This is a genomic window from Sphaerisporangium sp. NPDC005289 (assembly GCF_040607455.1).
GTDB lineage: Bacteria > Actinomycetota > Actinomycetes > Streptosporangiales > Streptosporangiaceae > Sphaerisporangium > Sphaerisporangium rhizosphaerae.
On sequence record NZ_JBEXGS010000040.1, the window covers coordinates 1 to 44,718 of the forward strand.

Consider the following 44,718-nt stretch of genomic DNA (forward strand, 5'->3'; position numbering starts at 1 on the left):
CTCCACCGAGATGTCCAGCACCCGGGCCACCTCGTCGGACTTCAACCCATGACGAAGCGTCAGATCAAGGATCTCCCGCTCACGCGGCTCCAGGCAGGCGAGCACCTCCACGCCCAGCTCGGGCGACCCGCCGCGTCCCTGCCGGGCGTAGGAGCCCTTGTGGGCCACCCCGGCCAGGCGTGCCTGGCACTCGGCGCGGGCCAGCGAGTACAGCCACGCGCGCAGCCGCGTCGCGTCGTAGAGCCGGTCGGTGTGCGCCACCGCTCCGTACAACGCTCCGACCGTCGCCGAGAGGGCGTCCTCATCGTCGAGCAACGACTGGCAGTAGTCGTAGAGATGATCTCCATACTCGCGGCAGAGCCGCTCCAGCGCAGCGGGGTCATCCCTCCTCAGCACGGGGATCGCTCTCCTGACATAGATGCAAATGGAAAATCTGGTACTGGCAAAGCAGTCAGAAATATACGGGAGGACGCCCCAGCTGCTCATATCACTTTCATCACATAACAAACTTCTATACTCTGTTGACTGCGTTGCGGTCTTAACCCACACCTGAATGCACACGCAGGGACGACCGCCGCGATGTGCGTCGGGTGACCGACGAGGAACCCCGCCCCCGGAGACTGAGCATCGTGCGAGACAACTGGGATGAACCTTCTTCACCGCGACGTCGTCCGCCGTATGCCAAGAATTCCGCTGGAAGCGGTCCCCGTGCGGACCGATGGCGCACGTGGGAGACCTCGATGGAGCTGGACGACGGAGACGATGGGCCGATCCGCCGATGGCTCGGCAACGACCGGCGCGGCCCCATCGTGGTCGGGCTGACGCTCCTGGTGGCCGCCGGGTCCGGCATCTGGTTCGCCTGGCCGGAGTCCTCCGGAGGGGGGTCCGACACGCCGGCGGCGATCCAGACGCCCTCCGGCCGGCCGACGCCGAGAGCGTCCACGTCCGCTCCCTCCATGGGCGTGGAGTCGCCCCCGCCGCCGCCCACCGCCGACCACACACCGACGCGCAAGCGGGCCACGGCCACTCCCCGTCCCCGGGGGACGGACCTGCCCCCGCCTCCGGCGACGTCCGCACGGCCGACCGCGAGGCCTCAGGCCCCGACCACGACCGCCGCGCCGTCCCGGACGGCCAAGCCGACCCGCACGTCAAAGCCGAGGAAGAGCCCTCCCTCGCAGACGGGCCCCACGGCTCCCCCTCCCCCGCCGTCCTCCCGGACCGGCAGCCCCACCTCACCCCCCAGCACCAGCGGCCCCGACCTCCCCCCGCCGCCTCCGGGCACCTGATCGGGAGATATCACCCGCCCGCACTTACCGCGCAATATCGGTCATCCATTAACCGGATAACGGACCACCCCAAAAGCGGCCCGCAGTAAATGGGTCAGTGGAGGGAGGTGGCGATTCTCAGGGCTTGGGCCGAGGTCGCGGGGCCTTCCAGGCGATAGCCGGTCTGGCCCTGTTGCCAGATGAGGGTGGAGGCGGCACGGCGTTGCACCGGCTCGGAGTCGGCACCGGTGCGGGGCATGTAGGTGAGCCCGTGGGGGCCGGAGACCCACCAGCCGGGCGAGGCGTCTACGGTGACCTGTTCGGGGAACGGCCCGGGGAGGTCCTTGCGCCAGACCACCTCAAGCGTGCCGTCGTAGGCGTCCAGCCGCGTCCCGGGCCAGAAGAGCGACAGCACCCGGCCCTCGTCGCTCACGCGGACGTCGTCCGGCTCGCCCAGCTCGGCGGGCACCCTGACGGGGAAGGCGACCAGCTCGCGGGCACGGTCGAGGGTCACCCGCCGCTCGCCGGGCAGCGGGGACGGCACCCCGGACGGCAGCGGCCCCGGCTCGCCGACGTGGATCTCCACACCGGCCAGCCTCAGGACGTGCGCGACGGCGGCCTGCCCCTGAGGGGTCAGCCCGAGCAGCGCCGCCACGACGACGGCGACACCGGCGGCCACCCACCGCCACCGGGGCCTGCGGGCCGGCCGGCGAGTTTCCGGCGACCGGCCGGGAGGGGCGGCCGGTTCCTCGGTGGTCAGCCCTTCGAGGCGGGTGCGGACGGAGCGGGCCACGTCGGCGGGAGGCGGGGCAGGGATGTCCAGCGCTTCGCCGAGTGCCAGAAGCTCGGCCTCCAGACCGCCGCTCGCGCCGCCGCTCCGACCATCGCCTGTGCCGTCGTTCGCGCCGCTGCCCGCGCCGCCGCTCGGACCGCCGCTTGTGCTGTCGTTCGCGCCGATGCCCGGGTCGCCGTTCGGAATGTCGTCCGTGCTGTCGTTCGGACCGTCAGGAGAGTTCACCGCCCACCTCCTTCCGCAGCCGTGCCAGTCCTCGGAAGGTACGGGACTTCACCGAGCCGACCGGCCAGCCGAGGACCTCCGCCGTCTCCGCTTCCGAGAGCTGTAGGAAGTACCGGCAGACCACGGCCTGGCGTTCCCTGTCGGGCAGCGTGCGCACGGCCTCCAGCAGCCTGGCCCGGCGGTCGGTGGCGATGGCGGCGCCCTCGGGGTCGTCGGGGACGCGCAGGTCGGGCTCCGCGCCGGCCTTGAGCACGAGCTCGGCCCTGCGCCCGCGCGACCGGGTCATCGTGTGGGTCTCGTTGGCGACGATGCGCAGCAGCCACGGCCTGAACGCGGCGTCGCGGCGGAAGGTCGCGAGGTGGCGGAACGCCTTGACGAACGCCTCCTGGACGACGTCCTCGGCTTCCTGGCCGGCGCCGAGGAGCGCAGCCGTACGATGCGCCACCGCGCTGTAGCGCGCGATCAGCACCTCGTAGGCGGCGAGATCACCGGCCAGGGACCGGGTTATCGCCTCGTCGTCGTCCGTCGCGGGCTCCTTGGAAGATCCTTGCGCGACAAAAGGTAGTTTCCTGGAGGTCTGCGCGCAAAGGGATGGGAAGACTCGCGTCAAGTGTTTCCGGTCGCGCTCGGCGGGAAGTTGGGACCGGCGCGGATCAGGGCGGCTAGACTCGATCCACATCCGTAGCCGTGGCCTCGTTCGGGGCCGCGGTTTTCCGTGAGCGAAGCTGGGCGGGACGCATGTCTGGGTATGACCGCGTGGTGCAACCTGCGGCCGGTGACGAGGCCTTGGAGAACCACCTCGGTGGCGACGAGGCGAAGAACTACCGGCAGTACGAGTTCGACATGGTCGCCCCGCACGTCGGCAGGTCCATGCTCGAGATCGGTTCGGGCCTCGGCCACTTCGCCGAGCAGTTCCTCCCCCGCCTCGACCGCCTGGTCGTCAGCGACTTCGACCCCTACTGCGTCGAGCAGCTCGGCAAGCGGTTCGACGGGCGTGACGACATCGAGGTGCTGCAGTTCGGCCTGCCCACCGACATCCCCCTCGCCGACCCGGTGGACACCGTGGTCCTGATGAACGTCCTTGAGCACATCGAGGAGGACGTCGAGGCCCTGCGGTCGCTTGCCAGGGTTACCCAGCCGGGCGGCCGCATCGTCATCTGGGTGCCCGGCTACATGCAGCTTTATGGGGACTTCGACCGCAAGGTCGGCCACATCACCCGGTACACCCCGGCGACGCTGGGCAAGACGGTCGCCGAGGCCGGGCTGAAGGCCGAGGTGCTCAAGCCGATCAACTTCCTCGGCGGCCTGGCCTGGTGGGCGGCCGTGCGACGCGGCGGCGTCGGCTATCCCGACCCGCGGCTGGTCAAGATCTACGACCGCACCGTGGTGCCGACGACCCGTTTCATCGAGCGTTTCATCCGCCCGCCGTTCGGCCAGACGGTCTTCTGCGTGGCCCGCGTCCCGCAGAAGTAGCCCGCCGGTCCCGCTGGCGGCGGTGTCCGTTCACCGGGATATCCCAGGGATTCCTCGCCGTTCTCCTAGCCGTGTCCGGTGTCCTTGGGATCATGAGGAATCTCACCGGAACACTGGTCGCCGGAGCCGTGGCCGGCGCGCTGTCGGTCGGAGCGCTCGGCGGCGTCGCCCTCGCGCGGCAGGCGGGCAACGGGCAGGCGGGCGGCGCGCAGACGAGCGAGGCGCGCACGGGCGTCCCCTACGAGCTGCTGTCGGCCGACTCGGCCGCGGACGAGGCCGCCGGCCTCGCCAAGGACCCGAAGGACCACCCCCGGCTCCGCGCCGCCCTGCGCCGCGGCCTGATCGGCGTGCACGGCGAGGCCACCGTCCGCGCCCGCGGTGGCGGCTACGCCACCTACGCCTGGCAGCGCGGCGAGGTCACCGCGGCGTCCGCGAGCTCGGTCACCGTCAAGAGCGCCGACGGGACGAGCTGGACGTGGGCGCTGACCACGGATACTAAAGTTCGCAAGAATGGCGCGAAGTCCGCTTCCTCCGCTCTGACGTCGGGTGACGGCGTCTTCGTCCTGGGCCGGCCCGACGGCGACGCCCGGACGGCGCAGGGAGTGGTGGTGCCCAAGAAGACCAGAAACTGACCGACCAAGGACCGCCCGACCACAGACGGACCGGCCGGGGACGGACCTGCCGGGGACTCCCCGGCCACGGACCGACCGACCGAGGACGGACCGACCATGGGCCGACCGACCACGAACCCGACTGACCGAGGACGGACCGACGCAGGAGTGACCGAAGGACGGATGAGCGACCAGACGAACAAGCCCCGGGTCCTCGTCGTGGACGACGAGCGCAACATCCGCGACCTGGTGGGCATGGCGCTGCGCTTCCACGGGTTCGAGGTGGTCAGCGCGGCCCGGGGTCACGAGGCGCTGGAGATCGCCCGCTCGGGCATGCCCGACCTGCTCGTGCTGGACGTGATGCTGCCCGATCTGGATGGTTTCGAGCTGTGCCGGCGGTTGCGCGCCGAGGGCGATGACGTCCCGGTCATCTTCCTGACGGCGCGCGACGCCCCGGCCGACACCGTTCACGGTCTCACGCTGGGCGGCGACGACTACGTCACCAAGCCGTTCTCGGTGGAGGCGCTGGTGGCCCGGGCGCGCGCGGTGTTGCGGCGGGGCGGCGGCCGCGGCGGGTCCGGATCCGGGTCCCTGACGGCCGAGCACGCCGTCCTGACCGTGGCCGATCTGGAACTGGACGAGGCGCGCTGGGAGGTCCGGCGGGGTGGCACGCTGGTCGAACTGTCCCCCACCGAGTTCCGCCTCCTCGCGTTCCTGATGCGCCACCCCGGCCAGGTGCTCACCAAGGCGCAGTTGCTGGAGAACGTGTGGGGGTTCGGCACCCAGTCGCAGGTGGTGGAGACCTACGTCTCCTACCTGCGACGCAAGCTCGACCCGCTGGGCCCGCCGCTGATCCACACCCAGCGGGGCGTGGGCTACGCGCTGCGTCCGGCCTCCGACGGCTGAGCCGGTGAGCCCGCGCCCGGCGCCCGCCCGCGAAGCCTCCTCCTCCCGCCGGCCGGTGAGGTGGCCGGCCGAGACGCTGCGGGGACGGCTCCTCGCCGGGCTGCTGTCGGTGACCGCGGTGGGGCTGGCGGCGCTGTCGGTCGTCAGTGTGCTGGTGCTGCGCGGCCACCTGCTCGACCGCACGGACGCGACGCTCGCCGCCGCCGCCACGGCCTCGGCCGCCCGCCTGGTGCGGGCGTCCAACATCGCGCTGATCAACGCCAGTCCGACCTCCGCTGTGGCCCTGCTGAACCTCACCACCGACCGGGGACGGCTGCTGGCCGGCGACGACCCGGAGGCGGTGCACGTCCCCGAGATGCTGGAACGGATGGGCGGGGCCCGGTTGCAGCAGTTGGCCGACAGTGGCCGCCCGTTCGCCCTGACCGACCGGCTGCGCGCCGCGGCGGCGCGGATGACGGTCGGCAACCGGGTCGTGGTCGTCGCCGTGCCGCTGGACGAGGTTCAGGACGCGGTCCGCCGCCTGGTGGTCACCGAGCTGGTCACCGGGGTCGTGCTGATCGCGCTGCTCGCCCTGCTCGGCAGGTCGCTGATCGGCAGGGGGCTCGCGCCGTTGTCCCGCATGGCCACGACGGCGCAGCTCGTCGCCGAGGGCGGCGACCTGTCGGCGCGCATGCCCGAGGGCCGGTCGGAGGCCGGGCGGCTCGGCTCGACCATCAACCTCATGCTGACCCGCATCCAGGACGCGTTCGCGGCGCGCTGGGCCTCGGAGGAGCGGGTGCGGCGCTTCGCCGCCGACGCCTCGCACGAGTTGCGCAACCCGCTCACCACCATCCACGGGTACGCCGAGCTGTACCGGCAGGGCGCCATCCCCGCGGAGGAGGTGCCGCAGGTGATGCGCCGCATCGAGGACGAGGCGGCGCGCATGACCCGGCTGGTCTCCGAGTTGCTGGAACTGGCCCGCCTGGACAAGGGCGCGCCGCTGACCATGGCGCCGGTGGACCTGACCGCGGTCGCCGCCGAGGTGGCCGACGACTTCACCGCGCTGGACCCCGACCACCCGGTGACCGTCGTGGCGCCCGACCGGCTGGTCGCCGTCGTGGACGAGGCGCGGATCCGGCAGGTGCTGGTCAACCTGCTGGCGAACGTCCGCGCGCACACTCCGCCCGGGACGGTCGCAACCGTACGGCTGACGCCTCCTGCCGTCCTGGAGGTGAGCGACGACGGGCCGGGGATGTCGCCAGAGCACGCCACCCTCGCCTTCGACCGGTTCCACCACTCGGCCCGCAGCGAGGGCAGCGGGCTGGGACTGGCCATCGTGCAGGCCATCGCCACGGCCCACGGCGGCCAGGCGACGCTGCGCTCCCTTCCGGGCCGGGGGACGCTCGTCCGGGTGGAGCTTCCCGACCTGTTCCCCATGTAGGGGTCCCGGTGGTCCTGGCCGGAACATCAACGGATATCGCTGACCTGCAGTGATGCGGGGTCCTCAACGTGGCCCTGTTCGATCTGGCAGGGCGCGCTTTTGTGGGTGGATCACCTCGCCGCGGGCGAGCATGTCAACGAACTGGGTGATACGGCGGGCTCGGGTCTCGGCGCGCTTGGCGTTCTCGATCCGATAGAGAACGGCGTAACGGTTCTGGGAGGTGAGGATGTCGAACATCGCTTGTGCGTGGGGGTTCGCGGCCAACGCGGCGGCCAGGTCGGCCGGCACCTCGATGCCGGCTTGTCCCGCGTAGGCCGTGTCCCAGCGGCCGTCGGCCTTGGCGCGTTCGACCTCGGTCATTCCGGCCGGATGCATCCGGCCCTCGCTGATCAGACGGGTGACGATGGAAACGTTCCGCGCTGACCAGGGGCTTTGCTTTCCGCGAGGGGTGAAGCGCCGGCAGAAGGTGATCTCATCCCGCCGTCGTAGCCGACCGTCGATCCAGCCGTGGCACAGGGCTTCGTCGAGCGCCTGGTCATAGGTCAGGCTGGTGGGCCGGGTCGTGTTCCGCTTGGCGAGGACCAGCCACACCCCTGCCGAGCTGTCGTGGTTGCTGCTGAGCCACTCCCGCCAGGCTCGGGCATCGGCAACGGTCAGTTCCAGTGGTTCGTCGCTCATCGTCATGTGCCCCTGATGATCATTTAAGGTACGGTCGCCGACGGTCACCCGAAGGTGGGAGCCGAGGACGGGAGCCTGGCGGAAGTGGCGCTGGATCGGTCAGCGGTGGAGCCGGCCGATCACGTCCTTCGCCACGTCGCCACCGCGGCCTCTGGACGGATGACGCCCGCCCGCCTTCACCAGGTCTTGCCGGCCTGCTCCCGGATCGTGTGGTTGATCCGGTTGAAGAAGTTGGTGATGGCGATGTTCAGGATGATCGCGGACATCTGCCTCTCGTCGAAGTGATTGGCGGCAGCGTCCCAGATCTCGTCGGTCACGCCCGGCGCGCCGTCCTGGATCCGGGTGGCGGCCTCGGTCAGCGCGAGCGCCGCCCGCTCCTCCTCGGTGAAGAACGGGGTCTCGCGCCAGGCGACCACGTTGTGCAGCCGCTCCTCGGTCTCTCCATGCTTCTTCGCCGACTGGACGCCGGCGAACACACACGGGCCGCAGCCGTTGATCTGGCTGGCCCGCAGATGGACCAGCTCGAGCACGAGCGGGTCGACGCCACCGGCGTGAATCGCCTTGTGGAGATGCTGGATCGCTGTGATCACGTCGGGATTCGCCACGCTCTTCATACGTGCTTCCATGGGTTCTGCCTCTCGTCGGTTACGTGCGCCCATCCGGGCCCGACATCTGACGCTCCTTGGCGGAGGTCATCGTCGTCGCAAGGGACTTCTCGGCCGAGGAGTTCTCGGTCATTCGGGGACGTTACGGTATGACCCGGTCAGAAACGGTCCTGGTCATCGAGCAGACTGTTAGCCGTGGTCACCACCTCCGCCCGGCTGCTGCGGCTGCTGTCCTTGCTGTCAACGCGGCAGTCCTGGACGTGCGCTGATCTTTCCGCCCACCTGGAGATCACCGAACGGACGGTCCGCCGGGACATCGCCCGGCTACGTGAACTCGGCTATGGCATCGAATCGGAGATGGGCCCATGGGGCGGCTACCACCTCGGGCCCGGAACCAGCATTCCGCCACTGCTCCTTGACGAGGAGGAGGCCCTCGCGGTCGCCGTCGGGCTGCGCACCGCCGCCTTCAGCGGAGTCTCCGGCAGCGACCAGGCAGCCCTGTCGGCGCTGCTGAAACTACGCCAGGTGCTGCCGGCCAGGATCGCAGGCCGGCTCGGCGAGCTGGACGCCGCGTTCACCCACACCGCACGACCCGACGACGGCCAGATCTCCGCCGCGCTGCTGCTCGACCTGGCCACCGCGTGCCGGCGAGGCGAACGCACCCGGTTGACCTACCGCGACAGGGCCGGAACGACGTCCACCCGACGAGTAGACCCCCACCGGCTCGTCTACACAGGCCGCCGCTGGTACCTCCTCGCCTACGACCTGACGCGGCAGGAGTGGCGCACCTTCCGTACCGATCGCATCATCGACGCCACAGCCACCGGGCAGGCCACTGCCCTGCCCGACCCGCCAGATCCAGCACAGATGGTCGGCACGGGCATCGCACTGAGGCCCTATCCGGTGAGGGTGACCATCCGCCTGGCCGTACCGGCCGATGAGGCCCGCAGGCTGGTGCCGTTAACGGTCGGCGTCCACCACCCGGACGGCGATGACGCCACGATCATCGACATCGGCGGGCCGGACGCCGACGGCCTGGCCCGCTATCTGCTCAGCCTCGGCCGACCACTCCAGATACTGCACCCAGAAGAGGTCCGCCAGGCGTTCCTCACCCGCACACGGCAACTCATCAAGGACAACGAGTAACAGCCCCAGCTCACCGCCCGCCGGCAAAAGGGTCAGGCCCGGACCTTGGCGCCGTCCAGGAGCCTCCAGCCCAACGGGGTGAGGGTGTGCAGGATGGCGGGCCCGCGCCGTTCACTGGTGATCAGCCCCGCCTGCCGGAGCGTCTTGGTGTGGCGGCTCATCGACGCCAGTGACGTGTACAGAGTCGCGGCCAGTTCTGTCGTGGAGGCGCTGTGCCGCAGCGCGACGAGCACGGCGGCGCGGGTCGCGCCCATGAGTTCGGCCAGTGGGCCCGGATCGACAGCGGTGATCGTGTCCCAGCGGTGTTCCGGCGTGATCGGGTAGACGAGGACCGGCGGCAGGTCCTGGTCGGCGAGCGACACGGCCGACCCGTGGCAGAAGAACGACGGCACGAGCCGCAGACCCCGCCCCTGCAGGTACAGGTCCTGCTCGACGTCGTAGCGCACCTCCAGTACCGGCCGGCGCCAGCGCATCAGCGGCTCGAAGCTGCGGAACAGCGCCTCGACGCCGCCGGCGAGCAGCACTCTCACCCGCAGCGCGACGTCGGCCTCGACGCTCGCGCGGATCAGGTCGTCGTGGGAATCCACCACGGCCCGGTGGTACTCGCGCAGCGCGGTCGTCAGGGAGATCAGCGTGCCGCTCTGCGAGTCGGTGAGACCGGCGAGCCAGCCCGGAGTGGCGCGGCCGCGGCGCTGGTTGGTCTGGTACAGCAGGTTCAGCTCATCCCCCAGCCGTCGCCGGCCAGTGGCGCTCACGGCGTCGATGCCGGCGTCGAGCCCGGCCGCCGACTCGGGTGGGGTGAGGAAGTCGGGAAAGTAAGGGCCAGGCGGGGCGAGGCCGGAGAGGAGCGTCCCCGCCGGCCGCATCATGGCCAGCAGGTCGGAGCGCCTGCGGAGCCGCGCCAGCCACGGCTGGAAGTACACCGGCCTGTTGCGGTCACCCAGTAAGAAGTGGCTTAACAGAACCTCCCATAACGGGTCGACGATCGAGCTCAGGCTGGTTCGGGCGAGGTCATCGGTGGTGAAGTGTATTCGTAGCAATGCGTCCCCGTCCTATGCGACATCACGTCCAGTATGACGGGAAAGCGGCGGTTTGCGTTATGCCGCAAACCTGTTTTCGTTCCGCCTGCAATCAAGCACATTGCGGGCATGAGAGCGAGATTATCGAGAGGTATGACGATGGTCGGCCTGCTCGCAGGCCTGCTCGGCGTGCAGCCCGTGGCCCTCGCCGCGGTCCCAGGCCCGAGCCCGGAGGAAGACGTGCGTGCACGACCGGTGGCGGCGACCGCACCCGCCGCCGTACCGGCAGCCGACCGGGCCCGGGTTCTGGGCGAACGATGGCGGGACTCCACCGACCGGGCGTTGCTGGCGACAGGGGATGCCGGCGGTTTCCACATCCTGGCCGCCGACGCCATGACGGGATACGCCTGGAAGACCGTCTCCACGCTTAGCGAACCGGGCGTGGAGACCGACCGGTGGATCGGGAACATGTGCGTGACGGCCTCCGGCCGGCGCGCCGTCGTCGTGTACGCGCCACGGACCTTCACCAACGACGAGCGGCTGTTCGATCGGGGCGGCTTCACTGCGGTGGTGGACCTGACCACCGGCGACGTCACCCGGCTGCCGGTGCGATCGAGCCTCGCGTACTTCACGCCGGCGTGCGGCGCGGGTGAGCAGACCGTGCTGACACAGGGCGGGGACACCGACCTGGGCCGCACGCGGCTGATCCGGGTGGACGCGGAGAAGGCCCGGATCGACGCGCGGATCGAGGTGCCCGGCCAGTTGACGTCGGCGGTGCCGGTGGCGGACGGGATCGTCGCGGCCGACAGCGGCGCACTCGTCCGGGTCGCCGGCGACGGATCGCGACGGGTGCTCGCCGCGACACAGGGCGTGGCGTTCGACGTGGCCGCCGACGCCGCCGGCGGCGTGGTCTACCTTGAGCGGTCGGGCGCCGACCGGGCGCGGGCCCGCCGGGTGTCCGTGCCGGCGAAGGGGCGTGCCGTCCCCGCCACGCTCGCCTCGAATTCGCTGACCGGGCTCGACGTCACCTCCGGGCGCGGTGGCCGGGTGTTCGTGCTGGGTGCCGGGGCGTTCGCGACGGGCTCGCGCGGCGTTTCGGGGCTGGACGCGCCACCCGGATCGCGGCCCTCCCTCGATGGTGAGCTCGTGGTCACCTCCGTGCTGCCGACGACGAGTCCGGCGACCGGCCCGGCGGTGGCCGGCCTGCCCGGGCCGCAGCGGCTGGCGGTCAAGGCGACCGCGACGAAGACCAGGACCGCCACCGCGTTCACCGTGACGCCCGAGGTCGGCGCCGCGCCGGTCGGCGAGAGTCGACGGCAGGCCGCTCTGCTGGCGAGTCCGACCGACCCGGCCGACTTCGCCGAGCGGTACTGCTCGGTGCCCCGCAACGACCCGCGCAACCAGGTGATGCAGCCCAAGCCGCGCCAGGTCGAATGGGCGGTCGACCAGGCCGTGCGCGGGGTACTGAACGTGTCACGGCCGGCGAACTGGAAGAACCTCGGCATGCCGGCCTACACCCCGCAGGGCCTGTTCCCGCCGCGGGCGCTGGTCGGCGGCGGCGCGGTGCCCGCGCAGATCATGCTCGGAATCGCCGCGCAGGAGTCCAACCTGTGGCAGGCGGCGCGCTTCGCGGTGCCCGGAGTGACCGCGAACCCGTTGATCGGCAACTACTACGGGCTCGACATCTACGACGCGGACACCTCTGACGACTGGACCATTCGCTGGTCGGACGCCGACTGCGGCTACGGCGTCACCCAGGTCACCGACGGCATGCGGCTCGCGGGCAAGGAGAAGCCCGGCGAGACCGCGATGCCGTACCAGACCCAGCGCGCCGTCGCGCTGGACTTCGCGGCGAACGTGGCCGCTGGGTTGCGGATCCTGCAGGACAAGTGGAATCAGACCCGCTCGGCGGGCCTGGTGGTCAACAACGGTGACGTCTCCAAAATCGAAAACTGGTTCTTCGCGGTGTGGGCGTACAACTCCGGGTTCTACCCGCAGTCCCAGGCGGGGCAGAACGGCGGCGCGTGGGGTGTCGGATGGGCCAACAACCCGGCCAATCCCAAGTACCCCGCCAACCGCGACGCCTTCCTCGACCGCACCTACCAGGACGCGGCGCACCCGCAGCACTGGCCGTATCCGGAGAAGGTGCTGGGCTGGGCCGGTCATCCGGTCGAGGTGCTCGAGTCGCCCGACGTCCTGGTGTCCGGTTACCGCCCCGCGTGGTGGAACGGCGACGAGACCACCGCCCCCAAGAACCGCTCGGAAGTCAAGCCGCCCCCGCACCAGTTCTGCGACGCCGGCAACAACTGCGTCCCGGGCGCCACCTACCCGCCCACCGCTCCCGACGTGATCGGCGAGCCGGCCGGGCCGTGCGATCACAAGAACGCGGCCGGCCAGCGCGACCTCAAGTGCTGGTACCACCAACCCTCGACGTGGAAGATCGACTGTCCCGAAACCTGCGGCAACGAACTGCTGCGCTTCGACCCCGGCTACGCCTACCAGGATGACGGAACAGCGTACCCGCCGAACTGCTCGCTCAGCGGGCTGCCGTCCGGCGCCAAGATCATCGACGACCTGCCGGACGGGACGCCGTCGATCCGGCCGAACTGCGACAGGACCTGGACCAACCAGGGCACGTTCACGTTCCAGTTCCAACCCGACTCGAACGGCAACTATCCCGGCAAGGCCGACACCCACCAAATCGGCGGCGGGTTCGGGGGACACTTCTGGTTCACCCACACCCGCACGGCACAGGACGAAGGCGGCAGGTTGCGCGTCGACGCCACGTGGCGACTCAACCAGTCGATCACCGGACTGTGGAAGGTGCTCGTCGCGCTGCCCGACCACGGCGCCCACACCACCAAGGCCCGGTACGTCGTCCGCACCGCGAACGGCGAACGGGTCAGCACGCTGAGCCAGCCTGGCAGCGGCAACCGCTGGGCCTCGCTCGGGACGTTCAGGTTCAACAACCAGCCCGACGTGCAGCTGTCCTCTGTCACCCCGGACGGCGACGGCACCCAGGACATCGCCTTCGACGCCGTCGCCTTCGTCCCCGTTCCCAGCGACACACTGACGTCGGTCGACGTGCTGCATTGGAACCTCGCCGGAGGGAACAAGAACAAGGGCCGCTACGACGTCGTGGAGCGGTTGGTGCAAGAGGTGCAGGTCCGCAACCCGGACGTCATCTCGCTGAACGAGGTCTGCCTGCGCCAGTTCGAGCACCTCAACGTCCGACTCCGTGAGATCGGCTACGAGATGTCGGGCTACTACCACGCCAGCAACCTCATCGTGCCGGACTGTACCGTCGCACCGGACACGCGGGTGTCAGCGGGGAACGCCGTGCTGGTGAAGGGGTCGATGGTCAGCCACCAGGGATGGGTCTTCAACGCCGACGACGAACTGGAGGAGCGCATCGCCCAACCGGGCGAGGCCCTCCTGGGCGTCGACCGCAGCGTGGCCTGCGTGGTCGCCCGGCTGCCCGGCGCCGGCCGCGACCTCAAGGTGTGCTCCACGCACCTGCAGCAGGACGACGACACCGCCCCCAACCCGTACGAGGTCGCGGAGAAGCAGGTCCGCGAGATGGCGCGCGTCTTCGGTCCCGAGGCGAGAACGATGCCCTTGATCCTGGCCGGCGACTTCAACATCCGGGTGCCACCCTCCAACGGCACCCTCGGCACGATCTACGCCGACCCCGCGGGCACCGGCGAGTTCAACGAGGTCGACCAGGAACGCGACTGCGGCGAGAACGGCTCATGCGTCCCCCGCCAGAGTGGCAACCCCACGCACTGGGGCAACAAACTGAGCGGCAACTTGCCGCAGAAGATCGACTACGTGTTCGCCAGCCGTTGGCACCTCTACGTGCCTCCCGGTCGGGCCCAGCACCTGACCGACGTCGGCACGTGCGGCGACGACAACCACCCGTGTTCGGACCACTACATCTTCCGCAGCCAGGTTCTGCTTCCCGGCTGATGTGAAGCCCAAAGGGCGCACGGTGGTTCGCCACCGTGCGCCCTGCCGTCAGCCCGGCGGTCAAGGGTGCCGGGACTTCATTCCCTCGCGATCGCCGGACGGTGATCCTCGGGCACCGTCATCGCACCAGGCCGCCTCGTGGCTGTGATCGGAGCCACCGGGCTGACTCCCCGGACGCTGCGTGCCAGGTCATAAATCGGTTGTGGGACGTACGGCGGGTCCGTACTGTCGGGGTATGCGCATTTTTCCTTACTGACGGCGCCGATCGGGCACGCTGCCTGATCGCTCCGCACTCAGCTCTCTGGTCCCGTCCATCCCGACGCGGCGGCTGAGGCTCCGACCGGCATGAATCCCTGCCGCGTCGTCATTCGTAAGGAGACGTGCATGCCCGCGCGCAATGGCCACCCCAAGAGCGGCAATGCCGCCACGACTTCGAAGATCCTGCTCACGGCGAGCGACCTGCCGCCCGTGTCGCCGGACCTTCATCAGCCGATCTTTCCCCCGCCGCTGATCCTGCCGGACGCCCAGCCGGGCTCCTCGCAGCCCGAACGGCACCTGCCTCCGGCCCCACGCCGGATTCCGGTGCCGCCGGCGCCCGTACGGCGCGTCACGCCGCCCCGGCGACAGCCGAAGGGCCGCTGACGCCGCCAGGCGGCGGCTCGCCGGGGTCTCTCCTTCCCGGAGCCCCGGAAAACGGCGGTGTCCCGCCCCCACCTTCCCGGGGGCGGGACACCGCCGTCTCAACCGCGCCAATCGCGAACTCGCGGATACATCCCATGTCGGGGCATCCGATGCGCTCTGAAAGTTGCATCATGCCGGAGTTGCGGCATCTGAGGTGGCCATGGTGAGGCCCCACGAACCGGAGACATCCCATCTAAGTGCGACCCTAAGCCTTGACGGGAGGAACCTTAGGTATTACGTGTGATGTCCTACCACGCCGCGGCCATGTGGCGTCGCGGGCGGCGGGCGGACCGAGAGCTGCGCCGCACGGACATCCCCGAAAGGATCACCCATGAAGCGGAGCGATCCCTCCTCCCGTCCTCGACGTCCGGCGGGCAGGTGGCCGGCCGTGATGGCGGGGCTCCTGGTCGCGATGATGGGAGCTCAGCCGGCTGTGGCGGCACAGCGGTCCGCGCCGTCGGAGCCCGGCGCGACGGTCGCCGCCGCCCCCGGGGACATCGACGGCTTCACCGCGGGCAATGCCGCGATCGCCTCGGTCGATCTCGCCGGGACGTGGAGCTTCACCCCGGCGGGCCGGTCGACGACATCGATCAAGGTGCCCGGAGGCGGCTGGTACAAGCAGGGGTTCACCGATGTGTCCCAGGCGGTGTACTCGCGGACGGTGACGGTGCCGGACTCGGGACAGCCGCAATCGGCGTGGATCGAGTTCGGCGCCGTGAACCACCAGGCGACCTTGTCGGTGGACGGCCGCGTGGTCGCGACGCAGACCACGGCCTTCACCCCGTCGAAGTTCGACATCAGCGCCTACGCCGCCCCGGGGACCACTCACACGATCACCGTTGACGTGAAGGGCCGCGGCGCGCTGAAGAACTCGGCGAACGGCAAGTACGTCGTACCCGTGGCCGCCGACTGGTCCGAGGCGGTCCCTCAGGGCATCTACCGCTCCGCCTTCCTGCGGGTGTATCCGGCCGTGTACGTCAGTGACACCTTCATCCGCACGTCGGTGGCGAACCAGACACTCGGCTACGACGTGTGGGTGACCAACACCTCGAGCAGCGCCCGATCGGTGACGGTGACCGGCGAGTTGTCGTCGGACGGTGGCGGGACCTTCAGTTACCCGGCGCCGCCGGCCCGCACCGTGACCGTGGGGGCGCGGTCGACGGCCAAGGTCACGGTCGACTCCGTCGCGTGGAACCTCGGCACCACCTCCTACTGGTGGCCGAACGTCCCCTATCGGCCGGGGTACCGAGCCCAGCTTCACCGCCTCAAGGTTCACGCGGCGGCCGACGACGGCCGGACAAGTGACGCGACCTACCGGTTCGGGTTCCGGGAGACCACCCAGAGCGGCGAGTACTACTACATCAACGGCGTCCGGGTGAACTTCCGCGGTGACAATCTGCAGGGTGCGGACTACGACCGGGTCAATAACGGAGGCAAGGGCGACGCCTACGACACCTTGCCCGGCTTCCTCCCGCCTTCGGCGGGCAACGGCGGCTGGCCGCAGGCCGTGGACAACTACCAGCGGCTCAACTACAACGTGGCGCGCATCCACCAGGAACCGGCCAGCCCCTACATGCTCGACGTGGCCGACGAGATGGGTCTGATGATCATCGACGAGACCGGCATCCGCGGCAGCGCGCAGGACTTCGTCGCGGGGCACGACAACATGGTGGCCCACGCCCGCGCACTCACGCTGCGGGACCGCGACCATCCTGCCGTCATCCGCTGGAGCCAGGCCAACGAACCGACCTTCGGCAATGACTCCGAGCAGTTCGAGCAGGATCTCTACGCGGCGATGAACGGCAACGACGGCACCCGCCCGGTCAGCCTCGACGCCGCGCCCGGCGCCGACTCGCCCAGTCGGTACCCGAACATGAGGTACGCCAACTTCGCGGTCTTCGCGCACTACCTCGACGGCGTCGGACAGTACGGCGAGCGGGTGGCCTCCGTGACGGGCCGGCCCGACGGCGAGGGCGAGTACGTCTGGAACAAGTGCAACACCAAGCAGGGCTTCATGTGGTTCGCCACGGCGACGGCCGCCAAGCGCGGCAAGGACGCCGCCGACCTGCGCCCGTACACCCTGCTGTCGGCATGGGCCGGTTTCGTGCCCGGCGTGCGCACCACGGACTTCGTGCCCGAGGAGGGCGGCCATCCGCTCTACGGCGCGGACAACCTGTCCGACCCGTGGAGCAACGCCCAGGTCCAGCGCGTCCAAGCCGCGTTCAACCCGGTCGCCGCGATCGACCTGCCCTACTGGTCGGCGTCCGGGGCCTCCGACGCCAACGGGACCTTCCCGCTGCCGCAGGCCGTGAACACCTACGCCTCCAACGCCTCCGTGACCCGCGACATCACCGTCTTCAACGACGACCTGCGCGACACCTCCGTCGCATTCTCCTGGTCCGCACGGCTCGACCGCCCCGACGGCACCGTGATCGCGTCGGGGCAGACCACGCTGAACATCCCGCTCGGCTCGCGGGTCACCCAACCGGTCGCCTTCACCACACCGGCGAGCGGCTCACGGGTGTACCTGGTGCTGACGACCACCAAGTCGGGCGCCACGACGTTCACCGACGCGATCGAGTACTTCAACCTCGGATCCGGTTCCAGCGGCCCGGTGTCCGGCGCGACCTACCGCATCGTCAACCGCAACAGCGGCAAGCCGCTCGCCGTGGCCGGTAACTCGTCCGCCGACGGCGCCAAGGCCGTGCAGCAGACCGGCTCCGCCGCATGGACCGTCACCAGCGGTCAGGGCGGCGCGTACACCCTGCGCTACGTCCCCACCGGCAAGGTCCTCGACGTCAACGGCGGCAGCACGACCCAGGGGCTGCAACTGCAGCAGTGGACCGCCAACGGCGGCACCAACCAGATGTGGTACCTGCGGTCCACCGGCGACGGCTATTACACGATCGTCAACTACGGCAGCGGGCTGCTGGCCGACGTGTACGGCGCGTCGACCTCCGACGGCGCCCAGGTCGTGCAGTGGACGGCCAACGGCGGCGTCAACCAGCAGTGGCAGTTGATCCCGGCCTGAGACCACCTGGTACGGCCCGGCCACGGGGGCCGGGCCGTACCAGCGCCGTGCCGGATGTGGAAGCCGATGCGTCTTCCCCGGAGAACCCGAAACGGCGGTGTCCCGCGTCCGTGTCACCGGAAGCGGCACACCGCCGTCGTCTCGCGCGGGTACGCTCAGAGCCGTTCGATGATGGTGACGTTGGCCTGGCCGCCGCCCTCGCACATGGTCTGCAGGCCGTATCGCCCGCCCGTGCGCTCCAGCTCGTGCAGCAGCTTGGTCATCAGGATGGCGCCGGTGCCGCCGAGCGGGTGGCCGAGGGCGATGGCGCCGCCGTTGGGGTTCGTCCTGGCCGGGTCGGCGCCGATCTCCTTGAGCCACGCCAGCGGCACCGGGGCGAACGCCTCGTTGATCTCGATGACGTCGATGTCGTCGATCGACAGGCCGGCCTTCTCCAGCGCCCTGCGCGTCGCCGGGATCGGCGCGGTGAGCATGTAGACCGGGTCGTCGCCGGTGAGCGCCAGCGTCGTGATGCGCGCCCTAGGCGTCAGCCCGTGGTCCCTGACCGCCTGCTCGGAGGCGACGAGCACCGCGCCCGAGCCGTCGGAGATCTGCGAGGAGGTGGCCGCGGTGATCTGGCCGCCGTCGCGCAGCGTCTTGAGCCCCGCCATCTTCTCCAGCGTGGTGTCCGGCCGCGGGCCCTCGTCGTCCTCGACGCCGTTGACCGGGACGATCTGGTCCTTGAAGTGGCCGTTGGCGATGGCCTTGGCGGCGCGCTGGTGGCTCTCGTAGGCGTACCGTTCGAGCTCGTCGCGCTTGAGGCCCCACTTCTCGCACATCAGCTCGGCGCCGCGGAACTGCGAGATCTCCTGCTTGCCGTACCGCTCGACCCACATCTCGCCGAACGGGAAGGGCATGCCCTTCTCCAGCGCGGCGGTGATGCTCGACCCCATGGGGACGATGCTCATGGACTCGACGCCGGCGGCGACGACCAGGTCCTGGGTGCCGGACATGACGCCCTGGGCGGCGAAGTGGATCGACTGCTGCGAGGAGCCGCACTGCCGGTCGATCGTGACGCCCGCGACGCTCTCGGGCAGGCCCGCCGACAGCCAGGCGTTGCGCGCGATGTCCATGCTCTGCGGGCCGAACTGCATGACGCAGCCCATGATCACGTCTTCGACGGCGGAGGGGTCCACGCCGGTGCGCTCGACCAGTGCCTTGAGGGTGTGGGCGGCCAGGTCGACGGGGTGGACGGTGGACAGGCCGCCCTTCTTCTTGCCGACCGGGGTACGGACCGCCCCGACGATGTACGCCTCTGCCACAGTGCCTCCTGGGTTCCGTCCCACCACATGAAACCGAGCAATGTTCGGTCTATCCGAGGTTACAACAGAATAATCCTCCGTGGACGGGAGGGCCAGGTCACCGCCCGCCCTCCCCGGCCGTGGCCGGGAGTGGACGGATGCGCAGGTCAGCCGCGCGAAGACGCCTTGCGCGTGCTGGTCATCCTGGCGTACACGATGACGTTGTCCACATAGTGGCCGGTGATGTGGTTGTAGCTTCCGCCGCAGGTGATCAGCCGCAGTTCCGCCGCGTCGGCGTTCCCGTACACGCGGTTGGTGGGGAAGGTCTCCTTCGCGGCCTGCTCGATGCCGCCGACGGTGAAGATCGCGACCGTGCCGTCCATGCGGGTGACCTCGATCGTGTCCCCGTACTGGAGCTCACGCAGCCGGGCGAACACGGCGCTGCGCGACACCGTGTCCTTGTGGCCCAGCATCACGGCGGGGCCCGCCTGACCCGGCGTCGGCCCGTACCGGTACCAGCCGACCAGGTTCGGGTTGTTGATCGGCGGGGTCTGGATGGCGCCCTTCTTGTCCGTGCCCACCGACTGGATGGGCGCGTTGATGCCGAGCTTCTTGATGATCAGGCGCCTGGGCGTGGACGGCTGCATCGCCGGGGCCGCCGGCAGCGGCGGAGCGGGAGGCGGCGCCGTCGGGTCCGCCTGCGTCAACGGCTGCCCGGGACCGCCCGGGCCGACCGAGGGGGCGAACGCCCCGGCCGGAGGCTGCGCCTGGAGCTTCAGGGGGGTGCGCGCGTCCGTGAGGTTGTACTCCTCCGGCGAGCTGATCATCAGCAGCAGGCCGGCCACGACCGTCACCACTCCGGCGACGGCGGCCAGGATGAGCACGGCCCGCATCATCTGCCCGCGATCGGCCCGCTCGGGCTCCTGGTACGCGCCGCCGGGCCCGGCGTACTGGTAGTAGACCTGCTGGGCGTACGGGTGGCCGGGCTGCTGGACGCCCTGACCGTCCTGGTACGGGTATTCAGGAGGCATCGTCACCCCGAGCGCCTCCGATCAGTTGTGCTGCGGACGACGCCGCCGCAGGAACAACCCGCCCACTCCGGCCGCCGCGACCAGCGAGGTGCCCACCAGCACGAACGTCCGCCCGTCAGGCCCGGCGTCCCCGCCCCCACCGGTCGCCGCCCCGGCCACCGGCTTCTTGGTCACCTGCTGAGGATTCCTCGGCGAGTGCGTCACCGTCTCGAAGACAGTGTGCGTCTGCCGAGGAGTGGGAGTCGCCCTCGTAGGCGTGGGCGTCGGGGTAGGAGTGGGCGTGTCGTAGGGGTTCGTGTCGACCGGAGCAGCCGACCGAACTACCAATTGAAGCCGAGCAGGGCTGGCTGTCGCCGGAAACGTGCAGGTGAAGGTGGCGGTTGGGCTCGGGGTTGGTGTAGCAGCGGTCCCTGCGGTGGGACCAATCTTCACCAGGACGGTCGGCGCCGCGACACCCACGGTCCCACTTGCCGTAGGCGTGACGGTGACCACGCCACCTGTAAGCGGCAAGGGAAGAGTGGCGCTTGGGGTCAAGGACGGAGAGACCGAGGTGGAGGCGACAGCCGTTGCAGTTTGCGCGGCGATGGGGCTTCCGCCAGGCATAGGCGTTACGACCATCTCACCTTCGACCCATACATACTCGCCAGCGGGAACGCCCTCGGTTCCAACCTTCAATGGCGTAGAACCGGGTCCAACGCTGAGCGAGACGCCAACTGGCTCGCTGGGTGTCGGGGTCGGTCTCGCGGCTACCACATCGACGGACACGTTGCCTGCCGTGGCACCTGCATTGGTGCAGCTATAGGTCACGGGAGTGGCCCCGACGGCCGCCATCTGGGGAAGACCGATGAACAGGACGCCCGTGCCGGCAACTCCCGCTATGGCAGCCTTGGTGGCGATGCGGCGGCGTGCTTGCGACTTCAGCACGTACTTCTCCATTCCAGCGGCGGCGGCGACCGGTGTACCAGGGCGTATCAGGATTCCAGTCTGTGGTCACAGTTCGGTACTGATCCTACGGAGGGTTCGTGCCGCCGTGGTGCGGTTTGACTGGTCTTCTCGAATCGTTAACTCGTCGCCGCAGGTCAGAGACCTCACTGCCAGTCAACTTTCAGCTGTAAGATCCTTCGCTCACCTCAAGGGTCCGTCACTGAACGTAAGTTGCCGTGTTGTGGTTGTGACCGGCGATACTGGAGTGGCTGCGCCCATTTGAGATCTTGGTCGCCCGAGCATGATCTCAGGCGACCAAGATGCCTTGAACTACGCGCGATCGAACCGTCCGGCCTTGACGTCGCCCAGGAAGGCGCTCCACTCACCGGCCGTGAAGAACAGCTTGGGGCCATCGGGGCGCTTGGAGTCCCGGATCGCGATCAAGCGCGAAAGTTGCGCCACCTCGACGCAGTTGCCTCCGTTGCTACCCGTGTAACTGGACTTTTGCCATTTAACGTCACTTAGGTCCATCTTTCCTCCGCCGTTCTTGCGATGAGATCTATCGACATTTGCAATGGCAGCGCCTCGACGCGGATGGCTTCGAACTTCTCTACAGCAGACGCGACATCATCTTGATCGCCCGTAACCAGTCCACGCACAGCGGTGTCCAGATAAAGTACCTCGGTTCCGCCTTGCAATGTAGCCAGCATGAATCCACCTTCGAGTCCAGCGCGCATGCCACCCAGTGGGACGACTTGTACGCTGAGGCGCGGCGTTATGACGGATACGAGATGCTCCAGCTGTTCGCGCATGACCTTGGGTGAACCGATTAGCCGGTGCAGGACAGCCTCATCAATGACACAGCGGAAGAGAGGGGACGGCGGATCGATTCGCGCCAGTATCTCTTGACGCTGCATGCGCGCCTGTATCGCCGTTTCATCTCCGTACAGAACCTCGCAGGCGTACTCAGGTGTTTGCAGCAACCCCGGGACGAGGATGGGCTCGTAAGCATGGAGAGCGGTGGCGACTTGCTCTTTGTCAGGCCACTGCCCGAACCACGCAGGGAAGACCTGGCCCTTTCTCCAGTCCAGGAGGCGGGAGAGGGCTCCGTCGGTGGTGAGGGTGGTGTCGCAGGACTGGGCGAACTCGGGGCTGGCGGGGAGTTGGCCGGTCTCCACGCCGCTGATGAGCGACTCGCTGAAATGGATCTTCTGGGAGAGCTGGGCCTGGGTGAGCCCCGCCGCCTGACGGTAGTGCCGTAGCTCTCTGCCCCAGATGGCCTGAGGTGTGTACCGATCCACCATCGTGCCCCCAATCGCGAAGATTCAAGGAACGGCCGCCGACCTTCAAACCGGCGGACTGGTAACCGTTCGCCTACCGAGCGTAGTCACCATTCGGCACCCTTGGCATACGAATTCCGCAGCGAGGAGAAAGATCATGTCAGGGGCGGTAGAGGCCGGCAGAACGTCATGTGAATACGCTCACGAGCCCGGTGGACCCGTGGCTCTGCTGGGGCAGAAATGGATACCGCGCGACCGCAAATGCGTCGCCTCCGCGCGACGGTTCGTCCGGGACGTCGCCCTCGACTGGTGCGCGGCGGAAGAGACGCCGGAAATCGCGGAACTGCTGGCGTCCGAGGTCGTCACCAACGCGCTCACGCACGGCGCGGTGAATCTCGCCGCACCGGCCGCCGCATCGGCCACCGTGCGAATCGCCGTAGGCCGCGACGGCGAGCTGATGACCGTGGACGTCTACGACTCGTGCATCGCGATTCCGGAGCTGAGAAGCGCCGGCTCCATGGAGACCTCCGGCCGGGGGCTCGCGATCGTGGAGAGCCTGTCGCACAAATGGGGCTGGAATCTGCACCCCTACGGCAAGTCCGTCTGGTTCCAACTCGCCGCCTGGCCACATGCCTGAAGGCAGATGAGCGCATCAGCCAGTACGGCTGAAGCGTCACCGGCGGATCCATAGGACCCCACCCCGCATGCCCGTGGGGAGTCCAGCGCGGCTGCCCACCCAGCTCGCGCGTCCCGCGACACGGGGGCACGGGGCACGGGGAGAGCCCGCACGCCAGAGACAGCGGCCCATGGGGGCGGACCCACCACGGCCCGCCCACCCAGCTCGCGCGCACACGACACAGGAGAGTCCGACCCATGGAGCTCGACAACGAGGCCACGGCGAACGAGGAGCCTCTCGACGAGCCGCCGCTTCCCCGGCATCTCGCCGCGCTCGTAGGAGCACTGCAAGGACCTGCGGACCTCGGCGTCGACCATGACCGATACCGCGCCGGCCGAACGCGCCGATCTTCGTGAAGTCGCGATGTCGACCAGCGGGCCTCTGATCACTGGTCGTCGGGCTCGGGCGCTGCGGGTTTGGTGTGGAGGACCTCGCGGGCCTGGTCGGCGGCGCGGATGAGGGTCTCGGTGACGAAGTCCAGGAACCGGGCGATGTTCTCCAGGCGGGTGGCGGCCGGGCTGCCGGGGCCCAGGACGCCGACGCCCTGCCGTGCGGTCTCCACGACCCGGTTGTTGGCCTGGGCGCTGGCGATCATCGACTGATACCAGAGCTCGTCGTCGACGACGTACCGTTCGCGGCGGCGTTCGTCGCGGCGGCGGCGGACCAGGTCCTGGCTCTCCAGGAACGTGATCGCCTTGGAGATGGACGCCGGGCTGACCTGGAGGCGCTGGACGAGCTCCGCGGTGGTGAGGCTGCCGGCGTCGGTGGTGTAGAGGCAGGCCAGCACCCGGGCCATCATCTTGGGCAGGCCCGACTGCATGAAGACGGTGGTGAGCGTCTCCTCGTACTCGCGCACGGCCTCGGCCTCGCGTCCGTGCGGCTGCGAGGGCGCCTGCGACCCGGGAGGCGGGGTCTGCGTGCGCCGGTGGGCGCGGCGCTCGGTGGCGCGGTGGGCCAGCTCGGCGCGGTAGGCGGTGGGACCGCCGTTGCGCATCACCTCACGCGTGATCGTGGAGGTGGGACGGTCGAGACCCCTGGCGATCTCCGCGTAGGCGAGGCCGTCGGCCAGCCCCAGCGCGATCTGCTGACGGTCCTGCTGAGTGAGCCTGCCTCCCGGCATCGTGATCTCCTTCGTGTTCCCGGATGCCTCCACCATAGCGTTCACCCTCAAGCCATTGCAACAAGTGAAAGCCCGCTGTTGCGTTACCCGGCAAGACCACTGCAACGATTCTATGGCTATGACCTGCAGATATACCTCTTGTTCGCAACAACTATCTTGCAGTGAATTGGAAAGCAACGTAGCGTTTCCGGTGTCAGAAACAACGAGCACAGGAGCACACGATGCAGACCTTCGACACCCCCGCCCCGATCTCCGCCGTCCTTGACATCCCCGCCGGGCGCGTCCGGTTCATCGCCGCCGACCGGGCCGACACCGCGGTGGAGGTCCTGCCCGCGGACGCCTCCGACCGCCGCGACGTGAAGGTGGCCGAGCAGACCAAGGTCGAGTACCGCGACGGCGTCCTGCGGATCGAGGCCTCGGCCAAGAACCAGATCCTCGGCCACTCCGGCTCCATCGAGGTGACCGTCCAACTGCCCGCCGGTTCCCAGGTCGAGGTCAAGGCCGCGAGCGTCGAGCTGCGGGGCGTCGGCCGCCTCGGCGACGTCGCCTTCGACGGCCAGCAGGCCTCGATCAAGCTCGACGAGGCCGCGAGCGCCCGCCTCACCACCCTGGCCGGCGACATCTCTGTCGGCCGGCTCAACGGTCCGGCGGAGATCCGCACCAGCAAGGGCGACATCCGCGTCGCCGAGGCCGTGCGCGGCGCCGTCGTGCTGCGCACCGAGGCCGGCGAGGTGTCGGTCGGCGCCGCCGCCGGAGTGTCGGCCTCCCTGGACGCCGGCACCTCCTTCGGCCGCGTCCACAACTCCCTCATGAACACCGAAGGCGCCGCCGCCCAGCTCACCATCCACGCGACCACCGCCTACGGCGACATCGTCGCCCGCAGCCTGTGACCCACGGCCTCCGAGGAGCTCCCATCATGACCAACCTGGCCATCGCGGCGAACGGGCTGCGCAAGTCCTACGGCGACAAGGTCGTCCTGGACGGCATCGACCTGACCGTCCCGGAAGCGACGATCTTCTCCCTGCTCGGCCCGAACGGCGCGGGCAAGACCACCACCGTCCAGATCCTGTCCACCCTGGTCCCGGCCGACGGCGGCACCGTCCAGGTCGCCGGCCACGACCTGGCCCGCAGGCCCGACGACGTGCGCGGGGCGATCGGCGTCACCGGCCAGTACTCGGCCGTCGACAAGCTGCTCACCGGCGAGGAGAACCTGCTCCTCATGGCCGACCTCAAGCACCTGTCCCGCGGGGACGGCAAGCGCAGGGCCGCCGAACTGCTCGACCGCTTCGACCTGGTCGAGGCGGCGCGCAAACCGGCCGGAACCTACTCCGGCGGCATGCAACGCCGGCTCGACCTGGCGATGACCCTGGTCGGCGACCCCCGCCTGATCTTCCTGGACGAGCCCACCACCGGCCTCGACCCGCGCAGCCGCCGCTCCATGTGGCAGATCGTGCGCGAACTCGTCGCGAGCGGCGTCACCATCTTCCTCACCACCCAGTACCTGGAGGAGGCCGACGAGCTCGCCGACCGCATCGCCCTGCTCGACCACGGACGGCTGATCGCCGAAGGCACCGCCGACGAGCTCAAGCGGCGCATCCCCGGCGGCCACATCGCGCTCACCTTCGCCGACACCCACCAGCTCGACACCGCTCGCCGGCTCATCGGCACGGGGATCACCGACCCCGAGGCGCTCACCTTGCAGGTGCCGAGCGACGGCGGCGTCCGCGCGATCCGCGAACTGCTCGTCGTCCTGGACGAAGGCTCGATCGACATCGCCGACATGAGCGTCCACACCCCCGACCTCGACGACGTCTTCCTCACCCTCACCGGCCAGAAGAAAGAAGCGACCCGATGAGCACCCTCACCCTCGCCATGCGCGACTCCTCCACCATGATCCGGCGTCAGCTCAAGCGCCTGCTCCGCTACCCGTCCATGACCGTGCAGCTGATCGTCACGCCCGTGATCCTGCTGCTCCTGTTCGTGTACGTCCTCGGCGGCACCCTCGGCGCGGGACTCGGCGGCGGCCGTGACGCCTACGTCAACTACGTCGTCCCCGGCATCCTGCTCATGGCGGCGGCAACGGCCGCGACCGGCACCGCCGTCATGGTCGCCACCGACATGACCGAGGGCATCATCGCCCGCTTCCGCACCATGCGGATCTCCCGGGCGTCGGTGCTCACCGGCCACGTCGTCGGCAGCGTCGTCCAGCAGCTCCTCGGCATGGCCGTCCTCATCGGCATCGCCCTGGCGATCGGCTTCCGCCCGACCGCCACCGCCGCCGAATGGCTGGCCGCCATCGGAATCCTCACCCTGTTCGTGGTGGCCGTCACCTGGCTTGCGGTCGCCCTGGGCCTGCGGTCCCCGACCCCCGAGGCCGCCAGCAACGCCCCGATGCCGCTGATCCTGCTGCCCTTCCTCGGCAGCGGCTTCGTCCCCACCGACTCCATGCCCACCGTCCTGCGCTGGTTCGCCGAGTACCAGCCCTTCACCCCGATCATGGAGACCGTCCGCGGCCTCCTCCTCGGCACCCCGATCGGCAACAGCGGCGCCATCGCCACCGCCTGGTGCGCCGGCATCGCCGCACTCTCCTACCTCTGGGCCAAGAAGACCTTCAACAAGGCCTGATCGATGAACCGGCCGGCCAGGGCCGTCAGACCACCAGGTCTGACGGCCCTCAGTGCATCGCGCATGGGTTGTCACGGCAGGACGTGCCGGTGCGGTCCTCGAGCGGGCGACCGTGGGCACCTCACCGCGGCGGGACTGAAGCCCGGCCCGGTCGACCACCCGCGCCGGCCGCTCCCGCCGGCGGCGAAGCGGGCCGCGCGCCGTACCGGGTCGCGATGGCGTCGAAGACCTCCTTCGGCTCCCACGCCATGTCGGGATACCGACCGCCTCCGTGCTCTTTGAGGACTCTGACGGTGCCGTAGCCGGCCATGTCGAGATCGCGCCTGGGGTCGGGGTCGTACCGGGTCTCGTAGCCGGCGAAGGTGAACCAGAACGCGCCATGCACTTCCTCGGCCTCGAAGACGTCCATCAGCTCGTGGAAGTAGGCCACCTGAACGGACTCGTCGCGGACGTACTCGCCGTTCAGCACCCGGGGTGTGGCCGCGTAGTCGACGATGGCCCAGCCCATTCCGCCGGCCTCGGCCGCGCCGCGGTAGGCGCAGCAGCCGAACTCGGTGATCACCAGGGGCTTCCCGTGGGCACGGTAGGCCCGCACGCGTTCGGCGAAGTCGGCGGCGTTGTCCGCCGAGCGGTACAGGTCGACCGCGGCGAAGTCGAAATGCGACCAGTCGATGTCCTCCCACTCCCCCGAGGCATAGGTGATCTTGCCGCCGAAGCGCGTCCGCGCGACCTCGGCGACGCCGCGCAGCACCTCGGTGAAGTCGGCGGCGGGCGAGAAGCCGGACCATGCCTGCGGGTTCATCGCGTTCTGGAGGCGTTCCATCAGGTACGCGCCCGGCACGAAGCCGGCGCAGAACAGCGACATCTCACAGCCCAGCACGAGCACGGTCTCGGGATCGCGCGTCCGGATCTCCTCGGCTCTGGCCGCGCAGTCTTGGAAGTAGGCCGGCAATCGCGCGGGCGTCAGGTCGACCGGGAACGGCGCGAACCACACCCGCAGCCCCGCGTCGACGGCGGCGTGCGCGGCCAGTGCGATGCGGTCAGGGTCGTCCCCGCTGATGCGGACCGCGTCGCAGTGCAGGTCCGTCGCGATGATCTCCAGTTCGCGCCGCACCACATCGGGGTCGAAGTCGACCCGCGACCGGTCGCCGACCGCGCCGCCGAACCCCGTGTCGTAGTTGATCCCTCTGAGCTGCATCGACGCCTCCAGAATGTACGTTGTACACGTGATGATACGTAGTACACTCCAAGAATGCCAAGCACTTCCCCGGAACGGCTGATCTGGCACCACCCCGAGCCGCCCGGCCGCAAGCACGCGCTGACGCGCGCGGAGATCGTGCGCGCGGGCATCGCTCTCGCCGACACCGCAGGGGTCGCGGGGCTGACCATGCGCGCCGTCGCCGGCGCGCTCGGCGTGTCGACTCCGATGTCGCTGTACCGCTACGTCCTCAACAAGGACGGCCTGGTCGACCTGATGCTGGACGAGGTGTCGGCCGAGGTCGACGTCCCCGCCGAACCGGGCGACGACTGGCGCGGCGACCTGCGCGGCGTCGCCTCCAGTCTGTGGCGGATGATCGGCCGGCATCGCTGGTACGCCGAACTGGTGGACAGCCGGCCACCGTTCGGGCCGACGACCCTGCGGCGGGCGGCCTTCATGCTGGCCGTGCTCGACAACGCCGGGCTCACACCGGCCGTCACCTACGTATCGCTGTTGGACAACTACGTGACCGGCACCGCGATGAGCGTCAGCAGAGAGATCGCGATGCTCGAGCGGTTCGGCATCGGCACGACGCAGGACCTGCAGGCGTACGCGGGCGAGATGGCGAACGACTCGGTCGACTCCTGGCTCCAGGACATGCCGCCCATCACCGCGGATGGACGGTTCGAGCTCGGCCTGGACTGCCTGCTGGACGGAATCGCCGCCAGGCGGCCGGTCGGCCGGCGGTCCCGCCCTCGCCCATCGCGCGGATGACGCACGCGGGGGCTGGTCGCGAGCCGCCGCAGGGGTTCCAGCTCACCGCCCGGCCGGCGAGATGACGCCGGACCGCCGGGCGCGGCGCGGACGATCGTCCCTCACCAGGTGCGGCCCTGGAGGAGGAGATGATGGCGCACGGCGGTCCCGGCCGGGTTCGCGGCGCCGGCGCGGGAGACCAGGAACAACGTGTTGATCGGCGCGAGCTCGGGGTCGAGGAGCAACCGGAGGCGGCCGTCGGCGAGCTCGTCCGCGCACAGATAGCGGGGCAAAACGGTGACGCCCGCTCCGGCCACGACGGCGGCCAGCACGCCGCGCAGGTCGGGGACGACCACCGCCGGGGCGCGGGTGAGACGGGTGTCGAAGACGGTACGCCAGTAGCGGCGCAGGATCGGCAGGTTCTCGCCATAGGCGATGAGGGGCGCCCGATCCAGCCCCTCCCCCTCCCAGCCGGCGGCCGCGACCAGGACGAAGTCCTCGTCGCACAGCGGCTCGACGACCAGGCCCCGGCGGCGGGGCCGCAGGGTGGAGACGACCAGGTCGAGGGCGCCTTCGGCCAGCTCGCTCAGCAACCTGTCGGGCAGGCCGAGGGTGACGCGCAGTTGCAGCCCCGCCGTGATCATCGGAGCGAGGCAGGGGAGCACGCGGGCACAGGTCAGCTCGGCCGGACCTCCGAGGTGGACGACGCGGCCGAACACCTCGGCCGGGCCGCCGGGATCGCCCAGCACCAGCTCCTCCAGCGAGTCGAGGGGGACGGCGACGCGGCGGGCGAGCCGGTCGGCCGCGGCGGTCGGGGCCATGCCGCGTGGCACGCGGTCGAACAGCGGCCGTTCCAGCGCCTGCTCCAGCGCCTTGATGTGCCCGGTGACGGCCGGTTGCGAAAGGCCGAGCAACCCGGCGGCGCGGGTCACCGAACCTGACCGGTACACGGCGAGGAAGGTCCGCAGCAGATCGAGAGAGACGCTCACAGCACCCACACGTATCAGCATTCTGATACCGGCAGGGTGGTCTTCCTATTGGATGCCCATGTCGGCAGTGGGTGACGATCTACGCGTCGTCCCGCGCAACGGCACGGGGGCATCGGACGAAGGAAGCAGGTACCGGCGGATGTCGGAGTACATGGAACAGACCCACGGCAGGCGCGTCGAGCTGCGGGTCGGAGACGGCGTCATGGGCGCCTACCTCGCCCTCCCGCGCTCACCGGGCGCTCACCCGGGAGTCATCGTGGCCCATCAACTGTTCGGTGTGACCCTGGACATCCGCGCGGTCGCCGACCGGATCGCCGCCCTCGGGTACGCCGTGATCGCCCCCGACTTCTTCCACCGATCGGAGGAGACAGGGGTGGAGCTGAACGCCGACGAGGAGGGCCGTGCGCGCGGCTTCGCGCTGATGGGCGAGCTGACCCGCGCCGGCGTGCTCAACGACGTGCGCGCTGCCCAGCAGTACCTGCGCCGGCACGCGGGCGCCGCGGGCCCGGTCGGCATGGTCGGGCTCAGCATGGGAGGTCACCTGGCCTACTACGCGGCCACCCAGCTCCCCCTGACCGTCACCGTCGTGCTGTACGCGGGCTGGCTGACCGGCACCGACATCCCGATCAGCAGGCCCGAGCCGACCGTCGAGCTCAGCGGCGGCATCACCGGGCGGATCGTCGTCATCCTCGGCGCGGACGACCATCTGATCACCGAGGAGCAGCGCGCGATCATCGAGGCGCGTCTGCGGGCCGAAGGCGTCCGGTACGAGATGGCCGTGCTCCCCGGCGCCTCGCACGCGTTCCTGTCCCCGAGCGCGCCCACCTTCCACGCGGCCGCCGCCGAGCATGCCTGGAAGCTCATCGAGCAGAACTTGACGGCCGAACTCGGGCACGCCCTTCCGCAAGCGTGAGCCACCGACGAACGCAGTAGACGATCAACGACACGAGGCGGGTCACCGGGTCCTCGACGCCTGCTCTCGCCCACCTGGTAGCCGCTCTCCGGCCTCTCCCGCGCGGCGGTGGCTCAGGAGATGAGATCGAGGCCCGTGAGTCCGGCCGAGAGCGCCCAGAGACGCCCCGCCTCATCGCCCGGCTCATCGCTCGTCTCGTCGCCCGGCGCGTCGCTCGGCTCATCCCTGTCCGCCGGACCGCCTTCGACGATGCGGCAACCGGCGCAGTAGTCGCCGCCGTGCCCGTCGAGCTCGGGCGAAGCAGCGGCCCACACCATGGTCGCCGCACCTCGCTCGGGCGTCGTGAACAGACCCGGGGCCGGAACACCGTCGGCGTCGAGCCAGCCGGCGGCGACCATCTCCTCGACGGTGAGGTGTCGTTGCAGGGGGGTGCGGATCCATCCCGGGTTCACCGAAAAGGCCCGGACGCCGTGCGGTCCGCCCAGCCGGTCGAGGTGGCGGGCGAACAGGATATTCGCGAGCTTGGACTGGGCGTAGGCGGCCCACTTGTCGTAGCCGTGCGTGAAGTGCACGTCCTCCCAGCGGATGCGCCAGCCGGGGTCGTATCCGGAGGAGACCGCGACGACGCGGGCCGTTCCGGCCGCCTTGAGCGCGGGCCACAGCAGGTTGGTCAGCGCGTAATGGCCCAGATGGTTGGTGGCGAACTGCGCCTCCCAGCCGGGCCCCACCCGGGTCTCCGGGCAGGCCATGATCCCGGCGTTGGCGATCAGCATGTCCAGGGTGTCGTGCCCGCGCCGGAAGCGTTCCGCGAAGGCCCGGACGGAGGCGAGGTCGGCGAGATCGACCTGGTCGACCTCGATTTCGTCCACGCCGGTCAGCGCCTGACGCGCCTGCTCGGGCCTGCGGGCCGGAACCACGACCCGGGCTCCGGCGCGCGCGAGCGCGCGGGTGGCGGCCAGCCCCAGACCGGAGTGACCTCCCGTGACCACCGCCGTCCTGCCGCTGAGATCGATTCCGAAGAGGACGTCGTCAGCGGTGCCGGCCGCTCCTGATGGACGGGGGGTCACGCCGACGGTCTCGTGACTGTTCATGCCGCGAACGCTAGATGCTAGACCGAGGTATAGGTCAACGAGATACGTTCGACACCATGCGGAACGATCTGAGCATCGGCGAGGTGGCGAAGCGCATCGGGCTCAGCGTCCACGCCCTGCGCCTGTACGAGCGTGAAGGCCTGCTCACCGGCGAGGTGCGGCGCGACGACAGGGGCCGGCGGGTCTACAGCGACTGGGACGTCGAGTGGCTGGCCAACTGCGTCAAGTTCCGGGCCTCCGGCATGCCCCTGGCCACGATCGGCCGCCTGGCCGAGCTCGTCCGTGCCGGCAGTGGCAACGAGGCGGAACGGCTTGAGCTGCTCCGCGCGCACCGGCTGCGCGTCGCCGAGCAACTCGCGCGGCTGCACGACTGCCTCGACCTCATCGACACCAAGGTGGCGAGCTACGAGAAGCACCTCGCCGCCGGCGCCTCCGGAGACCCCTGGTGACCGCACCCGCCCAAGACCCGAACCAAGGCGGCGGGCTCCGAATCAGGTCGATCATCTCTTCGGTTCCTCGTCACGTGGTCCGCCGGCCGTCCGCCTCCGGGCCGCGATACCGGGGTCAGCCGCGATACCGGGGTCAGCCGCGATACCGCGGTCAGACGGAGGTGGGTACGCCTTCGCGGACCCAGCGCCTGACGCGCTCCGCCGCCTGGTCTGCGACGGGATGCCCGGCGGGGCGGGTGACCAGGTCACTCAGCGCGAACATGTCCAGAACCCGCCCAAGGTAGAGCCAGTCCTCGGCGAGCGGAAGATCGGCGGGCTGGTGACGGGCGAAGGCCGCGCGGAAGCCGTCGAGGAAACCGTCCGGATATCCGGCGCCGAACCGGACCATGTTGGCCGCGTCGCCGTACGGGCATCCGGAGTAGCCGAACTCCCAGTCCAGAAGGGCGTCCACGCGCCAGCCGCCGGATCGTGTACGGGTGACCAGAATGTTCTTGGGATTGACGTCGGCGTGCACCAGCCGGGCCTGCCCGTCGACGCCGGCGAGCGCGGGCGCGTGGGCGGCGCACAGTCCGGCCCAGGCCCGCCGGGTGGCCAGGTCGAGGCGGGCGTTCGGGGTGGCGGCCATGCACGTCTCGGCGAACTCGGGGAGCTGCTGCGACCACGGGCTCCCGGGACGGACGGTGAGGTGCTCGTCGGCGAAGAAGCCCGGGCGCTCGAACCTCACGGCGCTGACGGCGGCCACGACGCGTCCAACCTCGGCGCCGAGGTCACCCAGGGCGGCCTGGTCGTGCTCGGCGCCGAAGAGCACGTGGTCGAGCGGCGTGCCGGGCACGTGTTCCAGCACCATGGCCGGGCGGGCGCCCTGGTCGCCGTCCTCGGCGGGCAGGAGGAGCAGCACCTCGGGAACGGGGACGTGACGGCGGGCCGCGGCCATGACGGCGGCCTCGATGGCGGGGTCCGGCCCGCCGAGGCGGGCGACGACCTGGCGGTCGGCCAGCGTGAGCAGGGTCGTCTCGTGGGAGAACCCGCCGGCCAGGTTGGACGTGCCGGCCACCGCGCCGCCCAGCGCGGTGGCGATGCGGTGGATCTCCTCGGGTTGCATCGGCCCAGTCAACCATTCGGCGCCGACCCCTGGCACGAAGGGAATGACGGCGTCGCACGCGAACCGTCCATGAGCCTTTCCCGGGCCGTCAAGGGCTCGCGATCGTCCTGGAACCAGCCTGCCGCGAGGTTCCGGAGTCACACCTGAGTCGCTACCATCGATCCATGACTGCCGGGTCGGCCACGCGCCGCACACAGAACGGGCGCCCGGCCGCCGCTTGATCACCCCGCGGGCGAGAGGCCCGCCGCGTCACGAGAAGCGCGCACAGCCACTCGTGACGAAAGGAGGTGACATACATGAGCTGGCAGTCCTTCCTCGCCGGTCACCAGGTCGGTGACATCATCGAGGGCGTGGTGACCAAGGAAGTGCCGTTCGGTTCGTTCGTCGAGTCCGACGGCTTCACCGGTCTCGCCCATGGGCGATCGTGGCCCGTCGGCACCCGCGTCTCGGCCCGGATCCTCGCGATCGACTCCGAGAATCAGCGGTTCAGCCTGGCCGCCGTCTGAGTGAGCGCTGATCCGGGGGAAGCGCACTCCCCCGGATCAGCGCTCCATCGCATTATCGTCAGCGGCCGCCGCACGCCGACATAAGCCGTCGCGGAGTCGCGGGAGAGCACCGTCCCGACACACGGCCCGCGTCCACACGCCCACCTGATCGCGGTGTGCAACAGATTGATTTCGGTGCGTTGACGCCTACGGTGAGCGGCATGTCGGTTAGGTCATCATCTGAGCCATGAGGACCGGCGGGCGCGGCGCGGCGTGGGCATGGGGAGCGGTCGCGCTGGTGGCGTTGGGCGTGGCCGCGATGGTCGCCTGGCGCGTGGCTCCGCGCTCGACCCCGGGGCAGTTCGATCCGGTCAGCGTGGTCATCAGTCTGCTGAACCTGGCGGTCAGCGCGTTCTCGGCGTGGATGAGCGTGCGCGCGGCACGATCGCAGGAGACCCTGGAGGACGCCGCGGCCCGGCTGGCCGGTGCCGTCCTGGACAGCGAGCGGATGGCACGCCGACGGTTGCTGGGCACGCCTGACAAGCCCATCGATGTGCGATTCGTCCTGGAAAAGGCTCCCGCTCACCACGCCGAAGGCGCCGGGCGGCGCAGCCGCCTCACCGAGGTGGTGGAGTACTACCGCGGCCTGTCGCCGCAGCGGATGGTCATCACCGGGGCGCCCGGCGCCGGCAAGACGGTGCTGGCCGTGGAGCTGATCCTAGGGTTGCTCGAACAGCGCCGGCCGGATGAGCGGGTGCCGGTACGGATCTCGGCCGCGTCGCTGGACACCGAGCTGAGCGGACCCCAGGTGATCGAGCGCTGGTTGTCGAGCCACCTGACACAGGTCTATCGGGTAAGGCGCGTGGTGGCACAAGAGTTGGTCTCGGCCCGGCTGGTGGTGCCGGTGATCGACGGCCTAGACGAGATGGACGCCGCGGCCGAGCCCGGGTACGACTCGCGGGCCGGACGGGTGCTGCGCGCGATCAACGCCTACCAGGACGTGCGCGGCAAGGGGGCGGTGGTGCTGACCTGCCGGACCGCCCAGTACCGGGCACTGCAGGAACTGCTGGTCTGGGTGCAGGACGCCGCCCGGGTGGAGATCGCCCCGGTCGACGGCCGCCAGGCCCGCGCGTTCCTCGACGGCCGGGTGGACGACGTGGCCCGCTGGGAGCCGGTGTTGCAGGCCATCCGACGGGCGCCGGGCGGTCCGCTCGCCACCGCTCTGTCCACCCCGTGGCGGCTCACCCTGGCCGCCATCGTCTACGAACAGCGTGTCCCCGGCACCGGGGCGTTCGTGCGCGACCCCGCCGAGTTGACCGATATGCGGCTGCACACCGCTGTAGCGGTGCGCGATCACCTGCTGGGATCGTTCATCCCGGCGGCCGTCGCGCTCGACCCACCACCGGGCCGCGCCGACGCCGAGCGGGTGCACCGATGGCTGGCGACGCTGGCCGGCTACCTGGACACGAACGCCGCAACCGGCCGCACCCTGGGCGGACGGGCCCTCTCAGGCACCGACATCGTGCTGCACGAACTATGGCCCCTGGCCGGCTCCCGCCCCCGCCTGCTCACCGCCGCCTTCCCCGCCGCCATCTGGCTGATCGGGGGCCCGGCCACGCTCACCCAACTCCTCAGCCCACTATCGATCGATCAGCTGATCATTTCCACCATGCTGGTCCTCGGAGCGCTGGGGACAACGATCTCTGGTGGGCGCACGATCTGGCATCAACCCGAACGCTTCGACCTGCGCCGCTTGAGAACGCGTGCCGCGCGCCGCACCATCGCGGGCTGGCTCGGGGTCGGGCTCGCGCTCGGGGGGGTGGTCGGGTTCATGCTCGAGGTGGTGGTCGGGCTCTCGGACTGGTTCGCCGGCGGGCTCCTGAGCGGGCTCCTCAGCGGGTTCATGATCGGGCTCGCGATCGAGCTGCTCATAACCGGGACGGCGGGCGTGACAGATCCCCGTGACCTGGTGCGCGACGATATCATCGCCGGTCTCGTCGTAGGGCTCTTCGCCGGGCTCGCCGTCGGACTCGGGGCCAGGCTCGTGGTCGGACTCACGGTCACGCTCGGGCTCGGACTCGGCCTCGGGCCCGCTGGGGTGCGGTACGTGGCGTTGCTGATGTGTACGCGGCGGTGGAGCTCCGCGTGGTTGCCGTGGCGGCTGGGTCGGTTACTGCACTGGGCCGCCGGGGCGGGGCTGATGCGGGTGGCGGGCATCGGGTACCAGTTCCGGCACCGCGAACTGCAGGACTACCTGGCCGCGCACTCCGTGCCCCAGGTCACGAGCACGGAGGACCGCCCGCCGGACCGTCCGCGCTGACCACCGTCCTGCGGAGAGGGCGAGGCGGCCGGGCCGCCAGGTCGCCGGGCCGCCAGGTCGCCGGGCCGTCAGGTCGCCGGGCCGTCAGGCTGCCCGGTCGCAAGGTGCCCGGGTCGCCAGGTGATCAGGTCGCCGGGTCCTGAGGCGGCCGCACCCGACCACCACGCCGGTCGTCAGCCGCCGGTGGAGTGGTGGCTCTCCTTCGTGCCGTCGAGCAGGGAGGTCGCGGGGGGCGCGCTCGGGGCGGGTTCGTCCTCGGGGACCGTGAGAGGAGGAGCCGGGCTCGGCGTGGGGGCGGGGGGAAGGGCGTGGTCTCCTGCCAGGCCGGTGCCCTCCAGCAGGCCCATGTGGGTGTTCACGAACTTCGCCGCGCTCTCGGCGAAGCCGCGGATCAGGGTGTTACGGGTGGAGGCCCGGACCGCGCCGATGGCGGGGAAGATCTTTCCGTGCGCCATCCGCAGACGCATGACGGCCGTCTGGTCGTAGGCGAGTCCCTTCTTGGCGGAGATCTCGGCCATCCATCCCTTCTGGTCGTCGTTGGGCTCATCGGGCAGCGGCACACGCAGTTCCTCCGCCACCTCCCGGACCTCGGCGTCCAGAAGTTCGTGCTGCCGGGCGATCTCCCCCAGGTTCTTCCTGGTGACGGCCCGGAAAGCGCGTTTCGCGGCCTGCCTTCCCGTCGGGATCTCCCAGAGGCCGGCCAGACGTACCTTGACCACCAGATCGCGGTCCGCCGGACTCAACGGACCCCACGGCGTCGACACCGTCCCCTGCGCCGCCGCGTCTTGCGCCGCCGCGTCTTGCGCCGCCGCGTCCTGCGCTGCCGCGGCCGTGGGCGCCGCGTCCGTCGGCGCCGCGTCCGTAGGCGCCGCCCCGTCCGTCGGAACGGCCGCGCCCGCCGGGGCCGCGCCGTCATTGGTCGCCTGCGCCGAGGAGCCGGAAGCGTCGGCGTCGGGCTCGGCGGCCGCCGCCGACGCGAGAAGCCCTCTCGCCAACTCCTCCGCCGGCACGGCGCTGGGCGCGGGATCCGTTGCGCCCGCGATCGGCTCGCCGAAGATCCTGGAGCAGGCCGTGGTCGTCTGAAGAACGACGAGGCTGAGAACCACGGTGGCGACCGAGGCGATACGTGCGCGTCGCATCTGTACCCGATCCCTTCTCCCCCTGGGGAATTGCGATCCATCGTCACAACGACGGTGGCCGTTCATGCGGAGCTACGGGCGGTTCGCGTGAGTGGTTCGATGCGATTGGAACGAGTTTCTACTCAGCCGCGAACAGAGGGTCGCGCCGGAGCACGACACGAACCCGCTCAGGCGGAGCGGGGGACGCCGAACCGAACGCCCTGCGTCCAGGGCGAACGGCCTGAATAGGATCGACGTCATGATCTCGCCCCACCGCTCCGACACGGTGTTCGCCGACCACGTCTTCACCGTCCCCCTGGACCACGACCGTCCCGAGGGCGAGCGGATCCAGGTGTACGCGCGGGAGGTGCGGGCGGGCGGCAGGCGGGCCGAGGACCTGCCGTGGCTGCTGTACCTGAACGGCGGTCCCGGCTTCTCCTCCCCGCGTCCACTCGGCGGGGAGGGCTGGCTGGAGCGCGCCATGGAGGACTACCGCGTGCTGCTGCTCGACCAGCGGGGCACCGGCCGCTCCACGCCGCTCGACCGGCGCAGCCTGCCGCGCCTGGGCCCGCCGAGCGTCCAGGCGGAGCACCTGACGCACTTTCGCGCCGACTCCATCGTCCGGGACGCCGAACTGATCCGCCGTACGCTCATCGGCGACCAGCCGTGGAGCGTCCTGGGTCAGAGCTTCGGCGGATTCTGCACGGTGACCTATCTGTCCTTCGCCCCGCAGGGCCTGGCGGAGGCGTTCGTCACCGGCGGCCTGCCCGGCCTGGGGGCCCGGGCCGACGAGGTGTACCGCGCCCTGTATCCGCAGGTGGAGGCCAAGAACACGGCGCACTACGAACGCTACCCCGAGGACGTCGAACGCGCCGTGCGCGTCGCGAGGCACCTGCGCGACGGCGAGGTGCTGCTCTCGAACGGCCGGCCCCTGACCGTGGAGCTGTTCCAGACGCTGGGCAACCTGCTCGGCGGCAGCACCGGCAGCCGGCGCCTGCACTACCTGCTGGAGGACCCCTTCGCCGGCGGCGATGATCTGAGGGACGGCTTCCTGGTCGAGGTGGAGGCCGAGCTGGCCTGGACCGCGGGAGCCCCGCTGTACGCGCTCATCCACGAGGCGACCTACGCGCAGGGCGAGGGCGCCACCGGCTGGTCGGCACAGCGCGTCCGCGACGAGTTCCCCGGATTCGCTCCCGCCGCCGCCCTCGACGGTGACGGGCCCCTGCTGTTCACCGGGGAGACGATCTACCCCTGGATGTTCGACACCGATCCCATCCTGCGGCCGCTGCGCGAGACGGCGCACCTTCTCGCCGAGCGCCCGTCGTGGCCGGCGCTGTACGACGTCGCCCGCCTGGAGGCCAACACGGTGCCGGTATCGGCGGCGGTCTACTACAACGACATGTACGTCGCCCGGGAGCTGTCCCTGGACACGGCCCGCACGATCAAGGGCCTGCGGCCGTGGATCACCAACGAGTACGAACACGACGGCCTGCGTGCCGGCAGCCGGACGGTTCTCGACCGCCTGCTCTCGCCCGCCTGGTAGCGGACCGCTCGCTGAGGGCCGGGCGCCGGCGCCTCGCCGCTCAGCGGCGGGTGGCGGCGGAGAGGGTGGCGTAGACGATGATGTTGTCGGTGTAGCTGTGCGCCTTGGCGTTGAACACGCCGCCGCAGGTGATCAGGCGCAGACTCGGGCGGTCCACGTGCCCGTAGACGCGCTTGGTCGGGAACCGGTTCTTGCTCGCCTGCTCGGCCCCGTCCACCGTGAACCGCGCCGTCGAGCCGTCCGCGCGGACCACCGTGATCGTGTCGCCGCGTTTCAGCTCGCGCAGGCGGCTGAACACGGCGGGGCCGCCGCGGGTGTTCACATGGCCGAGGATCACCGCCGGGCCCATCTCGCCCGGAGCCGGTCCCAGCCGGTACCAACCCGCCAGCTTCGGCCTGCTCAGCGGGGGCACCTCGATCTCACCGTTCCTGTCCACCCCGACGGACACGAGCGCCGCGTCCACGCCGATGCTCGGGACGCGGACCCGGGTCGGCACCGACTTGCGCAACGCCTTCACCGGCGCGGCCACCGGAGCCGGCGGCGAGGCGGCCGGCGCGGCCTCGACCAGGGGCGCGTTCACTCCACCGGGGCCGACCGTCGCCGTACCCACCGCCGTGGACGCCGCGTCCACCGCTGAGACACCCGTCGAGGTTCCTGTCGGAGTTCCTGTAGAGGTTTGGTCCATCGTGGACGTCCCGGCCGTGGCCTGCTGCCCTGCATCAGAGCCGGGCGCGCCGTTGGCATCGTCGGCCGGGAACATCTGGGCCACGATCGGCGTCGGCCCGGAGCTGGACGCGGCGTTCTCCGTCGGCGACAGGTACGCCAGCAGGCCGGCCATCACGGCCCCGATGCCCGCCAGGGAACCGGCCGTCACCAGGACCGGAGCCAGCATGCCCTTCCACCGCCCGCGCCGAGGCTCCTCGCCCTCCGGCGCCGGCGGTAACGTCCCGCTCAAGCCGCCCTTCCCCGGCGGCGTCTCAGCACGAGACCGCCCGCCACACTGCCGAGCAGCAGCACGGAGCCGTATGCGATGAAGGCACCGGGCCTCGGATCCTGTTCCGGGGCCTCACCGGTGTGCGCACCACCTCTGGGGGTCACCCGCACCTGGGGGGTCGAGCGGGCCTTGGAGGTCTTGGACGCCTTGGGTGTCGGACTGGCCGTCTCGGTCGGCGCTCCGTGCCCCGAGCCACCCCCCGACAACACGATCACCCCGCGAGCCGAGTCATCCCCATCGCTGATGTGCTGATTCCCACTGCTGTTACCGTCGTTCCCGCCGTTCGACCCGCCGTTCGCGGCCGGCAACACGTCGACCGTGACAGTGGCCGGCTCACCCTCGTAGTAGCACACCGCCGAGAACATCGAAGGAGGACTCGCCAACTCGGTGGTGGTGAACTCGAAGGCGTCGACCGCCATGTGGGTCCCGGGCTCAGCCAGATTCTGAAACTTGACCGTATGGTCGCCGTAGGGGAGATCCTTCGACCACAACACCTGCTGAGCCTTTGGCTTGTCCTGGGGAGCGGGGTCCTCGGCGTCGATGTCGACCGATTCCCTCACACCATCGACGTAGACGGCCACCTTGCCCACAGTCTCGACCCGCTCGCCGATGTACTTGATGCGGTTGCCGAGGAACTTCACCTCGGCGGTGTCATTCTGATCCTTCGTCGCGTGAAGATCGTTCTCATAGTCACCGTACTGCGCGCGATCACCGGCATAGAACCAGTTGCCTTTATAGACGATCGGGCCGTGCTGGTGGGGGTCGCCGTTGTGCGGGGCAGCATCGCTGTCGTTGACGCGGACGGTGCTCGCGGGGGGTGTGAACGTCAGGGTGAGAAGCCGGGGAATGATGTACAGCTTGCCCTCTTTGGTGGTGGACACCGACCCCGAGATCGCCGTCGGCATCTCCAGCCGACCACCCGGTTGCAACTCCGCCTGTTCCTTGGTGCCCGTCGAGTCGAGCTTGCCCTGCCACAGGCCACCCACGTCGACGGTGGCGGTCGCCGAGAGCCGACCACCCGCCGGGAAGTGGTTGGACGACACCAGCGGGGAAGCGGTCATCGTCCAGTCCACGGCGATCCGCTCGCCTACACGGACGGTCTTGGGGATGGCGATTTCCACCTGAATGGGCTGTGGCCCCCCACGGGGAATGAAGGCACCGTTTATACAGGTGTACGGGTAATGGTGATAACCGGTGTCGGCGTTTCCGGGGGCCACCGGGAGGGCAACGGCGCCCGCGCACGCGACCAAAGCCGCCGCTGCCAGGGATCTGCGGAGCTTGGGAGCCCAGCCGTTCACGATCGCCTCCGATCACGCGTCCAGGCCGACAGGCAGCCGGAGGTAGATCGTATGACTCTGCGGGCTTACGGCGGGCTTATGCAGGAGTAACACTGCAGAAAGTGGCTGATTTGTGACGTAGGGGAACGCCCCTCGACCGTGCGGGGTCCCCCGGGTCCGGCGATGACCAGAATCGTATTCTGGTGCGGTAACCCCAAGGAGGAAGCGAATGCAGCGAGACCTCTTCGAGGAGGAGCATCTGCTCTTCCGTGAGACCGTGCGCGAGTTCATGACGCGCGAGGTCGTCCCCCACCACGAGCAGTGGGAGAAGGACGGCATCGTCCCGCGAGAGGTGTGGAAGAAGGCCGGCGAGCTCGGCATGTTCGGCTTCTCGGTCCCCGAGGAGTACGGAGGCTCGGGCATCTCCGACTTCCGCTTCAACGCGGTCATCGTCGAAGAGATCATGAGGTTCGGCGCGACCGGGCTCGGGTTCGGCCTGCACAACGACATCATGGCGCCGTACATGGTCGATCTCACCAACGACGAGCAGAAGCAGCGCTGGCTCCCCGGCTTCGCCTCCGGCGAGCTGATCACCGCCATCGGCATGACCGAGCCGGGCGCGGGGAGCGACCTGCAGGGCATCAAGACGACGGCGGTCCGCGACGGCGACCACTACATCGTCAACGGCCAGAAGACGTTCATCACCAACGGCGTCAACTCCGACCTGGTCGTCGTGGTCACCAAGACCGACCCGGCGGCGGGGGCGCGCGGCACCACCCTGATGGTCGTCGAACGCGGCATGGAGGGCTTCTCCCGGGGGCGCAACCTGGAGAAGATCGGCATGCACGCCCAGGACACCGCCGAGCTGTTCTTCGAGAACGTCCGCGTCCCGGTGGCCAACCGGCTCGGCGAGGAGGAGGGTCAGGGCTTCATCCAGCTCATGGTGAACCTCCCGCAGGAACGCCTGTCGATCGCGGTGGCGGCGGTCGCGGCGGCGGAGGCGGTGCTGGAGACGACCATCGAGTACTGCAAGTCCCGCCAGGCGTTCGGCCGGAACATCGGCAAGTTCCAGAACACCCGCTTCGTCATCGCCGAGCTGTCCACCGAGGTGGAGATCGCCCGGCACTACGTGGACAAGTGCATCCGCGCGCTGAACGCCAAAGAGCTCACGGTCGTGGACGCGGCCAAGGCCAAATGGTGGACGACCGAGCTCCAGCACAAGGTCATCGACCGCTGCCTGCAACTGCACGGCGGCTACGGCTACATGGTCGAGTACCCGGTGGCCAAGGCGTGGATGGACAGCCGCGTCCAGACCATCTACGGCGGCACCACCGAGATCATGAAGGAGATCATCGGCCGCTCCTTCGGCTTCTGAACCCGACGTCCCGGAACCGACCCCCGGGAACGACGCCCCGGAACCGACCCCCGGGAACGACGCTCCTGAATCGGCGCTTCTGAACCGAGGTCGAGCCGAAGCGCCTCACTCGAAGCCCTGAGCCGGCGGGCCCCGCGCCCACCGGCTCAGGTGCGGGTCGGCGATGGAGGCGTATGGCGGGCGCCAATACTCGGCCTGACCGCGTATGGAATCCGTCAAAACGCGTCAACCACGCCAAGCATCGCGATTGTCTCGTCCTGCGGCCCCTGCCGGGCCCTGGGAGGCGTCTTGCGGGATTGCGAGGAGTGGCGATGGCCGACGTCGGCTTCGTGGCCCTGACGATCGTGGTGTTCGCGATCGTCGGACTGGTCGTGCGCGGGGTGGAGCGGCTGTGAACGCCGTGAACGCCGCCGGACTGGCGGTGGCCGCCGTCCTGGTGCTGTTCATGGTCGCCGCCCTGCTGTTCCCGGAGCGGTTCTGATGGGCACCGCGACGGCGGGCGCCGTGTTCGTCTGCTCCCTCGCCGTCGCCCTCGCGCTGACGCACCGCCCGCTGGGCGACTACATGTACCGCGTCTACACCGGGTCCAGGCACAGCGCAGCCGAGCGCGGGGTGTACCGGCTGATCGGCGTGCGCCCCGGCGCCGAGCAGAACTGGACCGGCTACGCCCGCGCCGTGCTGGCGTTCTCGGCGGTGTCGGTCCTGTTCCTGTACGCCTTCCAGCGTCTCCAGGACAGGCTGCTGCTCAGCCTGGGCCGGCCACCGGTGCCCGATCACGTCGCCTGGAACACGGCGGTCAGCTTCGTCACCAACACCGACTGGCAGGCGTACTCGGGTGAGTCGACGATGGGCCATCTGGTGCAGATGGCCGGGCTGGCGGTGCAGAACTTCGGGTCGGCGGCGGTCGGGATGGCCGTGGCGATGGCCCTGGTGCGCGGGTTCGCGCGCAGCCGCACCGAACACGTGGGCAACTTCTGGGTGGACCTGGTGCGCGGCACGATGCGCGTCCTGCTGCCGATCGCCTTCGCCGCCGCGCTCGTCCTCGCGGCGGGCGGTGTGGTGCAGAACCTGTCCGGGCCGCACGAGGTCGCCACGCTCGCCGGCGGCGCGCAGCTCATCCCGGGCGGGCCGGTGGCGAGCCAGGAGGCGATCAAGGAGCTCGGCACCAACGGCGGCGGCTTCTTCAACGTCAACTCCGCCCACCCGTTCGAGAACCCCACGAGCTGGACGAACTGGGTCGAGATCCTGCTGCTCCTGCTGATCCCGTTCGCGCTGCCGCGCACCTTCGGCCGGATGGTCGGCCAGGTCCGCCAGGGGCGGGCGATCCTCGCCGTGATGGCCGTGATCGCGCTGGCGAGCGTCGCGCTGACCACCGCGTTCGAACTGTCCGGGGGCGCGACCGTGCCCCGGGCGGTGGGCGCGGCCCTGGAGGGGAAGGAGGTGAGGTTCGGCGTGCCGGACTCGGCGACCTTCGCCGCCGCGACCACCCTGACCAGCACGGGAGCCGTCGACTCGGCGCACGACTCGTTCACGCCGCTGGGCGGGATGATGACGATTGTGAACATGATGCTGGGCGAGGTCGCGCCCGGCGGAGTCGGCGCGGGCCTGTACGGCATGCTGGTGCTGGCGGTGATCACGGTGTTCGTGGCCGGACTGATGGTCGGCCGCACTCCGGAGTACCTGGGCAAGAAGATCGGGTCGCGCGAGGTCAAGCTGGCCTCGATGTACTTCCTGACCACGCCGGTGCTGGTGCTCGTCGGCACCGCCCTGGCGATGGGTTCGCCGGCCGAGCGGGCGAGCATGCTCAACTCGGGTCCCCACGGCCTGTCGGAGGTGCTCTACGCGTTCACCAGCGCCTCCAGCAACAACGGCTCGGCGTTCGCCGGGCTGAACGCCGGCACTCCCTGGTACGACACCGTCCTCGGGTTGTGCATGGCGTTCGGCCGGTTCCTGCCGATCGTCTTCGTGCTGGCCCTGGCCGGGTCGCTGGCCGGGCAGGCGCCGGTGCCGGCGTCGGCGGGCACGCTGCCCACCCACCGGCCGCAGTTCGTCGGCATGGTCGTCGGCGTGACCGTCATCCTCGTCGCGCTCACCTTCCTCCCCGCCCTGGCGCTCGGGCCGCTCGCGGAAGGGCTGTCCTGACATGTCCGATCGCACGCTCGGCAGCCCGGTCCGTCCGCGCCGCTCCGCAGAAAACGGCCGATCCGGCGGCGGCCCGTTCGACCCCCGGCGCCTGGTGGCGGCGCTGCCGGACGCGGTGCGCAAGCTGAATCCGGTGACGTTGTGGCGTAACCCGGTGATGTTCATCGTGGAGGCCGGGGCGGTGTTCACCACCGTGCTGGCGGTGACCGGC

Annotated in this window: 41 protein-coding genes and 1 pseudogene; 23 read left to right on the top strand and 19 right to left on the bottom strand. The window is 70.0% G+C overall.

Translation table 11 applies throughout. The annotated features are described in order from the left end of the window. Window positions 1-396: pseudogene (locus ABZT47_RS38885) on the bottom strand (hypothetical protein); the annotation flags it as partial. Window positions 397-740: 344 nt separating this feature from the next. Between ABZT47_RS38885 and ABZT47_RS38890 the strand changes: the two are divergent. Beyond that, window positions 741-1,286: a hypothetical protein gene (locus ABZT47_RS38890; protein WP_354853364.1), complete on the top strand. Its 546-nt coding sequence runs from the start codon at window positions 741-743 to the stop codon at window positions 1,284-1,286. A gap of 94 nt (window positions 1,287-1,380) precedes the next feature. Here the strand turns inward: ABZT47_RS38890 and ABZT47_RS38895 are convergent, their stop codons facing one another. After that, window positions 1,381-2,283: a hypothetical protein gene (locus ABZT47_RS38895; protein ID WP_354853365.1), complete on the bottom strand. Its 903-nt coding sequence runs from the start codon at window positions 2,281-2,283 to the stop codon at window positions 1,381-1,383. Continuing rightward, on the bottom strand, window positions 2,270-2,893 hold the full coding sequence (locus tag ABZT47_RS38900) for an RNA polymerase sigma factor (RefSeq protein ID WP_354853367.1): 624 nt from the start codon (window positions 2,891-2,893) through the stop codon (window positions 2,270-2,272). The genes ABZT47_RS38895 and ABZT47_RS38900 overlap by 14 nt, the downstream gene beginning before the upstream one ends. A 146-nt stretch (window positions 2,894-3,039) precedes the next feature. On the opposite strand from ABZT47_RS38900, the gene ABZT47_RS38905 reads away from it, so the two are divergent. The 4 genes from ABZT47_RS38905 (at window position 3,040) to ABZT47_RS38920 (ending at window position 6,693) form a co-directional block, all read left to right on the top strand. Then, window positions 3,040-3,756 (top strand): class I SAM-dependent methyltransferase, encoded by a 717-nt coding sequence (locus ABZT47_RS38905; RefSeq protein ID WP_354853368.1) that lies wholly within the window; start codon window positions 3,040-3,042, stop codon window positions 3,754-3,756. Window positions 3,757-3,848: 92 nt separating this feature from the next. Then, window positions 3,849-4,388, top strand: coding sequence for a hypothetical protein (locus tag ABZT47_RS38910; RefSeq protein ID WP_354853370.1), 540 nt, complete (start codon window positions 3,849-3,851; stop codon window positions 4,386-4,388). A gap of 162 nt (window positions 4,389-4,550) precedes the next feature. Next, window positions 4,551-5,273: a response regulator transcription factor gene (locus tag ABZT47_RS38915; protein WP_354853372.1), complete on the top strand. Its 723-nt coding sequence runs from the start codon at window positions 4,551-4,553 to the stop codon at window positions 5,271-5,273. Window positions 5,274-5,277: 4 nt separating this feature from the next. After that, on the top strand, window positions 5,278-6,693 hold the full coding sequence (locus tag ABZT47_RS38920) for a HAMP domain-containing sensor histidine kinase (RefSeq protein WP_354853373.1): 1,416 nt from the start codon (window positions 5,278-5,280) through the stop codon (window positions 6,691-6,693). Between the two features lie 63 nt (window positions 6,694-6,756). Here the strand turns inward: ABZT47_RS38920 and ABZT47_RS38925 are convergent, their stop codons facing one another. Both ABZT47_RS38925 and ABZT47_RS38930 read right to left on the bottom strand, forming a co-directional pair. After that, a complete protein-coding gene (locus tag ABZT47_RS38925) occupies window positions 6,757-7,377 on the bottom strand; it encodes a YdeI/OmpD-associated family protein (RefSeq protein WP_354853375.1) in 621 nt (206 codons plus the stop codon). Between the two features lie 170 nt (window positions 7,378-7,547). Continuing rightward, window positions 7,548-8,030 carry a carboxymuconolactone decarboxylase family protein gene (locus tag ABZT47_RS38930; RefSeq protein WP_354853378.1) on the bottom strand — a complete coding sequence of 161 codons (483 nt, stop codon included), beginning with the start codon at window positions 8,028-8,030 and terminating at the stop codon, window positions 7,548-7,550. A gap of 141 nt (window positions 8,031-8,171) precedes the next feature. Here ABZT47_RS38930 and ABZT47_RS38935 point away from each other — a divergent pair, with 141 nt between their 5' ends. After that, window positions 8,172-9,122 (top strand): YafY family protein, encoded by a 951-nt coding sequence (locus ABZT47_RS38935; RefSeq protein WP_354853380.1) that lies wholly within the window; start codon window positions 8,172-8,174, stop codon window positions 9,120-9,122. 32 nt (window positions 9,123-9,154) lie between these two features. Here ABZT47_RS38935 and ABZT47_RS38940 read toward each other — a convergent pair whose 3' ends face one another. Beyond that, entirely contained in the window at window positions 9,155-10,162 is a 1,008-nt protein-coding gene (locus ABZT47_RS38940; RefSeq protein ID WP_354853382.1) for a transcriptional regulator, read from the bottom strand. Window positions 10,163-10,294: 132 nt separating this feature from the next. Here ABZT47_RS38940 and ABZT47_RS38945 point away from each other — a divergent pair, with 132 nt between their 5' ends. The 3 genes from ABZT47_RS38945 (at window position 10,295) to ABZT47_RS38955 (ending at window position 17,822) form a co-directional block, all read left to right on the top strand. Next, window positions 10,295-14,110, top strand: coding sequence for an endonuclease/exonuclease/phosphatase family protein (locus ABZT47_RS38945; protein WP_354853384.1), 3,816 nt, complete (start codon window positions 10,295-10,297; stop codon window positions 14,108-14,110). 384 nt (window positions 14,111-14,494) lie between these two features. Further along, window positions 14,495-14,752: a hypothetical protein gene (locus tag ABZT47_RS38950; protein ID WP_354853386.1), complete on the top strand. Its 258-nt coding sequence runs from the start codon at window positions 14,495-14,497 to the stop codon at window positions 14,750-14,752. A gap of 370 nt (window positions 14,753-15,122) precedes the next feature. After that, a complete protein-coding gene (locus ABZT47_RS38955; RefSeq protein WP_354853388.1) occupies window positions 15,123-17,822 on the top strand; it encodes an RICIN domain-containing protein in 2,700 nt (899 codons plus the stop codon). 155 nt (window positions 17,823-17,977) lie between these two features. Here ABZT47_RS38955 and ABZT47_RS38960 read toward each other — a convergent pair whose 3' ends face one another. From ABZT47_RS38960 to ABZT47_RS38980, 5 genes are all read right to left on the bottom strand, one after another. Further along, on the bottom strand, window positions 17,978-19,123 hold the full coding sequence (locus tag ABZT47_RS38960; protein WP_354853390.1) for an acetyl-CoA C-acetyltransferase: 1,146 nt from the start codon (window positions 19,121-19,123) through the stop codon (window positions 17,978-17,980). Between the two features lie 146 nt (window positions 19,124-19,269). Beyond that, complete coding sequence (locus ABZT47_RS38965) at window positions 19,270-20,133, bottom strand: class F sortase (RefSeq protein ID WP_354853458.1); 864 nt, start codon at window positions 20,131-20,133, stop codon at window positions 19,270-19,272. Between the two features lie 21 nt (window positions 20,134-20,154). Next, a complete protein-coding gene (locus tag ABZT47_RS38970; protein ID WP_354853392.1) occupies window positions 20,155-20,307 on the bottom strand; it encodes a hypothetical protein in 153 nt (50 codons plus the stop codon). 1,080 nt (window positions 20,308-21,387) lie between these two features. After that, the gene (locus tag ABZT47_RS38975; protein WP_354853394.1) at window positions 21,388-21,588 is read right to left on the bottom strand and encodes a DUF397 domain-containing protein; all 201 of its coding nucleotides are present in this window, start codon (window positions 21,586-21,588) and stop codon (window positions 21,388-21,390) included. Then, window positions 21,579-22,361: a helix-turn-helix transcriptional regulator gene (locus ABZT47_RS38980; protein WP_354853396.1), complete on the bottom strand. Its 783-nt coding sequence runs from the start codon at window positions 22,359-22,361 to the stop codon at window positions 21,579-21,581. The genes ABZT47_RS38975 and ABZT47_RS38980 overlap by 10 nt, the downstream gene beginning before the upstream one ends. A gap of 196 nt (window positions 22,362-22,557) precedes the next feature. Between ABZT47_RS38980 and ABZT47_RS38985 the strand changes: the two genes are divergently transcribed. After that, window positions 22,558-22,974, top strand: a complete 417-nt coding sequence (locus ABZT47_RS38985) for an ATP-binding protein (protein WP_354853398.1) — start codon at window positions 22,558-22,560, stop codon at window positions 22,972-22,974. Between the two features lie 424 nt (window positions 22,975-23,398). Here the strand turns inward: ABZT47_RS38985 and ABZT47_RS38990 are convergent, their stop codons facing one another. Then, entirely contained in the window at window positions 23,399-24,133 is a 735-nt protein-coding gene (locus ABZT47_RS38990; RefSeq protein WP_354853400.1) for a helix-turn-helix domain-containing protein, read from the bottom strand. A gap of 221 nt (window positions 24,134-24,354) precedes the next feature. Here ABZT47_RS38990 and ABZT47_RS38995 point away from each other — a divergent pair, with 221 nt between their 5' ends. The 3 genes from ABZT47_RS38995 to ABZT47_RS39005 are packed head-to-tail and all read left to right on the top strand — an operon-like array spanning window position 24,355 to window position 26,758. After that, window positions 24,355-25,023 (top strand): DUF4097 family beta strand repeat-containing protein, encoded by a 669-nt coding sequence (locus tag ABZT47_RS38995; protein ID WP_354853402.1) that lies wholly within the window; start codon window positions 24,355-24,357, stop codon window positions 25,021-25,023. A 26-nt stretch (window positions 25,024-25,049) separates the two neighbouring features. Then, a complete protein-coding gene (locus tag ABZT47_RS39000; protein ID WP_354853404.1) occupies window positions 25,050-25,988 on the top strand; it encodes an ATP-binding cassette domain-containing protein in 939 nt (312 codons plus the stop codon). Then, window positions 25,985-26,758 (top strand): ABC transporter permease, encoded by a 774-nt coding sequence (locus tag ABZT47_RS39005; protein WP_354853406.1) that lies wholly within the window; start codon window positions 25,985-25,987, stop codon window positions 26,756-26,758. Before ABZT47_RS39000 ends, ABZT47_RS39005 begins: the two co-directional genes overlap by 4 nt. Window positions 26,759-26,879: 121 nt before the next feature. On the opposite strand, the gene ABZT47_RS39010 is transcribed toward ABZT47_RS39005, so the two are convergent. Continuing rightward, window positions 26,880-27,956 (bottom strand): hypothetical protein, encoded by a 1,077-nt coding sequence (locus ABZT47_RS39010; protein WP_354853408.1) that lies wholly within the window; start codon window positions 27,954-27,956, stop codon window positions 26,880-26,882. A gap of 54 nt (window positions 27,957-28,010) precedes the next feature. On the opposite strand from ABZT47_RS39010, the gene ABZT47_RS39015 reads away from it, so the two are divergent. Then, window positions 28,011-28,730, top strand: coding sequence for a TetR/AcrR family transcriptional regulator C-terminal domain-containing protein (locus ABZT47_RS39015; RefSeq protein ID WP_354853411.1), 720 nt, complete (start codon window positions 28,011-28,013; stop codon window positions 28,728-28,730). A 101-nt stretch (window positions 28,731-28,831) separates the two neighbouring features. Here ABZT47_RS39015 and ABZT47_RS39020 read toward each other — a convergent pair whose 3' ends face one another. After that, window positions 28,832-29,698 (bottom strand): LysR family transcriptional regulator, encoded by an 867-nt coding sequence (locus tag ABZT47_RS39020; protein WP_354853414.1) that lies wholly within the window; start codon window positions 29,696-29,698, stop codon window positions 28,832-28,834. A 58-nt stretch (window positions 29,699-29,756) separates the two neighbouring features. Between ABZT47_RS39020 and ABZT47_RS39025 the strand changes: the two genes are divergently transcribed. Beyond that, complete coding sequence (locus tag ABZT47_RS39025; RefSeq protein WP_354853417.1) at window positions 29,757-30,611, top strand: dienelactone hydrolase family protein; 855 nt, start codon at window positions 29,757-29,759, stop codon at window positions 30,609-30,611. A 113-nt stretch (window positions 30,612-30,724) separates the two neighbouring features. Here the strand turns inward: ABZT47_RS39025 and ABZT47_RS39030 are convergent, their stop codons facing one another. Continuing rightward, window positions 30,725-31,702: an oxidoreductase gene (locus tag ABZT47_RS39030; RefSeq protein ID WP_354853420.1), complete on the bottom strand. Its 978-nt coding sequence runs from the start codon at window positions 31,700-31,702 to the stop codon at window positions 30,725-30,727. Window positions 31,703-31,758: 56 nt separating this feature from the next. Between ABZT47_RS39030 and ABZT47_RS39035 the strand changes: the two genes are divergently transcribed. Then, window positions 31,759-32,151, top strand: coding sequence for a MerR family transcriptional regulator (locus ABZT47_RS39035; protein WP_354853423.1), 393 nt, complete (start codon window positions 31,759-31,761; stop codon window positions 32,149-32,151). A gap of 151 nt (window positions 32,152-32,302) precedes the next feature. On the opposite strand, the gene ABZT47_RS39040 is transcribed toward ABZT47_RS39035, so the two are convergent. Then, entirely contained in the window at window positions 32,303-33,253 is a 951-nt protein-coding gene (locus tag ABZT47_RS39040) for a phosphotransferase (protein WP_354853426.1), read from the bottom strand. 296 nt (window positions 33,254-33,549) lie between these two features. Here ABZT47_RS39040 and ABZT47_RS39045 point away from each other — a divergent pair, with 296 nt between their 5' ends. Further along, window positions 33,550-33,759, top strand: a complete 210-nt coding sequence (locus ABZT47_RS39045; RefSeq protein WP_354853429.1) for a hypothetical protein — start codon at window positions 33,550-33,552, stop codon at window positions 33,757-33,759. A gap of 226 nt (window positions 33,760-33,985) precedes the next feature. Next, on the top strand, window positions 33,986-36,058 hold the full coding sequence (locus tag ABZT47_RS39050; protein ID WP_354853432.1) for an NACHT domain-containing protein: 2,073 nt from the start codon (window positions 33,986-33,988) through the stop codon (window positions 36,056-36,058). 173 nt (window positions 36,059-36,231) lie between these two features. Here ABZT47_RS39050 and ABZT47_RS39055 read toward each other — a convergent pair whose 3' ends face one another. Next, window positions 36,232-37,197: a DUF4142 domain-containing protein gene (locus ABZT47_RS39055; RefSeq protein WP_354853435.1), complete on the bottom strand. Its 966-nt coding sequence runs from the start codon at window positions 37,195-37,197 to the stop codon at window positions 36,232-36,234. 238 nt (window positions 37,198-37,435) lie between these two features. On the opposite strand from ABZT47_RS39055, the gene ABZT47_RS39060 reads away from it, so the two are divergent. Next, a complete protein-coding gene (locus tag ABZT47_RS39060) occupies window positions 37,436-38,719 on the top strand; it encodes an alpha/beta fold hydrolase (protein WP_354853438.1) in 1,284 nt (427 codons plus the stop codon). Between the two features lie 40 nt (window positions 38,720-38,759). Here the strand turns inward: ABZT47_RS39060 and ABZT47_RS39065 are convergent, their stop codons facing one another. Next, on the bottom strand, window positions 38,760-39,611 hold the full coding sequence (locus ABZT47_RS39065; RefSeq protein WP_354853441.1) for a class F sortase: 852 nt from the start codon (window positions 39,609-39,611) through the stop codon (window positions 38,760-38,762). Window positions 39,612-39,670: 59 nt separating this feature from the next. Next, on the bottom strand, window positions 39,671-41,011 hold the full coding sequence (locus tag ABZT47_RS39070) for a hypothetical protein (protein WP_354853444.1): 1,341 nt from the start codon (window positions 41,009-41,011) through the stop codon (window positions 39,671-39,673). Between the two features lie 208 nt (window positions 41,012-41,219). Here ABZT47_RS39070 and ABZT47_RS39075 point away from each other — a divergent pair, with 208 nt between their 5' ends. From ABZT47_RS39075 to ABZT47_RS39090, 4 genes are all read left to right on the top strand, one after another. Next, window positions 41,220-42,365 (top strand): acyl-CoA dehydrogenase family protein, encoded by a 1,146-nt coding sequence (locus ABZT47_RS39075; RefSeq protein WP_354853447.1) that lies wholly within the window; start codon window positions 41,220-41,222, stop codon window positions 42,363-42,365. Window positions 42,366-42,756: 391 nt separating this feature from the next. Continuing rightward, complete coding sequence (locus ABZT47_RS39080) at window positions 42,757-42,846, top strand: potassium-transporting ATPase subunit F (protein WP_354853450.1); 90 nt, start codon at window positions 42,757-42,759, stop codon at window positions 42,844-42,846. Continuing rightward, window positions 42,846-44,507 (top strand): potassium-transporting ATPase subunit KdpA, encoded by a 1,662-nt coding sequence (kdpA, locus tag ABZT47_RS39085; RefSeq protein ID WP_354853453.1) that lies wholly within the window; start codon window positions 42,846-42,848, stop codon window positions 44,505-44,507. Before ABZT47_RS39080 ends, kdpA begins: the two co-directional genes overlap by 1 nt. A 1-nt stretch (window position 44,508) precedes the next feature. Continuing rightward, window positions 44,509-44,718: hypothetical protein (locus ABZT47_RS39090; RefSeq protein WP_354853456.1), on the top strand; the 210-nt coding region annotated here is incomplete at its 3' end.

What these genes read in the sequence shown, in the direction of transcription:
- ABZT47_RS39025 (WP_354853417.1), top strand. Translation starts at nt 29,757, where the DNA reads ATGTCGGCAGTGGGTGACGATCTACGCGTCGTCCCGCGCAACGGCACG.
- ABZT47_RS38890 (WP_354853364.1), top strand. Translation starts at nt 741, where the DNA reads ATGGAGCTGGACGACGGAGACGATGGGCCGATCCGCCGATGGCTCGGC.
- ABZT47_RS39065 (WP_354853441.1), bottom strand. Translation starts at nt 39,611, where the DNA reads ATGCTGGCTCCGGTCCTGGTGACGGCCGGTTCCCTGGCGGGCATCGGG.
- ABZT47_RS38965 (WP_354853458.1), bottom strand. Translation starts at nt 20,133, where the DNA reads ATGCCTCCTGAATACCCGTACCAGGACGGTCAGGGCGTCCAGCAGCCC.
- ABZT47_RS38930 (WP_354853378.1), bottom strand. Translation starts at nt 8,030, where the DNA reads ATGGGCGCACGTAACCGACGAGAGGCAGAACCCATGGAAGCACGTATG.
- ABZT47_RS38945 (WP_354853384.1), top strand. Translation starts at nt 10,295, where the DNA reads ATGACGATGGTCGGCCTGCTCGCAGGCCTGCTCGGCGTGCAGCCCGTG.
- ABZT47_RS39075 (WP_354853447.1), top strand. Translation starts at nt 41,220, where the DNA reads ATGCAGCGAGACCTCTTCGAGGAGGAGCATCTGCTCTTCCGTGAGACC.
- ABZT47_RS39060 (WP_354853438.1), top strand. Translation starts at nt 37,436, where the DNA reads ATGATCTCGCCCCACCGCTCCGACACGGTGTTCGCCGACCACGTCTTC.
- ABZT47_RS39055 (WP_354853435.1), bottom strand. Translation starts at nt 37,197, where the DNA reads ATGCGACGCGCACGTATCGCCTCGGTCGCCACCGTGGTTCTCAGCCTC.
- kdpA (WP_354853453.1), top strand. Translation starts at nt 42,846, where the DNA reads ATGGGCACCGCGACGGCGGGCGCCGTGTTCGTCTGCTCCCTCGCCGTC.
- ABZT47_RS39040 (WP_354853426.1), bottom strand. Translation starts at nt 33,253, where the DNA reads ATGCAACCCGAGGAGATCCACCGCATCGCCACCGCGCTGGGCGGCGCG.
- ABZT47_RS39050 (WP_354853432.1), top strand. Translation starts at nt 33,986, where the DNA reads ATGAGGACCGGCGGGCGCGGCGCGGCGTGGGCATGGGGAGCGGTCGCG.
- ABZT47_RS38975 (WP_354853394.1), bottom strand. Translation starts at nt 21,588, where the DNA reads ATGGACCTAAGTGACGTTAAATGGCAAAAGTCCAGTTACACGGGTAGC.
- ABZT47_RS39000 (WP_354853404.1), top strand. Translation starts at nt 25,050, where the DNA reads ATGACCAACCTGGCCATCGCGGCGAACGGGCTGCGCAAGTCCTACGGC.
- ABZT47_RS39015 (WP_354853411.1), top strand. Translation starts at nt 28,011, where the DNA reads ATGCCAAGCACTTCCCCGGAACGGCTGATCTGGCACCACCCCGAGCCG.
- ABZT47_RS39030 (WP_354853420.1), bottom strand. Translation starts at nt 31,702, where the DNA reads ATGAACAGTCACGAGACCGTCGGCGTGACCCCCCGTCCATCAGGAGCG.
- ABZT47_RS39010 (WP_354853408.1), bottom strand. Translation starts at nt 27,956, where the DNA reads ATGCAGCTCAGAGGGATCAACTACGACACGGGGTTCGGCGGCGCGGTC.
- ABZT47_RS38950 (WP_354853386.1), top strand. Translation starts at nt 14,495, where the DNA reads ATGCCCGCGCGCAATGGCCACCCCAAGAGCGGCAATGCCGCCACGACT.
- ABZT47_RS38995 (WP_354853402.1), top strand. Translation starts at nt 24,355, where the DNA reads ATGCAGACCTTCGACACCCCCGCCCCGATCTCCGCCGTCCTTGACATC.
- ABZT47_RS39005 (WP_354853406.1), top strand. Translation starts at nt 25,985, where the DNA reads ATGAGCACCCTCACCCTCGCCATGCGCGACTCCTCCACCATGATCCGG.
- ABZT47_RS39045 (WP_354853429.1), top strand. Translation starts at nt 33,550, where the DNA reads ATGAGCTGGCAGTCCTTCCTCGCCGGTCACCAGGTCGGTGACATCATC.
- ABZT47_RS38925 (WP_354853375.1), bottom strand. Translation starts at nt 7,377, where the DNA reads ATGACGATGAGCGACGAACCACTGGAACTGACCGTTGCCGATGCCCGA.
- ABZT47_RS38980 (WP_354853396.1), bottom strand. Translation starts at nt 22,361, where the DNA reads ATGGTGGATCGGTACACACCTCAGGCCATCTGGGGCAGAGAGCTACGG.
- ABZT47_RS38955 (WP_354853388.1), top strand. Translation starts at nt 15,123, where the DNA reads ATGAAGCGGAGCGATCCCTCCTCCCGTCCTCGACGTCCGGCGGGCAGG.
- ABZT47_RS38915 (WP_354853372.1), top strand. Translation starts at nt 4,551, where the DNA reads ATGAGCGACCAGACGAACAAGCCCCGGGTCCTCGTCGTGGACGACGAG.
- ABZT47_RS38910 (WP_354853370.1), top strand. Translation starts at nt 3,849, where the DNA reads ATGAGGAATCTCACCGGAACACTGGTCGCCGGAGCCGTGGCCGGCGCG.
- ABZT47_RS38990 (WP_354853400.1), bottom strand. Translation starts at nt 24,133, where the DNA reads ATGCCGGGAGGCAGGCTCACTCAGCAGGACCGTCAGCAGATCGCGCTG.
- ABZT47_RS39035 (WP_354853423.1), top strand. Translation starts at nt 31,759, where the DNA reads ATGCGGAACGATCTGAGCATCGGCGAGGTGGCGAAGCGCATCGGGCTC.